This is a genomic window from Roseovarius sp. TE539, from assembly GCF_003298505.1.
In the GTDB taxonomy this organism is placed as follows: domain Bacteria; phylum Pseudomonadota; class Alphaproteobacteria; order Rhodobacterales; family Rhodobacteraceae; genus Roseovarius.
The window spans coordinates 1-42,658 of record NZ_QNGB01000029.1 but is presented as its reverse complement, the minus strand read 5'-3'; the positions used below and the strand labels follow the sequence as shown (position 1 = coordinate 42,658).

General features: G+C 64.2%; 40 protein-coding genes, 1 tRNA gene and 1 pseudogene. 19 read left to right on the top strand and 23 right to left on the bottom strand.

The window, feature by feature from the left end; all coding sequences use genetic code 11:
- Window positions 1-98 precede the first annotated feature (98 nt).
- Window positions 99-962, bottom strand: coding sequence for a DNA methyltransferase (locus DQW77_RS18610; RefSeq protein ID WP_113259034.1), 864 nt, complete (start codon window positions 960-962; stop codon window positions 99-101).
- Between the two features lie 154 nt (window positions 963-1,116).
- A complete protein-coding gene (gene ctaD / locus DQW77_RS14985) occupies window positions 1,117-2,790 on the bottom strand; it encodes a cytochrome c oxidase subunit I (protein WP_113259033.1) in 1,674 nt (557 codons plus the stop codon).
- Window positions 2,791-3,160: 370 nt separating this feature from the next.
- Between ctaD and DQW77_RS14980 the strand changes: the two genes are divergently transcribed.
- Both DQW77_RS14980 and DQW77_RS14975 read left to right on the top strand, forming a co-directional pair.
- Entirely contained in the window at window positions 3,161-3,967 is an 807-nt protein-coding gene (locus DQW77_RS14980) for a hypothetical protein (protein WP_113259032.1), read from the top strand.
- Between the two features lie 220 nt (window positions 3,968-4,187).
- Window positions 4,188-4,538: a hypothetical protein gene (locus DQW77_RS14975; protein ID WP_113259031.1), complete on the top strand. Its 351-nt coding sequence runs from the start codon at window positions 4,188-4,190 to the stop codon at window positions 4,536-4,538.
- Window positions 4,539-4,649: 111 nt separating this feature from the next.
- Here the strand turns inward: DQW77_RS14975 and lipB are convergent, their stop codons facing one another.
- On the bottom strand, window positions 4,650-5,297 hold the full coding sequence (gene lipB / locus DQW77_RS14970) for a lipoyl(octanoyl) transferase LipB (protein WP_404947940.1): 648 nt from the start codon (window positions 5,295-5,297) through the stop codon (window positions 4,650-4,652).
- A gap of 131 nt (window positions 5,298-5,428) precedes the next feature.
- On the opposite strand from lipB, the gene DQW77_RS14965 reads away from it, so the two are divergent.
- From DQW77_RS14965 to DQW77_RS14950, 4 genes are all read left to right on the top strand, one after another.
- Window positions 5,429-7,015 carry a peptidoglycan-binding domain-containing protein gene (locus DQW77_RS14965; protein WP_181711289.1) on the top strand — a complete coding sequence of 529 codons (1,587 nt, stop codon included), beginning with the start codon at window positions 5,429-5,431 and terminating at the stop codon, window positions 7,013-7,015.
- 108 nt (window positions 7,016-7,123) lie between these two features.
- Window positions 7,124-7,210 (top strand) — tRNA-Leu (locus DQW77_RS14960).
- Between the two features lie 302 nt (window positions 7,211-7,512).
- Window positions 7,513-8,184 (top strand): cupin domain-containing protein, encoded by a 672-nt coding sequence (locus DQW77_RS14955; RefSeq protein ID WP_113259029.1) that lies wholly within the window; start codon window positions 7,513-7,515, stop codon window positions 8,182-8,184.
- A 154-nt stretch (window positions 8,185-8,338) separates the two neighbouring features.
- A complete protein-coding gene (locus DQW77_RS14950; protein WP_113259028.1) occupies window positions 8,339-8,566 on the top strand; it encodes a hypothetical protein in 228 nt (75 codons plus the stop codon).
- A 196-nt stretch (window positions 8,567-8,762) separates the two neighbouring features.
- Here DQW77_RS14950 and DQW77_RS14945 read toward each other — a convergent pair whose 3' ends face one another.
- Together DQW77_RS14945 and DQW77_RS14940 are read right to left on the bottom strand one after the other, a co-directional pair.
- Window positions 8,763-9,977, bottom strand: coding sequence for a Xaa-Pro peptidase family protein (locus DQW77_RS14945; RefSeq protein ID WP_220124972.1), 1,215 nt, complete (start codon window positions 9,975-9,977; stop codon window positions 8,763-8,765).
- A 13-nt stretch (window positions 9,978-9,990) separates the two neighbouring features.
- Window positions 9,991-10,884 carry a hypothetical protein gene (locus tag DQW77_RS14940; RefSeq protein ID WP_220124971.1) on the bottom strand — a complete coding sequence of 298 codons (894 nt, stop codon included), beginning with the start codon at window positions 10,882-10,884 and terminating at the stop codon, window positions 9,991-9,993.
- Between the two features lie 136 nt (window positions 10,885-11,020).
- On the opposite strand from DQW77_RS14940, the gene DQW77_RS14935 reads away from it, so the two are divergent.
- Complete coding sequence (locus tag DQW77_RS14935) at window positions 11,021-11,950, top strand: LysR family transcriptional regulator (RefSeq protein WP_147094986.1); 930 nt, start codon at window positions 11,021-11,023, stop codon at window positions 11,948-11,950.
- Between the two features lie 189 nt (window positions 11,951-12,139).
- On the opposite strand, the gene DQW77_RS14930 is transcribed toward DQW77_RS14935, so the two are convergent.
- The 13 genes from DQW77_RS14930 to DQW77_RS14870 form a co-directional block, all read right to left on the bottom strand.
- Window positions 12,140-13,081: a cation diffusion facilitator family transporter gene (locus DQW77_RS14930; protein WP_113259026.1), complete on the bottom strand. Its 942-nt coding sequence runs from the start codon at window positions 13,079-13,081 to the stop codon at window positions 12,140-12,142.
- Window positions 13,082-13,548: 467 nt separating this feature from the next.
- Complete coding sequence (locus tag DQW77_RS14925) at window positions 13,549-14,469, bottom strand: PHP domain-containing protein (protein ID WP_113259025.1); 921 nt, start codon at window positions 14,467-14,469, stop codon at window positions 13,549-13,551.
- 65 nt (window positions 14,470-14,534) lie between these two features.
- Window positions 14,535-15,275 carry a glucose 1-dehydrogenase gene (locus tag DQW77_RS14920; RefSeq protein WP_113259024.1) on the bottom strand — a complete coding sequence of 247 codons (741 nt, stop codon included), beginning with the start codon at window positions 15,273-15,275 and terminating at the stop codon, window positions 14,535-14,537.
- Window positions 15,276-15,350: 75 nt separating this feature from the next.
- Window positions 15,351-16,520, bottom strand: a complete 1,170-nt coding sequence (locus DQW77_RS14915; protein WP_113259023.1) for a winged helix-turn-helix domain-containing protein — start codon at window positions 16,518-16,520, stop codon at window positions 15,351-15,353.
- Window positions 16,517-18,091 carry an ABC transporter ATP-binding protein gene (locus DQW77_RS14910; RefSeq protein ID WP_113259022.1) on the bottom strand — a complete coding sequence of 525 codons (1,575 nt, stop codon included), beginning with the start codon at window positions 18,089-18,091 and terminating at the stop codon, window positions 16,517-16,519. Before DQW77_RS14910 ends, DQW77_RS14915 begins: the two co-directional genes overlap by 4 nt.
- Window positions 18,088-18,909 (bottom strand): ABC transporter permease, encoded by an 822-nt coding sequence (locus DQW77_RS14905; protein ID WP_113259021.1) that lies wholly within the window; start codon window positions 18,907-18,909, stop codon window positions 18,088-18,090. Before DQW77_RS14905 ends, DQW77_RS14910 begins: the two co-directional genes overlap by 4 nt.
- Window positions 18,906-19,853, bottom strand: coding sequence for an ABC transporter permease (locus DQW77_RS14900; protein ID WP_113259020.1), 948 nt, complete (start codon window positions 19,851-19,853; stop codon window positions 18,906-18,908). The genes DQW77_RS14905 and DQW77_RS14900 overlap by 4 nt, the downstream gene beginning before the upstream one ends.
- 76 nt (window positions 19,854-19,929) lie before the next feature.
- A complete protein-coding gene (locus tag DQW77_RS14895) occupies window positions 19,930-21,405 on the bottom strand; it encodes an ABC transporter substrate-binding protein (RefSeq protein WP_113259036.1) in 1,476 nt (491 codons plus the stop codon).
- A 113-nt stretch (window positions 21,406-21,518) separates the two neighbouring features.
- Window positions 21,519-22,799, bottom strand: a complete 1,281-nt coding sequence (locus tag DQW77_RS14890; RefSeq protein ID WP_113259019.1) for an acetylornithine deacetylase/succinyl-diaminopimelate desuccinylase family protein — start codon at window positions 22,797-22,799, stop codon at window positions 21,519-21,521.
- Window positions 22,800-22,868: 69 nt separating this feature from the next.
- A complete protein-coding gene (locus tag DQW77_RS14885; RefSeq protein ID WP_113259018.1) occupies window positions 22,869-23,540 on the bottom strand; it encodes a hypothetical protein in 672 nt (223 codons plus the stop codon).
- Between the two features lies 1 nt (window position 23,541).
- Window positions 23,542-24,027 carry a hypothetical protein gene (locus DQW77_RS14880; protein WP_113259017.1) on the bottom strand — a complete coding sequence of 162 codons (486 nt, stop codon included), beginning with the start codon at window positions 24,025-24,027 and terminating at the stop codon, window positions 23,542-23,544.
- Between the two features lie 204 nt (window positions 24,028-24,231).
- Window positions 24,232-25,827, bottom strand: a complete 1,596-nt coding sequence (serA, locus tag DQW77_RS14875) for a phosphoglycerate dehydrogenase (RefSeq protein ID WP_113259016.1) — start codon at window positions 25,825-25,827, stop codon at window positions 24,232-24,234.
- Window positions 25,828-25,954: 127 nt separating this feature from the next.
- Window positions 25,955-27,112, bottom strand: coding sequence for a phosphoserine transaminase (locus DQW77_RS14870; protein ID WP_113259015.1), 1,158 nt, complete (start codon window positions 27,110-27,112; stop codon window positions 25,955-25,957).
- A 154-nt stretch (window positions 27,113-27,266) separates the two neighbouring features.
- Between DQW77_RS14870 and serB the strand changes: the two genes are divergently transcribed.
- Window positions 27,267-28,139: a phosphoserine phosphatase SerB gene (gene serB / locus DQW77_RS14865; RefSeq protein ID WP_113259014.1), complete on the top strand. Its 873-nt coding sequence runs from the start codon at window positions 27,267-27,269 to the stop codon at window positions 28,137-28,139.
- A gap of 170 nt (window positions 28,140-28,309) precedes the next feature.
- Here the strand turns inward: serB and DQW77_RS14860 are convergent, their stop codons facing one another.
- A complete protein-coding gene (locus DQW77_RS14860; protein ID WP_113259013.1) occupies window positions 28,310-29,305 on the bottom strand; it encodes an asparaginase in 996 nt (331 codons plus the stop codon).
- A 182-nt stretch (window positions 29,306-29,487) separates the two neighbouring features.
- Here DQW77_RS14860 and DQW77_RS14855 point away from each other — a divergent pair, with 182 nt between their 5' ends.
- The 5 genes from DQW77_RS14855 to DQW77_RS14835 all read left to right on the top strand — a co-directional run bounded on the left by DQW77_RS14855 (window position 29,488) and on the right by DQW77_RS14835 (window position 33,273).
- Window positions 29,488-30,015, top strand: coding sequence for an invasion associated locus B family protein (locus DQW77_RS14855; protein ID WP_258523872.1), 528 nt, complete (start codon window positions 29,488-29,490; stop codon window positions 30,013-30,015).
- Window positions 30,016-30,088: 73 nt separating this feature from the next.
- Window positions 30,089-31,267: a 23S rRNA (adenine(2503)-C(2))-methyltransferase RlmN gene (rlmN, locus tag DQW77_RS14850; RefSeq protein WP_113259011.1), complete on the top strand. Its 1,179-nt coding sequence runs from the start codon at window positions 30,089-30,091 to the stop codon at window positions 31,265-31,267.
- Window positions 31,268-31,287: 20 nt separating this feature from the next.
- Window positions 31,288-32,247 (top strand): amidoligase family protein, encoded by a 960-nt coding sequence (locus DQW77_RS14845; protein WP_113259010.1) that lies wholly within the window; start codon window positions 31,288-31,290, stop codon window positions 32,245-32,247.
- Window positions 32,248-32,251: 4 nt separating this feature from the next.
- On the top strand, window positions 32,252-32,965 hold the full coding sequence (locus DQW77_RS14840) for a gamma-glutamyl-gamma-aminobutyrate hydrolase family protein (protein WP_113259009.1): 714 nt from the start codon (window positions 32,252-32,254) through the stop codon (window positions 32,963-32,965).
- Window positions 32,966-33,069: 104 nt separating this feature from the next.
- On the top strand, window positions 33,070-33,273 hold the full coding sequence (locus tag DQW77_RS14835; RefSeq protein ID WP_113259008.1) for a hypothetical protein: 204 nt from the start codon (window positions 33,070-33,072) through the stop codon (window positions 33,271-33,273).
- Between the two features lie 29 nt (window positions 33,274-33,302).
- Here the strand turns inward: DQW77_RS14835 and DQW77_RS14830 are convergent, their stop codons facing one another.
- Entirely contained in the window at window positions 33,303-34,112 is an 810-nt protein-coding gene (locus DQW77_RS14830; protein WP_113259007.1) for an LOG family protein, read from the bottom strand.
- Between the two features lie 79 nt (window positions 34,113-34,191).
- On the opposite strand from DQW77_RS14830, the gene DQW77_RS14825 reads away from it, so the two are divergent.
- Both DQW77_RS14825 and dapD read left to right on the top strand, forming a co-directional pair.
- The gene (locus DQW77_RS14825) at window positions 34,192-35,115 is read left to right on the top strand and encodes a threonine/serine dehydratase (protein ID WP_113259035.1); all 924 of its coding nucleotides are present in this window, start codon (window positions 34,192-34,194) and stop codon (window positions 35,113-35,115) included.
- A 74-nt stretch (window positions 35,116-35,189) separates the two neighbouring features.
- A complete protein-coding gene (gene dapD, locus DQW77_RS14820; RefSeq protein ID WP_113259006.1) occupies window positions 35,190-36,017 on the top strand; it encodes a 2,3,4,5-tetrahydropyridine-2,6-dicarboxylate N-succinyltransferase in 828 nt (275 codons plus the stop codon).
- Here dapD and DQW77_RS14815 read toward each other — a convergent pair.
- Window positions 35,939-36,376 carry a hypothetical protein gene (locus DQW77_RS14815; RefSeq protein WP_113259005.1) on the bottom strand — a complete coding sequence of 146 codons (438 nt, stop codon included), beginning with the start codon at window positions 36,374-36,376 and terminating at the stop codon, window positions 35,939-35,941. The genes dapD and DQW77_RS14815 overlap by 79 nt on opposite strands.
- Before the next feature lie 226 nt (window positions 36,377-36,602).
- Here DQW77_RS14815 and DQW77_RS14810 point away from each other — a divergent pair, with 226 nt between their 5' ends.
- Window positions 36,603-36,926: a hypothetical protein gene (locus DQW77_RS14810; protein WP_113259004.1), complete on the top strand. Its 324-nt coding sequence runs from the start codon at window positions 36,603-36,605 to the stop codon at window positions 36,924-36,926.
- Window positions 36,927-36,988: 62 nt separating this feature from the next.
- Here the strand turns inward: DQW77_RS14810 and DQW77_RS14805 are convergent, their stop codons facing one another.
- Window positions 36,989-38,083: a Hint domain-containing protein gene (locus DQW77_RS14805; protein ID WP_113259003.1), complete on the bottom strand. Its 1,095-nt coding sequence runs from the start codon at window positions 38,081-38,083 to the stop codon at window positions 36,989-36,991.
- Between the two features lie 382 nt (window positions 38,084-38,465).
- Between DQW77_RS14805 and dapE the strand changes: the two genes are divergently transcribed.
- From dapE to rnr, 3 genes are read left to right on the top strand one after another with little or no spacing between them, the layout of a single operon-like run.
- The gene (gene dapE / locus DQW77_RS14800) at window positions 38,466-39,620 is read left to right on the top strand and encodes a succinyl-diaminopimelate desuccinylase (protein ID WP_113259002.1); all 1,155 of its coding nucleotides are present in this window, start codon (window positions 38,466-38,468) and stop codon (window positions 39,618-39,620) included.
- Window positions 39,617-40,270 carry a TIGR04282 family arsenosugar biosynthesis glycosyltransferase gene (locus tag DQW77_RS14795; RefSeq protein ID WP_113259001.1) on the top strand — a complete coding sequence of 218 codons (654 nt, stop codon included), beginning with the start codon at window positions 39,617-39,619 and terminating at the stop codon, window positions 40,268-40,270. Before dapE ends, DQW77_RS14795 begins: the two co-directional genes overlap by 4 nt.
- Window positions 40,271-40,279: 9 nt before the next feature.
- On the top strand, window positions 40,280-42,535 hold the full coding sequence (rnr, locus tag DQW77_RS14790) for a ribonuclease R (RefSeq protein WP_113259000.1): 2,256 nt from the start codon (window positions 40,280-40,282) through the stop codon (window positions 42,533-42,535).
- Between the two features lie 13 nt (window positions 42,536-42,548).
- On the opposite strand, the pseudogene DQW77_RS18605 reads toward rnr, so the two are convergent.
- Window positions 42,549-42,658 (bottom strand): annotated as a pseudogene (locus DQW77_RS18605) (IS5/IS1182 family transposase); the annotation flags it as partial.

Sequence of the window (42,658 nt, the reverse complement as noted above, 5' to 3'; positions counted from 1 at the left end):
TCGTCGCTTGGCTGTGAAGCTTGATCAGCATGCCGATCTCCCGTCTCGCACCTCGTTCAAAACAGATCGTGCCATGAAAAGCGCGGATCGACGAGGGGCTATGTGATCATCCGGGACGGAACATCTAGTTTGAGCATTTTCTCTTTATTATAAGCCCAAATTCTACCAGAATACGGCGTGTTTCCAATGTATTCCCAATTGTCCTTTGGGTTTAAATACTCGTCATCACGATCAGTTTGCCATTCGCCACCAAGTGGTCGCTTTGCACGCCATTCATACTTTGTGTCGCCACCTGCTTTGGCAGCGGTCAGATTATCCAATTGATAACGGCGACCTTTGCTATCGCTTTTCTTATAAAACGGTTCGATATAGTCTTTCGAGTAAGGCATATACTGCCAATTCCAAGTCCAATCGTTTGACTTCGTGTAGAAAAATATGATGTCACGAACACTTCCGTATATTTGCCGACCTTGTTTCGCATCGTTATGGCCTGTTGTGCGACGCCACGATATTTCACTTCGGAAATAGGACGCCCCGAAAATCGCATCCAGCAATATCTTCAGGTAATGGCTCGCCGTCGGGTCGCAGTGCAGGTAGAGGCTGCCGGTGGGCTTCAGCACCCGGTGCAGTTCCAGCAGCCGCACGGCCATCATGGTCAGGTACGCCATCATGTCATTCTCACCCAGGAAGGACCGCATCGCGCGCAGCATCTCCGCCGCCGCCCCGTTCCCTGAGCGTAGCACCTCGCCGAATGCCTCCTCGGCGGCATCGGTCCAGTGCCATGTATCGTCGAACGCCTCGATCTGCGCCGCGCTCTCGTTCCCCGACGGCCCGCGAAACAGCACGTTGTAGGAGGCGTTGGAGTTGAACGGCGGGTCGAGATAGACGAGGTCAACGCTTTCGTCCGCGATCTCGTCACGCAGCACCGCGAGGTTGTCGCCATAGTAAAGGTGGTTGTTCATCGCTGCCCCTTTCGCGCCCCGGCCCCGATCCTGCGGCGGGTGTGGTTGAGGCCGAGTTTACGCAGCCATGCGGCACGGGCGCAATGGGCCGATGCCAAACGGCAAAAGGCCCCGGGCAATGCCGGGGCCTTTCGCGGGGTCATGTGTCAGCCGCTCAGTGGGCGGGCTGCTTGTCCCAGTCTTCACGCTTCGGCAACTGCTCGAACGTGTGTTCGGGCGGCGGGGACGAGACCGTCCATTCCAGCGTGTCGGCATATTCGTTCCAGTAGTTCGCCTCGGTGACCTTGGCCCCGCGGAAGAGCGAGTAGAACACCACGCCGAAGAAGAACACGAAGCTGGCAAAGGCGATGAACGCGCCCACCGAGGACCACCAGTTCCACAGCGCGAACGCCTCGGGGTAGTCGATGTAGCGGCGCGGCATGCCCTGCCGGCCCAAGAAGTGCTGCGGGAAGAAGGTCAGGTTCGAGCCGATGAACATCGTCCAGAAATGCAGCTTGCCGGCCCATTCGGGATATTGCCGCCCGGTCATCTTGCCGAAGTAGAAATAGATCCCGGCAAAGATGGCAAAGACGGCGCCCAGGCTCATCACGTAATGGAAATGCGCCACCACGTAATAGGTATCGTGATAGGCGCGGTCCACGCCCGCCTGGCTGAGCACGATGCCGGTGACGCCGCCCACGGTGAACAGGAACAGGAACCCGAAGGCCCAGAGCATCGGCGTCTTGAACTCGACCGACCCGCCCCACATGGTGGCGATCCACGAGAACACCTTCACGCCGGTGGGCACGGCGATCACCATCGTGGCGAGCATGAAGTAAGACTGCTGCGTCAGGCTCATGCCCACGGTGTACATGTGGTGCGCCCAGACGACGAAGCCCAGCCCCCCGATCGCGATCAGCGCCCAGACCATCGGCAGGTAGCCGAAGATCGGCTTGCGCGAGAAGGTGGCGATCACGTGGGAGATGATGCCGAAGCCCGGCAGGATGATGATGTAGACCTCCGGGTGGCCGAAGAACCACAGGATGTGCTGGTAGAGCACCGGATCGCCACCGCCTGCCGGATCAAAGAAGGTGGTGCCGAAGTTGCGGTCGGTCAGCAGCATGGTGATGGCGCCGGCGAGCACCGGCAGAGCCAGCAGGATCAGCCATGCGGTGACAAAGATCGACCACGAGAAGAGCGGCACCTTGAAGAGCGTCATGCCCGGCGCGCGCATGTTCAGGAAGGTGGTGATCATGTTGATCGCGCCAAGGATCGAGGAGGCGCCCGAGACGTGCACGGCGAAGATCGCGAGATCCATCGACATGCCGGCCTCGTTGGTCGAGAGCGGCGGATAGAGCACCCAGCCCACACCCGAGCCAAGCTGCCCGTTGCCGCCCGGCGCCAGCAGCGAGGCAACCCCAAGCGACGTACCGGCCACGTAGAGCCAGAAGCTGAGGTTGTTCATGCGCGGGAAGGCCATGTCGGGCGCGCCGATCTGCAGCGGCATGAAGTAGTTGCCGAAGCCACCGAAAAGCGCCGGGATCACCACGAAGAACATCATCAGGACCCCGTGATAGGTGATCATGACGTTCCAGAGGTGGCCGTTGGGGGTACATTCGCCCGCCGCCGCGGCGGTGAAGCGCGCCCCTTCGAGGCACATGTACTGCACGCCCGGCTCCATCAGTTCCAGGCGCATGTAGACGGTGAAGAGAACCGCGATCAGGCCGACGAACGCCGAGGTGACGAGGTACAGAATACCGATATCCTTGTGGTTCGTGGACATGAACCACCGGGTGAAGAAACCACGCTCGTCGTGGTCGTCGTGGCCGTGAATGGCTGCGTCTGCCATTGTTGCCTCCTGCTGAGTGTTGCGGCGCGCGGACCGTGAAAGGGGGTAACGCGCACGTGATCCTCTATTGTTCTAGAATGACGCGGCGGTGCGGGCAATGCGGGAGTTTGACGTGGATCAAAGAATTTTGTCGCACCCCCCCGTCCGTCCCGGCCGCCGGCCGGCCCCGCAAGACCCGGCCTCGACAACCGGAGCGCACCGCGGGGCACCGCTGCGGGGCTGACGTTCGCGGACGCTCCGGACGGGCCGCAACGTTGCGACCCCGCCGCATCCGGCAGGTGGATTGCACCGATGCACGCCCGGAAGCGTTGACTCCGGACAATCCTTGTCCGTAGTCAGGACAGGCGTGCGTTTCTGGGGGAATCTGCGTATGATATCGAGGAGTTTCCGGCTCGCAGCGGGGCGGGCCGTACCGGCGGCGCTCTGCGCCGTATCTCTGGCCGTCGCGGGGGCGACCGCGGGGGCGGAACCGACCGGGAAACGGCTGCAAAAGGACTTGTCTGTCGCGTATCACGCGCGGGAGACGGTGAATGATCGCGACAATGACATCCTGCGGCTGCGTTACGGGATCGCCGATCCCGGGATTGCGGGGCTATCGAGACTGGCGGTGTTCGGCGGCTTCCGCGATGTGGGCCTGGACCTGTTCGCGGACAGCGAGAGCGTATCGCTGGAGCATCCCGACATCGGAGTCGAGGCCCTTTGGATGAAGGACAGGCCGGACGGGCGCCACGGACTTGGCGCGCGGGTGAATTACGCCGGCGATCACGAGACCTCGATCGAGGTGGCAGGCGTTTACGAACGGTTCCACAGGATGTTCGACCTGCGCCTCGTGGGCGGGGTTCAGGGCGTGACCGACAATGTCGCCGGGCGCGAGGATTTCGGTGCCTTCGGCCTTGGCGAGGTGACATGGTGGTACCGCGAGGATTTCCTTTTCCGCGGCGGGCTTCAGGCGGATCCGGATGGCGAGATCGCAAGTTTCGGCTTCGAGGTGGCGATCGGGCGGCGGCCGTTGAGTTTCTTTCTGGACTGGGGGCACGCACTGGACGACTACCGTGATATCAGCGGGTACAACGATCTGTCGGCCGGGTTTCGCTATGATTTCGGGGGGGACACCCTGCGCGACCGCGTGCGCGAGGGACACAGCCGCAGCCTGTTCCGCGCGGTCGAGGTTCAGTAACCCTGCCCCCCGACCTGCCGCCACCAAGGTGGATGAAAACGCTGATTTAAAAGATAAAAAACCTAATCCGGTTAGCGAATGCAAGGGAGTCTCACGATTTTTTGAGAACACCCCCCCGGGGGGTGACGCATCCTCCCGGCCTTCTTACGTACGCGTCAAGGCTTCAACGCGGACGGCATGACGCCGCCGGTCGAGAAGCCGGTGTTTTAAGGAGTTTGAAATGACGTATCTGATGAGAACAACCGCGATCGTCGGGTTTGTCACCATGGCGGCCCAACCTGCCGCCGCAATGCCCTGCGCCGATTTCATGGAAATGACCGTCTCGGAGGCGGTCGAAGGGCTGGAAACCGGCCGCATGGAGCAGCGCGACGAAGCGCGCGGCGACGACGAGATGTCGGACCAGACGGGCGACATGACCGAAGGCATGGAAGATCTGGAAACCGGCCGGGAGCAGGAGCGCGCAGACGCCCGCGGGCGTGACATGATCGTCGCGATGATCGACTATTGCGAGGCAAACCCGGAAGCGGATACCGCGGATTATCGCAAGCCCGGCTATGACGAGGAAAACTAGGGCCTCTGCTGCCCGGCCGGTCCGGGCCTGACGTCACAGCCCGCCATTCCGGTTGCGGCCGGGTGGCGGGTTTTTCGCAAATTACCGGCCCCCGCCTTGCACGCCGGCGCGTCAGCCGAAAATCTCCGGAAATGTCGTCTCCAGTGCCACGTCCACATCCGTCATGGTGACCGGCAGGCCCAGATCGACAAGCGACGTGACTCCGTGTTCGGCGATGCCACAGGGCACGATACCCGAGAAATGATCCAGATCCGGCTCCACGTTGATCGAGATGCCGTGAAAGCTGATCCATTTGCGCAGGCGGATTCCGATGGCGGCGATCTTGTCTTCTGACGGGGTCCCGGCGGCCGTGAGCGGCTTGTCTTCGCGCACCACCCAGACACCGACGCGGCCTTCGCGAAGTTCTCCGCGCACGTTGAAACGGTCGAGCGTGGCGATGACCCATGCCTCGAGGTTGCGGACAAAGGCCCGCACGTCACGCCCGCGCGCGCCCACGTCCAGCATGACATAGGCCACCCGCTGTCCGGGGCCGTGATACGTGTATTGACCGCCGCGCCGCGACTGATGGACCGGGAAGCGGCCGGGATCGGTGAGGTCCGCCAGCCGGGCGCTGGTGCCGGCGGTGTAGAGCGGGGGATGTTCAAGGAGCCAGACCGCCTCGGACGCGCGGCCTTCGGCGATGGCCGCCGCACGGGCCTCCATTCGGGCCACGGCCTCCTCGTAGGCCACCAGGCCGGGGCTTGCGATCCATTCCACCAAAACGCCGGTGCTCCTTAGCGTATTCCGCACTTGACAGGAAAATGACTCCGTCAGGGGCGATTCCCTGTGTTACACTTTTTAAATAGTTGCCGTTGTGGGCAAGATACAGCGCCATGAACCGGAGGAAAACCATGCCACTCAGCAAATTCAGTTCGACAACCGGGGCGGTGATCATCGCCGCAGTGACCATGACATCCGCGACGGTGGCGAAGGCCGACGGGCAGTTCCTCGGTGGTCTTGTCACCGGGGTGATCGGTGGCGCCCTGCTCAACGAGGCAGCCCGCAACAACAAGCGCAAGAAACAGCGCGCCCGGAGTTACAGCCACGGCACCCGGTCCTATGCCGCACCCGAGGTTGTACAGTCCCGGCGCACGACACAGACCTCGCTGAACTACTTCGGCTTCCAGGCCGGCGTGGTGGACGGGGTCCTGGGGCCGCAGACGCGCGCCGCGATTTCCCGCTATCAGGCCTATATGGGCTATCCGTCCACCGGAAAGCTCACCCCGTACCAGACCCAGATCCTGCATTCAGCCCATGCCCGCGGCACATCGGGCGGGTACGAGACCAATCAGATCATCAGCCGGGAGGGCGTGCGCGGCCTTCTGGAAACACAGGAGCGGATGCTTTCGGGCGCCGCGGTCGGCACCGGTGGGTATGCGGGGCTGCCACCCGAGGTTTCGCGCGGTGTTGATGAAGTTGCGCAAGCCGTGGGTCCGTCAGCCGAACAACTGGTCAAGAAGGCCGGGTTCATTCAGCTCGCTGATCTGAACGGCGACGGGGACACCGATTACATCATCGACACCTCCGACAGCGGCAGCACCTTCTGGTGCGAGGGCAACGCCTGCAAGAGTCTCGTCTATGTCTCGACGGCAAGTGGCTACTCCCGCAACGACCTCATGGTCAGCAACGCGGCGCCGGACAGTTTCGCATGTGCCGGCGCCCGCTGCGCGGTGGCCGATGCCGAACCGCGGGGTGACGACGGCACCTATCTCGCATCGACGCGGGGGGAAGCGGAAGAATCGCTGCCGTTGTTCGAGGTCGAGGCCGAGAACAAGCGCCTTGGCGATTATTGCGCGGTGACGACGCGGACCGACAGCTATTCCGGGATTGCCGGCGTCACCGCGGCGAAAGCGGTTCTGGGCGGCGAATTCTGCATGGCCCGCGACCACGCGATCGGAACGGGGCTGGAGCTTCAGCAAAGGGTGACGGGGGCCACCGCGGCACAGATCGAGGCGCGCTGCGCTGCCTTCGGAAAGCAGCTCAAGCCCTTCGTCACGGCCGCTTCCAGCAAGGATCATCGCGCTGTGATGAATGATGTCGGCGGCTATGTCGTGGAAAGCGGGATGGATCCGGCCCAGATGATCACGTCGGCGCGGATCTGCCTCGGCGCCGGTTACAGGTCCGAGGACATGGCAACGGCAATGGGCTCGGCCCTGCTTCTGGTGGCACTGGGCGAAAAACCCTACGGAGAGCTTGTCGGCCATCACCTGGCACATGGCTATGGCACCCCGGAGCGCCCCGATCTTTCGGTGCAATGGTACACGATGGCACTTGATTCGATGGACTCGGGGGCGAGGGCGGTCTTTGCCCCGGGCGAATCGGACCGTGACCTGCTGCTTCGCGAAGCGACGCTGGAATTGAGCGGCGTCCCGGGGGCCGGCGACACGGAAACGACGCGCGGAGACACCACGCTGCCGATTTTCGAAGTCGCGGATTGAGATCACCCGGAAGACCGGGGGCCGGCCGGGCCGTGGCGATTGCCGCGGCCCGATCATTTTTCGCTCTTCACATCGTGGAATTGCTGTTCTATACGGCCCCGGTCACGTGCGGTCGTGGCGGAATTGGTAGACGCGCAGCGTTGAGGTCGCTGTGGGGTAAAACCCGTGGAAGTTCGAGTCTTCTCGACCGCACCATCACAAGCCCCTGAGGTCATTGCTTTTCAAGCATCCCGGGTCTTTTGCTCCATCCCGAGACACAGAACGCGGCACGGGCGATGGCGGTGATGATGAAACTCCAACACGTTGATGATATGGCCGCGGTGAGAACGGTTCCCGGGAAGATTCCCGAAGCCGGAAGACGGATCGTGCCGGCCGGGTGAATCCGCTGGATATCAGGGGTGGATCGTTCGTGCCGCAGGGTTATGGTTGACGCCGCCCGGTCAAGGCGCGACCCGCCAGGCAAGAAGATTCCGGACCACGCAAGGAGACCAGTTGCCATGCATCTGAACGCGGATTTCAGCCAGCGCGCCGTCGTGCGCTTTGCCGAGGGCGACTGGGTCGCCTCGCCCATGCCGGGGGTCCGCCGCCGGATGCTGGACCGCATCGGCGACGAGGTCGCCCGCGCCACGAGCATCGTGCGGTTCGACCCCGGCAGCGCCTTTCCCCCGCATACCCATGACGGGGGCGAGGAGTATCTTGTGCTCGACGGCATCTTCCAAGACGAGAACGGGGACTTTCCGGCCGGGTCCTATGTGCGCAATCCGCCAACATCCTCGCACACCCCGGCGGCGCGCGAGGGTGCGACGATCCTGGTGAAGCTGCACCAGTTCGACCCTGATGATCGCACGCAAGTCCGGGTCGACAGCGGCCGCGCCACATGGGTCCAGGCAGCGCCGGGCGTCAACAGCCTGCTGCTGCACGAGGATGGGCGCGAGCGGGTGGTGATGGAACATTGGGCGCCCGGCACGGCCCGCAACCTTGATGCCACGGGCGGGCTCGAGGTTTTCGTGATCGCGGGCGGGCTGTCCGAGGGCACCGAAACATTCGGGCCGTGGGATTGGCTGCGCTTGCCGGTCGGGTCGGCATTCGACGCCGAGGCCAGCCCCGAGGGCGCGCGCGTCTGGATCAAGACAGGGCACCTGCGCCACACGGGCAAAGCCCCTGCGTGAACAGTGACGTGGGTGGGCGCGGGGGACACCGGCCGCATGCTGGCAACCGCGTTTCCCGCCGGCAGGTCTTTTCTCCCGACAGGATTGATGGCACCGTCCAACCACCGGGAGATCCGGGGGATTTCCGGGGGATTCATGAGTCGGGAGAGAAGAGATGGGACTTGGGGACATGCTGGGCGGTGCAATGAACGCCTTGGGCGGCACGGACGAGATCGTATCGAAAATCAGTGAAAGCGGCATCGACCTGTCGGCGCTGGCCGAGATGGACGCGGAGGCCGTGACCGGAATGCTGGAGGAAAACGGCATCGACCTGTCGATGCTGGAAGGTCTGGGCCTGTCGGTCGAGGACGTGATCGAGAAGGTCAAGGAGCATCTGGCCTGAGAGACCGGCGCCGGGACGCCGCATTTGGTGCCCCGGCCCCACCCTTGCAGCTTGAAGGATGCCGCCGGCGGCCGGCGTTCAGCCCGTATTGCTATTGCCCTCACGTCATCGCGATCGGGCAAATGCTCCATCGGCCGCCTCAGCGCTCCATCCCGTGTCATGTGCGCCGGGTGGCGGCTGATCCATTGTCCCCGCGTTATTCGAGCAGATCTTCTTCAAACTCCATGTCGGAAAGCAGCTCCGGGCCATCCTCGGTTACCAGTATCTGCTGCTCGAGCTTGACGCCCTCCTTCCCGCCGGGGGCGCCGGCATAGCTTTCGATGCAAATGATCATCCCGGGCTCGATGATGCCGTCATGGCCCTTGGCGCGTATCTTGTCGGAATGGATGAGAAGCGGGAACTCGTTGCACAGCCCGCTTCCATGGGCGATCGCGGGTTGCTCGTTCGCCAGATAATCCTCCGGCATGCGGCGGGCGAGATCGGCGATTTCGAAGAAGCTGCGCCCGGGCATGAAAAGCTCGCTGTTGCGGCTCACCTGCTCATGAGCCAGCGCATAAAGTCGCCTCTGATCGTCGGTCGGCTTGCGGTCGCCGACGGTCCAGCTCCGGGAGATGTCCGCGCCGTAGCCATGCGGACCGATCAGATCGGAATCCAGACAGACGATGTCGCCCTCCTCGACCCTGCGTTCACTGGCCTCCTGATACCACGGGTTGGTACGCGGACCCGAGGTCAGCAGCCGGGTCTCGATCCATTCGCCGCCGCGTTCGGCATTGGTCTGATGAAGAATCGACCAGATGGCATTTTCCGTCATGCCGGGCCTCGTTCCGGCGATCATGCGGCGGATGGCCTCCTGGCAGACATCTATGGATTGCCGTATCGCGGTGATCTCTTCCGGGGTCTTGACGATACGCGCAAGGTGGGCGACTTCTTGGCCCTCCACGATCTCGATGCCCCCTTCCTCCAGCAGATGGGTTCCGATCGGGTCCAGCCGGTCGATTGCGAGGCGGCGGTTGCCGCCTCCGTATGTCCTCATGAGGTCGACGATCTCGGCGCACCAGGATCGCGCGAATTCCATCATCCGCGGCCCGGCCGCGAAATGATACCACGCCTGGGCCACGCGCACCTCGTCCACGGCGGGGCGATCCTCGGCAAGGAATTCGCAGCCCGCAAACTCGAACAGGATAACCGGCCCCTCGGTCCCGACAAACACGTAGCGGCACGGATTGTGCATGGAATAGACCTGCATGTTGGTCGCGCCCGTGGCGTAGCGGATGTTCATCGGGTCGTAGAAAAGGCCGGCAGCACAGTCATGCTCCAGCAACCTGGCCTTCAGCCGCGCCAGCCGGCCGAGATCGAGCCTGCGATGCCAGTCCGGTGACTGCCCCAGGACATCATTGTTTTCGGCGTTCATGCTTTCGCTCCCTTCAGTCCGCGAGTCCGTCGCCGTGACGGCGATGCTCGGCATCCAGGTGTTCCTGCATCACCCGGCCATAAACCCGCTTCGTGCTTTCCACGCTGCCGATGAAGCCGGGTTCGCGGGCATAGCCGAAGATCACGGTATGCCGGGCGCCCTTTTCGATACGGTTGACGCGGTGCAGGGAATATCGGCCCTTGAACAACTGCAGATCACCGACCTGCAGATCCAGACGTTTCACCTTGTCGCTGGTCCCGTCCAGGACCGCGCGGACATCATCATAATTCTCGTTGCCGGGACTGCGAAGATCAGGGCAGTACTCGAACACGCCGCCGGCGTCGGCCCGCCGCGTCATGAGGCTCACGATGAACTCGTTGGCGTCATAGTGCCAGCCGAGCTCATTGCCCGCTTCCATGGTGTTGATGATCAGCCCGCGCATGGGATCCGCGAACTGAAAGACTTCTTCGGCGCCAAGACAGGCGGCAACAAGGGCGCGCATCCGCGGATCGGTGTAGATCCCCTGAATCGCCGTGTCCGCGGGAATCAGATCGCGGGTGACACTGCCGCTTGTCGTGCGGTGCGTGCGCCGCCGCGGGTGGCCTTCGGGGAAGCTTTCGTCGGGACCGGTGCCATAGGGCGTGTAGGCTTCGCTGCTGTGCAGCGCGCGCGGGGAAAGCATGGCCGTCTCACGGGCGATCAGCTCGCGGCTCTCGGCCCGTATGAAGCCGGGTATCCGCGCACAGCCCTCTTGTTGCAGGCCGGCACGCGCAGCGGCGATGACCGATCGCATGGCCGGATGATCCAGATGGTCTATCGGGTAGCGGTCAGTGTCGACCATCGTGGTGGTGTCTTTGGTCGGGGTCACGGTCCCCGTGGCGTCATATGTTGCCTGTTCCAATGTCATGCTCCATTGCTCGCGTTTCCGCGGCCGCCGAAGACCCGGAGTACCTGACCGGCGGCCGCCTGTTGGCGAGAATGGCGTTGACCTTTGATAGAAACAATTTCATTATTTTGCCACTTTATTTGAGAGGATTTCAACTGTGGCACTTCGCTTGTCCTTGCGGCACCTTGAGATGCTGCTTGCGATCAAGGATACGGCGACGCTGGCAGATGCAGCGGCCGTCCTGCGGATCACACCCTCCGCGTTGACCCATCGTCTCCGCGAAGCCGAGAGGCGCCTGGGAGTAAAGCTGTTTGACAAGGAGGGCCGCACGTTGCGGCCCAATACCGCCGCGCAGATCCTGACACAGTTCGCGGAACGCATGGTCGACGGCCTGCACCACTCCGAGCGGGTGGCGATGGCCTCGGTGCAGGGCGTCCATCACATTCTTCGTCTGTCGATCGGGATCTACAACTCGTTTCACTGGCTCCCGGACTTTCTTTCGTGGTTCCGCGTGCAGAATCCGGAGATCGAAATCGCCATCGAGACCCAGGGTGCGATGGCGCCCTATACCCTGCTCGCAAAGGGGGATGTCGATCTTGTCATTCTTCCAGGGGATACCCTGCCGGGAACCTTCGAGGCAGTTTCGCTGTTCGACGACGAACTGGTCGCGGTGCTACCGCCCGATCACAAGCTCGCCGGAGCTGCCTATCTTCTGGGGGCCGATTTCGTGGAAGAGCGGTACCTGACTTATTCGCTAATCCGTCAGCCGGGTTTCGAGGCCGACCGGGTCTGGACCCCGGACAACGTCATGCCTTTCCGCGAAGACAACATCGGATCGGTCGATGCAATCTGCGAACTCATCCGGGCCGGGCTGGGCGTGTCAATCCTCAGCCATTGGGCGCTTCGCCCGAAATTCGCCGATGGCGGCCTCGTCCCGGTGCGCGTCACCGAGACCGGCCTGGATATACCCTGGCGCGCGGTGATCAGGGGCGGCCTTGCCGAAGACGCGCCCGAGCGAAGGCTGGCCCGCAGCCTGGAGACATGGTTCCTCGAAAACCCGCCTGAGGGCTTTGTCGCGCCATCCTGAACTGGGTGTTCGGGCCGGGCGCGTCACGGGGTGTTGCAAACCGCCATTGCGCTCGCGCTGCGCGGCGTCGCAGCGCCACTGGAGGCCACATTCACCTTTCGGCAACCGGGGCCGGACTGACGCGTGCCGGATCCCCGGGCATCGTGCCGGCTCCGTCCCCATCAGGCAGTGCCACCCCGGCAAACGGTGTCAATCGCTCTGCGGGTTCTCCTGCTTCAGTCCGTGGCCATAAAGGCTGGCGTTCCGGTGGGCCCGGTCCTCCCGTTCGAATTCGAGAGTCGAATGGATGATACCGAACTCGGCTTCGAGCAAACGCTTTATCGTATCCTTGATATCCTCGACGCGATCCCAGGAGCCCGTCTCGACGACCACATGCGTGTCGAGAGCGGCGGCATGCTCTTGCATCTGCCAGAAATGAGCGTGATGGATATCCACCACGCCATCGACGTTGCGGACCGCGGCCACGACAGCGCCATTGTCGATGCCCGGGGGGCTGCCCAGCATAAGGGTGCGGATCGGGCCGCCGATTTCAGAGAACGCGAGGTAGAGGATATAGAGGGCGATGCCGATGGTGATCGCCGGATCGACCCATCTCATGTCGTACAGGACAATGAGGGCACCGCCCGTGATCACCGCAACCGAAGCCAGGGCATCCGAAAGGTTGTGCAGGAACAGGGCCCGGATGTTTACACTGTCCTTCTGCATCGACCACGTGAGCCATGCCGTCAGCGTATCCACCAAAAGCGCGACACCACCGAGGATGACCACCGTCCAGCCACCGATCTCGGGCGGGGCGATGATCCGCATGCCGCCTTCATAGATCAGATAGAACCCCACGAGGATCAGGGTGGTATAGTTGATCAGTGCCGCGACGATCTCGATCCGGCCGTAGCCGAATGTCATGCGCTCGTCGGCCGGGCGACGCGAAATCTTGCGGGCGGCGAAAGCGATCGTCAGCGAAGCCATGTCCGAGAAGTTGTGCAACGCGTCGGCGATCAGGGCAAGGCTGCCGGACAGGATGCCCCCGGCGATTTGCGCGACCGTGAGAAGCGCATTGGCCCAGATCGCTATGGATACCCGACGGTCGCCGGAGGCCGGGCCGATATCGGCGTGGTCATGATCATGGGGCATTGGCGCTCCTCTTGTTGGCCGTGCCAGTGTTTCGCACCTGGCGCAAGTTTCCCGGCCTGCATCCGCTATGCCTCCGCCGTTCGGCGAACACCCGAGCAGCAGTTATGTGCAGTGAGGAGAGTTTGCAAAGTCATTGCCAGTTCGTGACAGCGACCCTCCGTGCCGTCCTAGTCAAAAGCTGCGTGAGAGCCGAACCCGAAAATTGCCCGCGCGGAACAAGGCCGCCGCGCATCGCCGCGCCGCGGCCCGCCGATGCGCGGCTTTCCTCTGGAATGGCAATGCCCGCAAGGTCTCGCCTCCGGACTGTTCGCAACCCGTGCTATGAAGGTCGGCCACTGCACCGGATCCTTGGCGGCGCCTTCCAAGTTGTTCCGTCCGGGGTCCGCCGGTGCCTGTCAGATCCCTGTCGCCGATATGGCGGGGTCGGCAGGGACAGGCCGGCCCCCTGACGCGATCCCGCCCGCGATTCAGGCGCGGAACGGGTTTGTCCAGGCGCGGCGCCCGGCGGCATCGACAACGGTGACCCGCAGCCAGGGCGACCCCGCAACCCTTGCGAGCGGCACGGTCGCGCGGGTCATGGACCGGCCATGAGTCGCGGCAGCCGCCTGTCCGTGGCCTTGCACGATGACCGCAGCGGCGGCGCTGCAATCGACCGTCACCGCATCGGGCGTCAGGGCCACGTCGTGAATCGCCGGCCCCTGGGAAGAATAGAAATCCCCCTGTTTGAGAGCCGCAAGAAGCCTGTCGGGCGTGTTGTCGGTGGCCTTCACCATGACCCAGGCGCCGAAATGATCGGGTTCGTAGAAATGGGCATCATCAGTGGCGATCAGGGAAAGCTCGCGTCCCTCTGACAACAACAGGTCCAGAACATGGCCACCCCCCTCGCGGTCACAGCCGACAGCACAGCCGTGATTGTAGATCTCGACCGCGTGCGCGGCGTCGATCGACCGTGCATCGGCCAGCGTCAGCCCGGACCAGTGGGGATGGGCAATGGTGACGAAGGCCCCGGCTTCGCGCGCGCGGCGGGCAATGGCCGGGCCGCTTTCCTGACCTTCTACCGGCAGGAAGCCGGGCGCGTCGGGCGGGGTGAAACCGGACGGCAGACCAACGGCGAGGATGTGCCACAGCTCACCGTTCTGCATCGCACCCGAATGGAGTTCGGCGCCGGGAATGGTGGTGAAGCCGGTCTCGTGGAACGGCGTGGTATCGGCAATGGGATATCCGTACTGCCCGATGAAGTGATCGGTCAGCGAGATGAAATCATAACCTTCGGCGCGATACCGTCGGCAGACCTCGGCCGGGTCGAGGCAACCATCCGAAAGGGTGGAATGTGTGTGCAGGTTGCCGCGGTAGAATTGCCCGGGCGCGTTAAAGGCGGATAGGACCATGCTGTGCTCCTTGCGGTTGGGATCCGGATAAAGGGGCCGCGCAACGACTCTGTGACAGATCCGGCTCAGATGCAGCGCCCGCCATCGACCTCCATGCAGAGGCCGGTGATCATCGCGGCCTCGTCGCTGCACAGGAAGACGGCGGCATGGCCCATGTCAGCCGGTGTGGAAAACCGCCCGAGCGGAATGGTCGAGAGGAATTTTGCCCGCATTTCCGGCGTGTCCCCGCCCATGAAGCTGGCCAGAAGCGGGGTTTCCCCGGCCACCGGGTTTAGCGCGTTGACGCGAACACCCGAAGGCGCCAGTTCGATCGCCATCGTCTTCGTGGCGGTGTTCATCCAGCCCTTCGAGGCGTTGTACCAGCTGAGGTTGGGGCGGGGGCTGACGCCTGCGGTCGAGGCCATGTTGAGGATCACGCCGCTGCCGCGGGCCTTCATACCGGGCACGAATGCCCGCGCGGTGAGATAGACGGATTTGCAATTGACGGCGAGGACGCGATCGAACCCGGCCTCGTCGATATCCTCCAGGGGCTGCGGCGCGTGGGTGATCCCGGCATTGTTGACAAGGATATCAGGCAGGCCGAAGGCGGCTTCGGCCGCGGCCGCCAGTCCGCTCACACTGGCGCCATCGGAAACATCCGCGGTCCGCGCCAGGGCTCCGATGTCGCGGGCCAGCGCATCGGCGGCCGCCGTGTCGAGATCCGCGATCATCACCTGCGCGCCCTCCGCAACGAAACGGCGCACGATCCCTTCGCCAAAGCCGCTCGCCCCGCCGGTGACGATCGCCGTTTTGCCTTCCAGACGCATCCTGCTGTTCCCCTGAACCTGTCGTTGCCCCATGCCTAGCCGGTTTGACCCTGCCACGCCAGCCGGCCAAGCGCCTCAGCCCGGCGGGCGCACCTCCCAGCGGGTTTCGGACACTCCGGCGAGACGCGCAAGACGCCGCAGGTCGGCGTCGAGTCCGGCAAAACGCCGCGGGCCCCATTTCACCCCGTGCTCCGGCCAGAAGCCGGTGACGGCAAGCCAGCCCGCCGCCCGGTCAGCCTTGAGTTCACAGCGCCCGACGAAACGGTCCCCTTCGAGCAGGGGGTAGACATAATATCCCCAGTGGCGCTTCGCGCGCGGCACGAACATCTCGTTGCGATAGGAAAACCCGAAAAGCCGCATAAGCCGGCCACGGTCCCGGATTGCCGGATCGAACGGATTGATGATCCGCAGCCGTGAGGTTGCCGCGGGCGCGGCGGCAAGGCGAGACTCGATGTCGACCGGTGCCAGCGCGTCACGCCACGCGCCGTCGGCGGCCTCCACGCGCACCGGCACCAATACCGGTCGGCGGGTGATCCAGGCGCGCACCTCGTCTGCGTCGGTGGCCGCCCAGAAGCGCTGCACTTCACCCGCTGTCCCGAAAGTGAGGCGCTCAAGCGCCGCATCGCAAAGCCGGTCAACCTGGTCGATATCCGGTGGTCCGTCGCGTAAGTGAGCAGGGAAGACACGCTCGCCCAGATCGTAAAACTTGACAAAATTCTCACGCTTCGCGGTGGCCAGCGTACCGGCATACCACATTTGCTCCAGTGCCTTCTTGTGTGGCGGGCGTGCCCACATTTCTCGGCTTTTCGCGCGGGTATCGAAGGCATGGGTCGACAATGGTCCCTCAGTCTCGATCCGGGCACGTATGCGCGCGATCTCGTCCCGGGCAAGGCCCGAGCGATACCAGCCCTGCCTTGCCGCACGATCCCCCAGTCGCCGGAACTGACGCTGCCAGACGGGCAGGAATTCCATCGGGATGAGAGACGCGTCATGGGTGAAATGTTCGAAAAGCTCGCGAGCCGCGAGCCACGGCCAGAGCATATGCTCCCGGTAGTTCTGGTTCCGGGTCCAAAGGATGTGATGGTGGGCGCGGGTGACGTTGCGGATCGTGTCGATCTGAAGGAAGCCCAGCTTGCGGATCAGATCCATCACGTCAGGCGCCCCCTGCGGCGCCAATGCCAGCCCATGACCATGAAGCCACAGCCGGCGCGCATCGCGGTTGCCGATCATGAGCGGCGCGCTCATGCGGAGTCCGACAGGCGCGGCACCGCCTCGATCAAGGCTTTCGTGTAGGGGTGGGACGGTGCGTTGAATACCGCCTCTGTCCGCCCCTCCTCGACGATGCGCCCGCCGCGCATCACCAGTACCCGGTCGGTGACGTTGCGCACCACGGAAAGGTCATGGCTGATGAACAGGTAGGTGAGCCCCAGCCTCGTGCCCAGATCGGCCAGCAGATCGAGGATCTGCGCGCGCACCTGAACATCAAGCGCGCTCACGGCCTCGTCGAGGATGATCAGTTCGGGACGGATGATCAGGGCCCGCGCGATGGCGATGCGTTGCCGTTGCCCGCCGGAAAACTCGTGAATATACTTTGCCGTGTCAGCGGCATGAAGCCCCACGCTTTCCAGAGCTTCGGCGATGGCGGCATCCCTTTCGGCGCCCTGCGGAGGATCATCCAGCAGATGAAAGGGCTCGGCCACGAGGCGATCCACTTTCCAACGGGGGTTGAAGCTGCTGTAAGGATCCTGGAACACCACCTGCATCCGCCGTCGAACGTCGCGGTTGACCCGGCCGTGGTCGAAGACGGGCTGCCCGTCCAATCGGATCGTGCCCCCCTGCAGCGCCTCCAGCCCCAGGACGGCACGCGCGAGAGTGGATTTGCCACAGCCCGATTCGCCCACCAACCCCAGGTTTTCGCCGCGCCGGACCTCGAAACTGACCCTGTCCACGGCACGATGGCTGCGCGCGGGGCCGAAAAACCCCTCACGCGGGAGGGGATATTCGCGCACCACCTTCCGCAGCTCCAGAAGCGGCGCGGTCCCGCCGCTGCCGGCACGGTCCGGCACATGATCCGAAGCCTCGAGAAGGGCGCGAGAGTAGGGATGCGCAAGCCCCGCGATGCCGCCCGTTTCAACAACCTTGCCGGCACGCATGATCGCGATCTCGTCAGCCATGCCGGACACCACCGCCAAGTCATGACTGATCAGCATGAGGCCCATCCCCTCTTCGTTCACCAGGCGCCGCAGCAGCGCGAGAATCTGTGCCTGCGTGGTGACATCGAGGGCGGTCGTGGGCTCGTCCGCGATCAGAAGGCTGGGACGAAGCGCGATGGCCATGGCGATGCAGACACGCTGCCGCTGCCCCCCGGACAGTTCATGAGGGTACCGGCCGGGCGGCACGCGGTCAGGCGGCAGTTCGGCCCGCTCCAGCGCCTCGGCGGCGCGGTGCATCGCCTCGGACCGTGGCGGGTTCTCGTGGATGCGGATCGTCTCGGCCACCTGATCCCCGATACTGCGCAGCGGGTTCAGGGCCGTCATCGGCTCCTGGAAGACCATGCCGGCCACGCGCCCGCGCAGATCGCAAAGCCGCCGCTCGGGCAGCGCCAGCATATCGTGCCCGTCAAGCCGGATTTGCCCGGTGCAGCGTGACCCGCGCGGCAGAAGCTGCATCGCCGCCAGCGCCGTCATCGACTTGCCGGATCCCGATTCGCCGATGACGCCGGTGATCCGTCCCGCCCCGACCGATACCGACACGTCCTGCAGAACCGGCGCCCCGTGGATGTCGAGCGTCAGATCCTCGATCTCCAGAAGGCTCATCGCGCCGCCCTTCGCAGCCGTGGGTCGAGCAGATCGCGCAGACCGTCGCCCATCAGATTGAGGCCCAGCACCGTGAGCAGGATCGCCAGCCCGGGAAACAGGGCCAGATGTGGCGAGATCGAGATCATCGTCTGGCTGTCGGCCAGCATCCGGCCCCAGCTTGGCAATGGCGGCTGCGCACCGAGGCCGACATAGCTCAGCCCGGCCTCGGCCAGGATGCCGAGCGAGAACTGAATCGTACCCTGAACGATCAGCAGGTTGGTGACGTTTGGCAGTATGTGCTGCCAACTGATGCGCAACGCGCCCTTGCCCGCCACCCGCGCGGCCAACACGTATTCACGGGTCCAAAGGCTGAGCGCGGCCCCCCGCGTCAGGCGGGCGAAGACGGGAATGTTGAAGATCCCGATGGCAATGATCGCGTTGAGCGCGCTGGCCCCGAAGACCGCAGTGATCATGATCGCGATCAGGAGAGACGGGAACGCGAATATGAGGTCATTTCCCCGCATTATAACTTCATCCAGCAACGACCCCCGGCGCGACGCCGCCGCCAGCCCCAGCGGCACCCCGAGCATGATCCCGATCCCCACTGCCACCAGCGCCACGGCGATCGAGGTGCGGGCGCCGACCATGATCATCGAAAGGATGTCACGTCCGAAGTGATCCGTTCCCAGCGGATGTGCCGGCGAAGGCAGGCGGATGCGGCTGGCGATATCAAGCGACTCGATGTCATGCGGCACCCACAGCAGCGAGACCAGCGCCGCGCCGGTGAAGACGGCGGTCAACAGCGCACCGAGTATCAGGGTCAACCGGCCCTTCATCGCCGCCCCCTGAGACGGGGATCAACGGCCGAATAGGCCAGATCGACCACAAAATTGACCATTACGACAGCGAAAACCAGAAGCATCACCACCGATTCGACCACGATTAGGTCACGCGCCGCGATGGCCTGGAACACCAGCCGGCCCAGCCCCGGCAGGAAAAAGACGTTCTCGATGATGATGGCCCCCGCCAGCAGGAACGAGAATTGCAAGCCGATGATCGTGAGCACCGGTATCAGCGCGTTCCTGAGCGCATGGCGCCACAGGGCCTGCGCCCGTGTCAGCCCCTTGGCGCGCGCGGTGCGGATGTAATCCTCCGACAGCGTGTCCAGAAGCGCCGATCGCATGACCCGCGTGAGGATGCTGGCCTGCGGCAGCGCCAGCGCGATGGCCGGCAGTGTCAGGGATTTCAGCCCGGCACCGAGCCCCGTCTCCCACCCGGCGAAACCGCCTGCACTGAACCAGCGCAGGTTTATCGCGAAGACCAGCACCATCAGCATCGCGAACCAGAAATTGGGGATCGCCACGCCAAGCTGCGTCAGGCCCATGATCCCGGCATCGACCGGAGAGCCGCGCCGACGCGCCGCCCAGATGCCGGCGGGAAAGGCGATCAGCGTGCTCAGGGTCAGGGCATAGAGCGCCAACGGCAGGCTGACCTGAAGCCGATCCGCGATCATCCCGGAAACCGGGGTGCGGTAAGTGTAGGAGATGCCGAAATCGCCCTGCAGCATGCCGCCCACCCAACTCAGGTATCGCGACAAGCGGGAACGATCCAGCCCCAGCTCCTCGCGCAGGGCGACCAGAGTGTCGGGCTGCGCGTTTATTCCCAGCATGTAGGCCGCCGGATCGCCCGGCACCACCTCGAGTGTCAGGAACACCACGAGGCTTGCCACAACCAGCGACACGCCAAGCGAGACCAGCCGACGCAACGCATATCCCAGCATCACGGGCGCCCTGCCCCGGGTTTGTCCCGGACACGGCGGAGCGCGCGGACCGGGAGATTATTCACCTCCCCCGTTGTCACTCTACCCAATAGACCCCGGTCAGATCGGTGGCCTGGGTGGGTGCATCTTTCCAAAGACCCCGGACACGGGCATTGGCGACGGTCGGCGTGGCAAGCTGGAAAAGATACCCGTTGACGTAATCCTCCGCGATGATCCGCTGCGCCCGCCTGAGGAGGCGCGAACGCTCCGCGGGATCCGCCGTCTCGTTCAGGGTTCCGATCAGGGTCTGGAATTCGGGGTTGTCATACTGGAAGTAGTAATCCGGCCGCGCGTAGATCCCGATGTCCATGGGTTCGGTGTGGCTGACGATGGTCAGGCCGAAATCCTTGCCCCGGAACACCTGTTCCAGCCACTGTGCCCATTCCAGGTTGGTGATCTCGGTGTCGATCCCGACGGCGCGCAGCTGTGCCGCCACGATCTCGCCGCCCCGGCGCGCATAGGACGGAGGCGGCAGCTTGAGGGTGGTGGTGAACCCGTCGGGAAACCCGGCCTCTTGCAGCAGCGCGCGCGCCTTCTCCGGATTGTACTCGGACAACCCGGTCAGGTCCACGTAATCGGGGTGATGCGGCGGGAAATGCGTGCCGATGGGGGTTCCGAGGCCGAACATGGCTCCGTTGATGACGGCCTGGCGGTCGATGGCATGGGCAATTGCCTTGCGCACCCCGGGATCATCGAGCGGCGGATTGGCGTTGTTGGTGGCCAGGATCGTCTCGCCCTCGGTTGACCCAACGAGAACCTGGAAGCGCGGATCGGCGTCGAACTGCGGCAGGTTCTCGGGGGCCGGAAAGCCGGTGAAGGCATCCACATCCTCGGCCATCACGGCGGCAAAGGCGGCGGACGGATCACTGATGAACTTGAAGGTCGCACTGGAAAGCGCCACCGGCTCACCCCAGTAATCGGCGTTGCGCGTCAGCTCGATCCGGTCACCCTGCACCCAGTCCTCGAAACGGAAGGCGCCGGTGCCTACCGGCGCCTGCTTGATGTTGGCAATGCTTTCGGGCGCCACGATCACCGCATCGCCCCAGGCCATGTTGAAGAGGAAATCGCCCTCGGGCGATTTCAGGGTCACCCGGACGGTCAGCGGATCGACCGCCTCGACACTCTCGATGCCTGCGAAAAGCGCCTTCTGGGCGTTCTGACTGTCCTCGGCGCGGGCACGATCAAGGCTGAACTTCACGTCCTCGGCCGTCATTGCTGTGCCGTCATGGAATTGCACGCCGTCCTGCAGGCGAAACGTATAGACGGTGCCGTCCGGCGAAATTTCCCAATCCTTCGCAAGGCCCGGGTTAACCGATCCGTCCGGACCGAAGCGCGTCAGCCCCTCGAAAACGTTGGCATAAAGAACCTGGTCTATCGCGCCCGCCGCAGCACTCGTCGGATCGAGATGCGGCGGTTCAAGCTGAAGCCCGATGACGATGTCCTCCTTCGCGTGCGCCACGACGGCGGAAATTGTGGCAAGCGCGGTCAGTGCCGCCCGGATCTTGAGTCTCATCGAATATCCCTCCCCGTTTGACGGTGCATTTCGCACCTGTTGGCCGAGTGTTTCCGCAAACGGCCGCGTGATCAAGGACCGTATGGGCCAAATCCGGCGCGGCGGTCTGCCGGTCATTCCTGAAGAAGATCATGGAGGGCCAGCGCCATGACCTGCGCGGACTGCTCCATGTCCATGATGCCCACATATTCATCCGGCTTGTGCGCCAGATCGAGGATACCGGGCCCGTAGGCGATACAGTTCCGCAGCCGTCCGATCCGGTCGATGTGTTTTTGATCATAGGTGCCCGGGCTGACAACAAAATCGGCGTCATGCCCGAAAACCCGCGCCACCGCCGCGGAAACCGACGCGACGACCGGCGCCTCGCGCGCCGTCATCGTGGGCAGGACGCGGTGCAGCTCGCGGATCGCGTAATCGAAGCCCGGCCGCCCGCGCCGCACGGTTTCCAGCATCTCGCGAACTTCGGCTTCGACCTCGCTGATGTCCTCTTCGATCAGGAAACGGCGGTCGATCACCATGCGGCAGCGGTCGGGCACGCAGGGGCTGGGGAGCCCCGTGTAATCGGCGGCCTGTTCAGGCTCCCCGCCATGGATCGAGTTTATGTTGAGCGTGGATTGCCTTGCCCCGTCGGGAACCACCGGCATCCCGGTGCGCTTGCGCGCAAGCGCGGGGTACAGGGTATCCTCCATCTCGCGGAGTACCGCACCCATGTGGCGCACCGCGCAATCGCCCAAGAACGGCATCGAGCCATGCGCGATTTCGCCCTTCGTTTCGATCTCTGCCCACCAGACGCCGCGATGGCCAAGACAGATGCGATCCTTGCCGAGCGGTTCGGGGATGATGACATGCTGCACCCGGTCGGGGTTGAAATACCCCTGTTCGGCCAGATGCGCGACACCGCCGAAGCCGCCCGATTCCTCGTCCGCAGTGCCCGAGATCTCGATCGCGCCGGCGTAGCCGGGGCAAAGCTCGATGAAGGCTTCGGCCGCGATGATGCTGGCGGCCAGCCCGCCTTTCATGTCGCAGGCGCCGCGCCCGTAAACCCGCCCATCCCTGACTTCGCCGCCGAAGGGATCCATGCTCCAGCCGTGGCCCACCTCGACCACATCGACATGCGAGTTGAAATGCACGCATTGACCAGGGCGCGCGCCCTCGTGCCGGGCGACGAGGTTCCAGCGCGGGTTCCGATCACTGTCGCCGATGGCGCCCTCGGCGCGAATCAGCTCGGTCCGGAACCCGGCGCTCAGCAGGCGGCGGTCGAGGTAATCGCAGATGTCGCGGTAATTTTCTCCCGGCGGGTTGCGGGTGGGAATGCGGATCAGATCCTGCGTCAGCGCAACCAGCGCGTCGCGACGGGCCGCGACGGCTTCGCTCAGCTTTTCTTGAATGCCCATATTCGATGCCTCCTGCCGATGACTATGAAGCCGGCGGGCGGTGCGGACAAGGGCACGGCATCGGTCCTTTCACGGCCCCAGGATCGACGGCCCCCAGACATGAAGCGCCACCGGCACCGGCGAGACGGCGACGGCGATGGTCAGCGCGAACAGGGGAAACGAGAACAGCCGGCTCAGCCCGGCCAGCATCGCGATGCCGCCGCCCCCGCCGACAAGGAAATTGCCGGGAAGGTTCACGACAATCGCAAGCGCGATGTACCGATGCCTGATGAGCAGCGTCGAAAAACGGTTCGGCGCCACCGAGAACAACCGTTCGAGCCGTTCCTCGGGGGACAGTGCCGCGAATCCGGACAGCAGCACCGCACTGCGCCGCAACCCCAGATCACGGGCCAGACCCACCAGGACGCGTTCGGGGACAATCCGCCCCAGAAGGAACCCGAGCACCAATCCGGCAACAGTGCTGACATAGACAAGAAGGGCAATTCCCGGGCCAAGCACCGCGATGAGCCCGAGGCCGATTTCGACGCCGGGGACAAATGGCAGCGCAAGCGTCACCGCATAGAGCACGGCAACGAACATGAGCATCCTGTGCACCGTGGCCTCGTTGCTGGGGCGAATATCGAAATCGAGGGCCTGGCGCACCTCCTGTGCAAGCTGGTTCACCGCCAGCAGCACAAGTGCGAAAATCGCGACCTTGAGCACCGCGCGCAGCGGCCGCGAACGCGGCTTTCGTGATCTCATGTTATTCGATCTGCGCCGTGGTCCGCCGCGGAGAGGGGCGGGTGGCCTCGTAGGCGAAATCGCGTTCGAGTGTCCAGTACCAGCGGCGGATCGTCCAGGTTGCAATGCCCTCGATCCGACCATCCTCGACCCGGCCGCGCCAGACGATCGTTGCGTCCTTGTACGGGCAGCGTGTTTTCGAGATGAAATGCCATGCGCCATCCTCACGCCATGCCTTGTAGGGCCGGGCCGGGTAATCGCAACGCAGTTCGCATTCCTTCGACACGAAGGTTCCGTTCTCGAACACGAAACGATCGGCAACATCCTTCGGTGCTCCCTCGGGGCCGATCATGCCGGAGAATGTCATCCCGTCCAACGGAGCTTCGCCTGTTGCCTGAAGCGGCTTGTACGCGTCTGACGGGGACGAGGCGTTGAGCCATGCAGTATATGCGCCTGCCACGGCCATGCCGGTCAACAAGATCATGGCTGCGAAGCGGCGGATGGTCATTTCTCGCACCTCCGGCACTCATCATAACACGAGAGCCGGCTCCAGTTCCACACCGTGATCATGGAGTTGTGTTTGCCGGCGGCTACACGGTGACGGCCCTCGCAATGCTGTGATGTCCCGGGATGGTCCCGCGTTCAGCCCGGGCCACGGACCTGACGCCGCCCCGAAAAGCAGGACGGCGCGGCCGTTTCTCATGACAAGCAGTCAGGCGACACTGAATTCCAGTGGCCTGATCTGCTGGAACTTGCCGGTAGCGTGAAGTTTGGCGATGACATCCTCGGAGACCGGCGCGTCGACATAGAGCAGCGCGATGGCCTCGCCGCCGGAATCCTTCCGTCCGAGGGTGAAGTTGGCGATATTGACGCCGCTTTCGCCCATCGTCTGCCCGAGCGCACCGATGATCCCGGGCTCGTCGCGGTTGGTGGTGTAGAGCATGTGGCGCCCGATCTCGGCGTCGATGTTGATACCCTTGATCTGGATGAACCGCGGCTTGCCATCCGAGAACACGGTGCCCCCGATTGAGCGTTCGCGCCTGGCGGTGACCACGGTCAGCTTGATGTAACCCTCGAAAGCGCCGGACTTGTCCTGCGTAGTGGTCGAGATCCTGACCCCGCGTTCCTTGGCCAGCGGCGGAGCGGAAACCATGTTCACCTCGGGGTTGACGGATTTCATGATCCCCGCCACCGCGGAGCAGGTGAGCGCCTCGAGGTTCATTTCGGAAACCACGCCGTCATATAGGATGTTGATCGCCTTGATGGGTTCGTCCGTCATCTGCCCGATGAAACTGCCGAGGTGATCGGCAAGGTTGATCCAGGGCCCCATCACCTTGGCCTCCTCGGCGCTGACCGAAGGCATGTTGAGCGCGTTGCTGACCGCCCCCGTCAGCAGGTAATCCGCCATCTGTTCGGCAACCTGGATGGCCACGTTTTCCTGGGCTTCGGTGGTGGCGGCCCCAAGATGCGGTGTGCAGACGACGTTGGGCAGCCCGAAGAGCGGATTGTCGGTGGCGGGTTCCTCGGCAAAGACGTCAAAGCCCGCGCCCGCCACATGGCCGGATTTCAGCAGGTCGGCCAGCGCCTGTTCATCCACCAGCCCGCCACGCGCGCAGTTGATGATCCGCACACCCTTTTTCGTCTTCTCCAGGTTCTCGCGGCTCAGGATGTTGCGGGTCTGATCGGTCAGCGGCACATGCAGGGTGATGAAATCGGCCCGCGCCAGAAGCTCCTCGAGCTCGACCTTCTCGACGCCCATCTTGTCGGCCTTTTCCTGGCTCAGGAAGGGATCGTAGGCGACAACCTTCATCTTCAGGCCGCGGGCGCGGTCACAGACGATGCCGCCGATATTGCCGGCACCGATCACCCCGAGGGTCTTGCCGGTCAGCTCCACGCCCATGAACCTGGATTTCTCCCACTTGCCCGCCTGCGTTGAGGCGCTTGCCTCAGGGATCTGCCGCGCCACCGCGAACATCATCGCGATCGCGTGCTCGGCCGTGGTGATCATGTTGCCGAAGGGCGTGTTCATCACGATCACGCCCTTTCTGGAAGCCGCTTCCTTGTCGACATTGTCGGTGCCTATACCGGCGCGCCCGACAACCTTGAGCCTGCCGGCCTTTTCGAAGATCTTGGGGGTCACCTTGGTGGCCGACCGGATCGCGAGCCCGTCGTAATCGCCGATCACCTCGGCCAGCTTTTCCTTGTCCTTGCCCAGTTCGGGCATGAAATCGACGTCGATGCCGCGATCGCGGAAGATCTGCACGGCGGTTTCCGACAGCTTGTCGGACACGAGTACCTTGGGAGCCATATTTTCAATCCTGTAATGTCGTCCCGCCAATGCGGGCGGTGTCGTTGGAATACCATCCCCGCCCGGCGGGGATCTCATTGTGTCGCATGGAGAAGGGTCAGCTTTGGCGCAGGGGCCTTGCCCTGAATCAGGCGGCCTGTGCCTGTGCTTCGATCTCGGTCTCGAAAGCCCACCTGATCCACGGCATGAGGGCCGCGATGTCGGTGGTTTCCACAGTCCCGCCACACCAGATCCGCAGGCCCGGCGGCGCATCGCGGTAAGCGCCGATGTCATATGCCACGCCCTCGGCATCCAGCCGCTTGACCACCGCCTTGGCAAAGGCGGCACCATCGCGGATCCGGTGATCGGTGAATTTCAGGCAGACCGAGGTGTTGGAACGGAACTCGGGGTCGGTGGCCAGAAAGGCAAGCCAGTCATTCTCGGCCACGAACACCTGGACCGCAGCCAGATTCGCATAGGCACGTTCGCGAAGGCCTTCGAATCCGCCAACCTCTCGCGCCCAGTCAAGGGCCAGCAGGTAATCCTCGACCGCCAGCATCGACGGCGTGTTGATCGTGGCGCCCTCGAAAATGCCCTCGATCAGCTTGTCACCCTTTGTCAGGCGGAAGATCTTGGGCAGCGGCCAGGGCGGGGTGTAGCTTTCCAGCCGCTCCACTGCGCGGGGGCTGAGGATCAGCATGCCGTGCGCCGCCTCGCCGCCCAGGACCTTCTGCCAAGAAAAGGTCGTCACATCCAGCTTGTCCCATGGCAGGCGTTGCGCGAACGCGGCGGAGGTGGCGTCACATATTGTCAGGCCTGCGCGGTCATCCTTGATCCAGTCGCCATTGGGCACGCGCACGCCGGAGGTGGTTCCGTTCCATGTGAAGACAACGTCATTGTCGGTGTCAACGGATGCCAGATCCACGATCTCGCCGTACTCGGCGGTCTTCACGACGGCATCTAGCCTGAGCTGCTTGACCGCGTCTGTCACCCAGCCGGCGCCAAAGGATTCCCACGCCAGCATCTCGACCCGGCGCTCACCCAGCAGGTTCCACATCGCCATTTCGACAGCCCCCGTATCAGAGGCGGGCACGATGCCGATGCGATAGTCGTCCGGAATGCCCAGCACTTCGCGCGTGCCGTCGATGGCGGCCTTCAGCTTCGCCTTGCCGGGGGCGGCCCGGTGCGACCGGCCAAGGGGAGCGCCCGAAAGCCTGTCAAGATCGAATGCGGGGGGTTTGGCACACGGGCCCGAGGAGAAACGCGGATTTGCCGGCCGCGCTGCCGGTTTTGCAATATCGGTCATGATATCCTTCCAGATATTTGCCCCTCGTTGGGGAGGGGTGTCCCAAGGAGGGGGGTACGACCTTCCCGGCCCTTTCGCAAGTGCAGAAATGTCGCTATAGCGCCGTTCGGGCGCGTGAATGCGACCCAAGCGACCACGATCGGAAACCTGCCTCATGTTCATCGCAACGCTGATCGCCCCCCGCGGCGCCCTTGATCCCGCCCTTGTCGACAACCTTCGCAACGCGTGGGGCGGGGGCGACGCCCGATGGCTGAGCCCCCGGGAGGCGGCGGAATTCGACATTGTCCGGAGTCCGGAAAACCTTGAGCACACGCGCGCCGAAACGAAGGCCATGGGCGTCGACCTGAACGTTCTGCCCGCGAAGGACCGCCGAAAGAAGATGCTTCTGGCCGACATGGACAGCACCATGATCGAGCAGGAATGCATCGACGAACTCGCCGAGGAAGCGGGCGTGGGTCCGCATGTGCGCGACATCACCGCGCGTGCCATGAACGGCGAGCTGGATTTCGAGGGCGCGCTTCTGGAACGGGTGAAGCTGCTCGAAGGTTTGCCGGAAACCGTGATCACGCAGGTGCTGGAAGAGCGCATCACGCTTGCGCCCGGCGGCCGCGAACTGGTCCGGACGATGCAGGCCTCGGGCGCGCATTGCGTTTTGGTTTCCGGCGGCTTCACCGCCTTCACCTCCCGCGTCGCCACTCTGCTGGGCTTTGACGAGAACCATGCCAACACCCTTCTGGCGGCGGATGGCCGCCTGACCGGCGACGTGGCGCGGCCCGTCCTGGGGCGCAAGGCCAAGATCCGGGCCCTGTCGGAAATCACCGCGCAGCGCGGCATCTGCGCAGTCGACGTGATCGCGGTGGGTGACGGGGCCAACGACCTGGGCATGCTGCACCGCGCCGGGATCGGCGTTGCGCTGCACGCCAAGCCGGCGGTCGCTGCACAGTGCGACGTGCGCATCGATCACGGCGACCTGACCGCGCTTCTCTATCTTCAGGGGTACACACGAAACGCGTTCGCCCCTCTGTAGCGCCGGCCCGTCGCAAGGCGTTGCCGCTTGCGGCATTGTGCGCCTCCGGCGGGAGTATTTGGGGAAAGATGAAGCCCGGCAGGCCCGTTTCGACCGGCCGGACACACCTCAGGGGAGGGCAGCGGCACGCCATTTCTCCGGGAGGTATCGACGACGCCCTCGGCGCAGGTTCACATAAGGGCCCGCGCAGGACGGATCCGGCCCACCTCGATGTGCCGCCGGTTCAGTACCGGGGCGTTCATGTAACGGCGTGTGGCGGGGTTATCCGCATCCAGAACCCCCAATCGCACAAGCAGGGCGGCGATGGCGCATTCGGCCGCGCGCGTGCCGCCATCGACGATCTTGAGCGCCACGCCGAGGCCCCGCGCGGGCAGAATCGCCACGAAGAAGGCTTCCGCACCGGTCTTCAGGGCCACCGGCTCGGAGCAGGCGCGCATCAGTTCGGTGCAGGCCCGTCCCTCGCCCGCAACGAGTTCGGGATGGGAAACCATCGCCTTCCAAAGCCGCTCCGCGGCCTCGGCACGGGCGCCTTCGCGCTTGTCGGCGGATGCGAAAAAGGCCATTGCACGGGCCATTCCGTGGAGGCTCGTGGCGAAATTCGGGGCCGAACAGCCATCGATCCCGAAACCCGGGCTGCGTTCGCCCGTCGTGCTTTCGAAAGCTTCGAGGCAGGCGCGCTGAACCGGGTGACCCGGCGCCACGTAATCCGCTCCGCCCCCGAGATGGCGGTTGAGGGTGAGAAACCCGGAATGCTTGCCGGAACAGTTGTTGTGGATCTGGCAGGGCGCCCGCTCGGCCCGGATCAGGGCGTTGCGGGCCGAAATGTCATCCGGCTCCTGCGGGCCACAGCGCAGATCGCTTTCGGAAAGACCCAAGGCCTCAAGCCATGCGAGGACGCGCCGGGTATGGATGTCGGCGGCGTTGTGGGAAGCACAGGCCAGCGCAAGATGCCGGGACGTCAGAGCATGGGCATCGGCGGCACCGCTGTCCACCAGCGGCAGGGCCTGTATCATCTTTGCCGAACTCCGCGGCAGGATCGTGGTCTTGGGATCTCCCCACGACTCGAGGATTCCGCCGTCAGCATCGCAGATCACGGCATGCCCGCGATGCACGCTCTCGGCCAACGGTCCGCGCCAGATTTCCACCAGTTCGGGGGCCTGTGTCATGGGTGCGATCTCCTTCCCGGCGGTCTGTGCGAAAATCCGCCAATATCAACTTTCGTTTGTGGCCTGTCTCAGGCTATTGTAGCAATGTCGAGACAGAACAGGCGGTTGCCGATAAAATCCCCCGGGAGAGGGGTGGCAGCGCCGGCAAACCGGGGCTCAAGGACGGCTTGGAGGCTGGTCATATGGTATCACTTATCGCACGCGGCATCGCCGGGGCAGTAATGGCAATGGCAGCAACAGGCGCTGTCGCGCAGGAAGAGAGCGACAATCAGGTCGCGGCCGAAACGGCATGGAGCGTGTTCGAGGACAATGATCCGCGGGAATGCTGGGTGGTATCGGCACCGACCGAAACCGTGAATACCCGCGACGGACGGGTTGTTGCGGTGCGCCGCGGCGAAATCCTTCTGATGACCTTCTTCCGGCCCGAAGCCGGGGTTGACGGGCAGGTCACTTTCACCGGCGGCTATCCGTTCGCCGACGACTCCACGGTCAGCCTTGTCATCGGGGACGACGAGTTCGAGCTTTTTACCGAGGGCGAATGGGCCTGGCCGGCCTCGACCTCGGATGATGGCAAGATCATCGCGGCGATGAAACGCGGGGTCGACGCGGTGCTTACAGCGGTATCCTCGCGCGGGACCACCACGAAGGACACCTTTTCGCTGCTGGGGTACACCGCCGCTTTGGAAGAAGCCGAACGGCGGTGCAGCTAGGGCGCATGTTTGCCTTTGGCATCGGGGCGCAAATCCTGTATCAGGATGTCTTCAATTCTGGAAAGACAGCACAATGACCCGCACGGCCCCCGTCACCCATGACGTGATGACAATTCCCCGCAAGTTGCCGGACGGTCCGGTCAACCTTGTCGGGCTGACGCGCGAGGCGCTGCGCGACACCCTCGTCGCACATGGCACCCCGGAAAAGCAGGCCCGCATGCGCGTGAACCAGATCTGGCAGTGGATCTACCAGTGGGGGGTGCGCGATTTCGAGGCGATGACCAATCTGTCCAAGGCCTATCGCCGCGAACTGGCCGAGAATTTCATCATCGAGACGCCCGAGATGGTGAGCCGCCAGATCAGCACGGACGGCACCCGGAAGTACCTCGCTCGTATCGCCGGCGGGCATGAGGTGGAGGTTGTCTATATTCCCGAGGAAACGCGCGGCACGCTTTGCATTTCCAGCCAGGTGGGCTGCACCCTGACCTGCTCATTCTGCCATACCGGAACCCAGAAACTGGTGCGCAATCTCACCGCCGGCGAGATCGTGGGCCAGATCATGATGGCCCGCGACGATCTGGACGAGTGGCCGCGGCAGGGCGAAGGCGCCGGCGAACGGCCGCGCCTTCTGAGCAATATCGTGCTTATGGGGATGGGCGAGCCGCTCTACAACTTTGAGAACGTGCGCGACGCTATGAGGATCGCGATGGATGGCGAGGGGATTTCCCTCTCGCGCCGCCGCATCACGCTCAGCACATCCGGCGTGGTGCCCGAGATCGCCAAGACCGCCGAGGAAATCGGCTGTCTGCTCGCGGTGTCGTTTCACGCCACCACCGACGAGGTGCGCGACAAGCTGGTGCCGATCAACAGGAAGTGGAACATCGAGACCCTGTTGAATGCCCTGCGGGACTATCCGCGCCTGTCGAACTCCGAGCGGATCACCTTCGAATACGTGATGCTCAAGGACGTGAACGACAGCGACGCGGACGCCAAGCGGCTGGTGCAGTTGATCAAGGGCATTCCGGCCAAGATCAATCTGATTCCGTTCAACGAATGGCCCGGAGCCCCGCATCAGCGCAGCGACTGGACCCGGATCGAAGCATTTGCCGACATCATCTACAAGGCGGGCTATGCCAGCCCGATCCGCACGCCGCGCGGAGAAGACATAATGGCCGCCTGCGGACAGCTCAAATCGGACACGGAGCGCGCCCGCAAGAGCCGCCGCGAGATCGAGGCCGACGCCGGGCGTTGACCGGCGGCAAGGGTCACCGAATGGCAGATTTCGCCCCTCTGCCCGATCCTCTGAACGCGCACGGATCGCCGCGCCTCACCGGTGTGGAAATCGAGATTGGCGGGCTGGAAGAGGCGGATTGCGCCCGGGTCTGCGCAAGATATCTGAACGGACGCGCAGTACAGAGGGATGCGGTCATATGGACGGTGGAGCAAAGCACACTGGGAAGGCTGCAGATTTACCTTGATACCGCGCTGCGCAAGTTCGGAGAGTCGGCGTTACGGGATGCAGCCCTTAGCCTGGGCCGGGAAGTGATACCCGTGGAAATCGTGACCGAACCTCTGGACCGCGATGGGTTGCAGCGTCTCGACGGGCTTCGCGAGGAACTGCGCAAGGCCGGCGCCATCGGCAGCGGCGGCGGCATCTTCTTCGGCTTTGGCGTGCACCTGAACGTCGAAATCTCGTCAGGGGATTCTGCAGGCGTGGTGCCGCCGCTTCTGGCCTACGCGCTGATCGAGGATTGGCTGCGTGCGTTGGACCCGATCGACAACATGCGCCGTCTTTTGCCCTTTGCCGACCCGTACCCGACATCGCTTGTGCGCGCTTTGATCACGCTTGGACCCGATGCCCGCCTGACCGATGTGATCGACGCCTATATCCTGGCAACGACATCGCGCAATCACGCACTGGACATGCTGCCCGTTTTTGCGCACCTGGACCGGCCTCGGGTCCGGGAGGTTCTAACCGAGGCGAGTTCCGCCCGGCCCGCTTTCCATTTCCGCCTCCCGGATTGCCGGATCGACGAGCCGGAATGGACGCTTGCAAGGGAATGGCACCGCTGGCTGCTGGTGGAGAGAGTGGCCCGGGACCGGGTATTGCTGGAAGAACTTTCCGCAAGATGGCTGGAGGAGCACGGCGTGGTGGCCTTGTCACGCACAGCCTGGGCTGCGGCCGCGGGAGAGATCCTGAGCCGGCACGGCGTCCCCGGAACGGGCAGTTGACGCGATGCGACGCCCGTTGATTGCCGTCACCACCTCGCGGCGCTCCGGCTGGCGGGTTTTTCCGTTGGTTGCCATGAACATCTGCCTTGCGGGTGGACGCTCTGCCAGGCTGATCGACGGCACCGAGATCGCGCTTGAAAGGGCCGATGGCCTGATCATCGGTGGCGGGGACGACATATCGCCGGACCTCTATGGCGGCAAACTGGTCAGCTCGGCCCGGCTGGACCCTGACCGGGACAGTCTGGAGCGAAGCCTGGTGGAAAGGGCATTCGCCCTGAACAAGCCCGTGCTCGGCATATGCCGCGGCAGTCAGATGCTGAACGTGGCCCTGGGGGGCTCGCTTCATCAGGACGCTTACAAGACCTATGCGGCAAGCGATCACTATCGGACCATTCTGCCACGCAAAACCGTGCGTATCGAGCCGGGGTCCCGGCTCGCGGGTTTGGCCGGAAAGGATCCGATGCGTGTCAATGCGTTGCACACGCAGGCGGTTGATACTCTGGGGCAAGGGTTGCAGGTGGCGGCACGGGATCGCGGCGGCATGATCCAGGCGATAGAGCGGCGGCGCGATCCCTTTGCCCTGGGCGTGCAATGGCACCCGGAGCACCTGTTCTATGCGCACCGCCAGAGGGCGATTTTCCGGGCTCTGGTGACCGCGGCAATGGCAAGCCGCCGCGACGTTCCACAGCTGGGACAAACAGACAGGATTGATACCTGACGGTGTCGTGATGAATCCTTCTTGCCGCCGCATTTCGTGACGATTGTTGCCATGCTGCAGGGATATCCCTGAGCATATTCGGAATTGTCAGAAGGCAGGAAACGATGACCAGAGCAAACTCGGAAAACGGACATGAGATCGTTGAACTCGTGATGCGGGAACGGCGCATGGCGGTGTCAGACCGTGAATGGCGGCATCGCCTGCGCGGATACGGCTACGGCATACGCGACACCGACGAGGGGCGCGTCGTGACCTCGCTGGTGCGTGGCTCCGCAATCTGCAGCCTTCCAGGGCATCAGGCGGCCTGACCGCAACCATCGCGGCCGGCACCACCGGATCATTCCGCATACCAGTCCTCGATTATGCTGACGGCTTCCTGTCCGGTTTCCACGAACCGGAACAGGTCCAGATCCTCGGGCGAGATCGTACCGGCCTCGCTCAGGGCGTCCCAATTGATGATGCGGCGCCAGAACTCCTCGCCGAACAGCAGGAAGGGCACACGCTTCATCCGGTCTGTCTGGATCAGGGTCAGGGCCTCGAAAGTCTCGTCCAGCGTGCCAAAACCGCCCGGGAAGACGCACACCGCCTTTGCGCGCATGAGAAAGTGCATCTTGCGGATCGCGAAGTAGTGGAAATTGAAGCACATGCCCGGCGTCACGTACTCGTTCGGTGCCTGTTCGTGCGGCAGAACGATGTTGAGCCCGATCGACATCCCGCCGGCATCGTCGGCGCCGCGGTTGCCGGCCTCCATCACACCAGGGCCGCCCCCGGTGGCCACGACGTATTCGCGCCCGTAAGTGGACATTGATTTCTCGGTCATCAGCCGGGAAAACTCGCGCGCCTCGTCGTAGTAGCGCGAAAGGCCGGCCAATGTCTCGGTCCTGGCCGTCTCCTTCTTCGAGGGTTCGGGTATACGCGCGCCCCCGAACAGGACAACCGTGCTCAGGACCCCGCGCTCGTTCAAGATCATTTCGGGCTTGAGCAATTCCAGCTGCAACCGCACCGGGCGCAGCTCTTCGCGACACAGGAAATCGTCATCCGCAAAAGCCAGCCGGTAGGCGGGCGCCCGGGTCTGCGGCGTATCCGGAACACCGCGTGCGGTAACACGGTCGGATCGGGCGTCTCGGAACAGGCGTTCATCTTCCATCTTCGTTCATTCCTTGCTGGAGATCACCAACAAGGCGTATAGCCTGAGCGAATTCATTGCCAGCAAGCAGGTCGGGCGCATGGACTGGAAAGCGGAAATTGAGGCGGCGCAGTCACGAATCGTTCCGCATGTGCGGCGCACACCTGTCCTGCGGGCCACCGGAATGGTCATTGAGCGTCCGGTCGAGTTCAAGCTGGAGCACCTGCAGCACACCGGCAGTTTCAAGGCGCGCGGCGCGTTCAACACGTTGCTCTCCGGCCCGGTGCCGGAGGCCGGGCTGGTCGCGGCATCGGGCGGCAATCACGGTGCGGCCGTCGCTTGTGCCGCGGCACGACTGGGCCACCGGGCGACGATTTTCGTGCCTGAGCTGGCGGGACCGGCCAAAATCGCGCTCATCGAGCGTACGGGCGCGGATCTAAAGGTGGTTCCGGGCGTTTACGCGGATGCCCTGGACCGGGCGCGGGACCACGAGGCCACAACAGGCGCGATGCAGATCCATGCTTATGATGCGCCCGCCACGGTGATCGGTCAGGGCACCTGCATGGCGGAATGGGAGGATCAGGGTCTGACGGCTGACACGGTCCTGATCGCCGTCGGCGGCGGTGGCCTGGTCGCCGGGGCGCTGGCATGGTTAGAAGGGCGGCGGAAGGTCGTTGCGGTCGAACCCGAAAATGCCTGCGCGCTGCACGCCGCGCTGGCGGTCGGCACGCCTGTCGATGTCGAAGTATCCGGCGTGGCCGCCAACGCCCTCGGCGCACGCCGCATCGGGGACATCTGCCTTGGGCTCGCGCGTGAGCATCGCGTGGTCAGCACATTGGTAAGCGACGACGCGATCACCACCGCGCAAATCGCCCTCTGGCAAGAGATGCGCCAGCTGGTCGAGCCGGCGGGTGCCGCAGCACTCGCGGCGCTGATATCGGGTGCTTACAGGCCCGAGCCCGGCGAACGCGTGGCGGTCCTGATCTGCGGAGGCAATATCACGCCGGACCCGATCCAGGGATAGTCGCATTGCGCCGTGCATGGCCTAGCCTTATAGGCCATTGGGATTGCCAAGAGCCGCCAAGGGAGTGTCAGGCCATGTCGAATGCCCAACTTGAAACCGCCATCGAAACCGCGTGGGAGACCCGCGACCGGATCTCGCCGACCACCGGCGGCGCCACCCGCGAGGCGATCGAGGAGACCCTGGACGCCCTTGACAGTGGACGCCTGCGGGTGGCGCAGAAAGACGAAGACGGTACCTGGCGGGTGAACCAATGGGCCAAGAAGGCGGTATTGCTGGGGTTCCGGATCAAGGATATGGAACAGCAGGACGGCGGTCCGCAAGGTGGCCATTGGTGGGACAAGGTCGACAGCAAGTTCAAGGGCTGGGGCGACGCGGAATGGAAAGAGGCCGGTTTCCGCGCCGTTCCGAACTGTATCGTGCGCCGCTCGGCCTATATCGCGCCGGGCGTTGTGCTGATGCCTTCCTTCGTCAATCTCGGCGCCCATGTGGACGAAGGCACGATGGTGGATACATGGGCCACGGTCGGCAGTTGCGCGCAGATCGGCAAGGGCGTGCATCTCAGTGGCGGGGTCGGCATTGGCGGCGTTCTGGAACCGATGCAGGCCGGCCCCACGATAATCGAGGACAACTGCTTCATCGGCGCGCGATCCGAGGTCGTCGAGGGGTGCATCGTGCGCGAGGGCTCGGTCCTGGGTATGGGGGTCTATATCGGCCAGTCGACCAAGATCGTCGATCGCGAAACCGGCGAGGTCTTCATCGGCGAGGTACCCCCATACTCGGTCGTGGTCTCGGGGTCGATGCCGACGAAGAACAACCTCAACCTCTACTGTGCGGTGATCGTCAAGCGTGTGGACGAACAGACCCGGTCCAAGACAGGCATCAACGAACTCTTGCGGGATTGAAACCGCGCCACCGGCAATGGCCGGACGAGCCGCCGCCCAAGGCGTGTTGCGTTCAACCGGAGACAGCTGGGCGACGGTGCGCGGCCGCCCGGGCGGGCGCGGGCCTCCGGCCGGCCAGCCGGGCCATAACCCGACCGAAGACCGGGAAAAAGTGTCAGGAGTTCCGCCCGGGTCGCCACGTCCATGTCGCCCATGACCTGCGGGCCGGGATGGAAACTTTCGCTTTCCAGCCCCTCGGCGGAGATGATTTCGTGGCGGTCGAGGTCCGCATCGTGGTCCAAACCGGCGCCGAACATGGTATTGGCCGTGTCCATCGCGGAGGCTGATGTGTCGATGGAAAGCGCCGATGTGATCGCCATTTGCCCGGTCAGTCCTTCACTTGATTGCAGGCAGGTTAGGCGCCTGCCCCCTGGCGACGGGTTAAGGATCCGCCTGCCCCCGTCGGGACTCTGCAGCGCATTCATCGAGTTTTCTCAGGGCCGCAGCACGTGAAAGCGCGGGCTTGCGGCTTTACAACCAAGCCGGTCTGCGGCAGGCGGTGCACCAGGCCCCATTGGGCATCTCTGGGCGGCGGAGGCACAGGCGATGGCGGACAGGAAAAGCAATCAGCAGGTTTTCACCCTTCTGGTCGAGATCGGACGCAAATCCGGTGACGGACTTCCCGTTGAGGCCACGGGCGCGGCATTGATGGTGTTCGCGGGCGGGGTGGACGAAGCCGAGGCGGTGCGGGAAACGGTGGCGATCCTGAAACAGGCGGATACGGCGCCACTTGATGTTTCGGGCTACGGCACCCTGGAAGAGCGCGAGGCCGAGGGCCATGACATCAGCGAGGAAGAGCGGGCCCTGATGCGCCGGGCGCGCGACGAGAACGCCGTCATAGTGGCGCAGGTGACCCCTTTCTTCGACTAGAGGAGTTCCGTCAAGCCTGGCAACCTGCCTCGTGAACCGGGTATCGTGGACCCGATACCGCCTCAGGCCGCGCGGTGGGCCGCAAGCGTTATCGCCTCGAATGGCTTCAGGACCGGCCAGACAGGTTTGGGGTGCTCGGGCAAATCCGGCCGGGGCGCCCCCGCCAGAACGCTTGCCGCCAGATCTTCGCGTCGGCGCCGCAGCCGGCCGATATACAGACTTTCCAGAGCACATCCCGCCACGGTAAGCGTTTCGTGTCCCGGCAGAACAACCTGGTGGTAGGTGATCAGATCCGGTCCCCCCGTCGCCCTTCTCGCCGAGACGCCATTGACCAGGTGTCCGGCCGCGACAAGAACCGCCTCGTGGCCGAAAAGATATTCCACCTGCGCCCCGCACATCACCATCCGTTGTTGCGGTGCGACGAGGATATCACGCGACAGGCCGAAATAAGGGGCCCGCAAGAGGACAGGCCGGAAACTTCCCCTTGCCGGAACCGTCCGCCTGACCGGCTGCAGTACCGGCACCAACCCCTCACCCGGGCATTTCACGGTGTCACCACGTCTCAATCGGCGCGCTTCGCACGTCCCCCGCGCCGAATCGACGGGAAGCCTTGACGCCAGACCGGGCATCGGGCCCACGGGTTCCATCCTGTCCGAAACAGCAACGAAACTGTTCCCGGGGTCGCAATTCCGCGTACTCTCCCGGCGGATCATCCGGCACAGATCGGCAAGGAGCATCGGCGTCGGCTCAGCCATTTCGACAATGCTGACACTGTTGGCTTCAGGCCGCTCCACCACCAGCCGCGCGTATCTGCGCGGCGCATCCCAGCTATAACTGATCCGGGCCACGTCCGCCCGCGTATCCGGATCCCGCCGCAGCGTGGCGTGACGGACACCGCCATCCTGAGAGTCCACCAGTATGACAGCACCGCCAGGAAGGGCCTGAAGGCTGAACCCGCCGCTGAAGGGCTGATCATAAGCGAATTCCAGAAGCGCACGTGGCCGCACGTCGGGGGAAAGCCGGGTTTCGACTAGGATGGTCCCGCACGGCAGGAGCGCGTTAGCCGGCGGCTGCGTCGGGGTGGAGTCACCCGCTGCTTGCAACCCGCGCACGTCGAAGCGCTGCCCCTCGCCGTCCGCCAGCCCGATCCAGCCCATTTCAACGCACCTTCCGATGGGCCCGACGGGCAAGAAAGGCCGGGCCCAGCCCTTTCACGCCATTGATGACGTCGTTGCGCCGTCCCGCGATACGTTCCATGCCTGCCTCACACGACCAGACCGGGGCGGAAATCACACCGGGCCACGCGGGTGGCGCGATCATGGCGACTTGCCGGTAAGCCGGACACCGATCCATTGCGGTCAATACTGCTCTACCCTGCCCCGGGTTTTTCTTGATGTTTCAATACCAGTCTTTTGCCGTCATGTTAAGAGTTTATGCGGTCAGCGCCGCGGGACCGGAAGCGTACGGCATTCGCGGGCGGCGAATTGCACGGAACTCCAATCCGCGCTAGGCCACGGTGCGAAGTCGATTGGAAAGCCCATGCCACGAACACCCGTAGATCCCGCCACCCTGACCGCGGATCTGATCCGCTGCCCTTCCGTGACACCCGAAGATCACGGCGCACTCAGCCTGCTTGAGGGTTTGCTGAGCGGTGCTGGTTTTGACTGCACCCGCGTGGAGCGGGGGGGTATCGCCAACCTCTTTGCACGCTGGGGCCCGAAGGAGGCCACCCGCAGCTTCGGGTTCAACGGGCATACCGATGTCGTGCCGGTGGGCGATGCAGCAGCCTGGAGCGTGCCGCCCTTCGGCGCCGTCGAGGCCGACGGCAAGCTTTGGGGGCGCGGCGCCACGGACATGAAATCGGGGGTTGCCGCGTTTGCTGCCGCGGCGGTTGATTTCGTGTCCGGCACACCGCCCGAGGATGGCGCCGTTATCCTGACGATCACCGGCGACGAGGAAGGTGACGCGGTCGATGGCACGAAGGCCCTCCTGGACTGGATGGCGGCGGAAGGTGAGGCCATGGATGTCTGCCTTGTCGGAGAACCCACCTGCCCGGAGACCCTTGGCGACATGATCAAGATCGGGCGGCGCGGATCGCTTTCTGCCTGGATCACGGTCACCGGCCGGCAGGGCCATTCGGCCTATCCGGATCGGGCACGGAATCCTCTGCCGGCGATGGCACGACTGGTTGACCGCCTTTCATCCCGTGAACTTGACGCCGGGACAGGGCATTTCGACCCTTCCACGCTGGCGGTGGTCACGATCGACACCGGCAACCCAGCCACGAACGTGATCCCGGCCAGTTGCCGGGCCACGGTGAACGTGCGTTTCAACGATTGCCATTCCGGCGCCTCGATCACCGAGTGGCTGCAAACGGAACTGGACGCTGTCACAGCTGAGTTCGACGTAACGGGCCGCATGGACGTCAAGATTTCCGGGGAAAGCTTCCTGACCCCACCGGGATACCTGTCCGGGATCGTCTCGGAGGCGGTCGAAGCGGAAACGGGGGTCGTTCCGGCGCTGTCCACCTCGGGCGGCACGTCGGACGCGCGTTTCTTGCGCAACCACTGCCCGGTGGTGGAATTCGGCCTTGTCGGAAAGACGATGCACCAGGTGGACGAAAATGTCGAAATCGCCCAGATCCACGCGCTCAAGGCCGTCTACGCGCGTATCCTGAGCCTCTACTTCTCATGATGCGCCGCCGCGCCCGGCTGGTCGTGATGGTCAAGGACCCCAGGCCTGGCCGCGTCAAGACGCGACTGGGGCGGGAGATCGGGATGGTGGAGGCGGCGTGGTGGTTCCGTCACCAGGTGCGGCGTCTTCTGCGCGAGGTCCGGGATCCGCGCTGGCAGGTTCTGCTGGCGGTGACGCCGGATCACGCCGTCACCTCCCGCGCCTGGCCCGCGGATATCCCGCGCATCGAACAGGGCGGCGGCAATCTTGGACGCCGCATGAAGCGATTGTTGGGCGGCACGGCACCCGGACCGGTCTGCCTGATCGGGGCTGATATTCCCGGCGTTTCCAAGGCCCATATCGCCCGCGCGTTCCACATGCTCGGCCATCATGACGCCGTGTTCGGGCCGGCGCCCGATGGCGGTTTCTGGCTGGTGGGAATGAAGCGCACCGCGCCCCCACCCGCAGGGATGTTCCGCGATGTCCGCTGGTCAGGCCCGCATGCGCTCGCCGACAGTATCGCCAGCCTCGGTGGCGTGCGCGTGGCACTGTGCGATACGCTGGCGGACGTGGATACGGCCGCGGATCTGGCGAGGCAAGCCCGGCCGGGCTTGACGAGCGCGCCGGCGCGGGGTGTCTTCGCTGATGACGGCGGCGGGCAGGCATGCTAGGCGAACGCCATGAGCCATATGCCCAGCAAATCCGACATCCTGAGATGGATCGCGGACAACCCGACCCTCACCTCGAAACGCGACATTGCCAAGGCCTTCGGCATCAAGGGCGCGGCGCGCATCGATCTCAAGCGCCTTCTTCGGGAACTCGAGGAGGAAGGCCATCTGGAAAAGCGCAAGAAGACCTACCGGGATCCTGATCGCCTGCCGCCAGTGAGCGTGTTGCAGATCTCCGGCCAGACGTCCGACGGCGACCTCACCGCCAAACCCCTCGAATGGCACGGCGAGGGCGTTGAGCCGGTCGTTCTGCTTGTCCCGCGCGCGTCCGATCCCGCACTTGGTGAGGGAGACCGGATCCTCGCCCGGCTGCAGGAGATACAAGGCGAGGCGCATCACTACGAGGCCCGCCTGATCCGGCGCATCGGCACCAACCCGCGCAAGGTTCTGGGTGTCTTCCGCAAGGGAGAGGAGGGCGGTCGCATCGTTCCCATCGACAAGGGCGACGGCAAGGAATGGCAGGTACCGTCCGATGCCACCGGCGGCGCCAGGGACGGTGAACTGGTCGAGGCCGAACAGAGCGGGCCGAAGGGCCGCATGGGTCTGCCGCGTGCCCGGATCGTGGAGCGCCTCGGCGATCCTTCGGCGCCAAAGGCCGTGTCGCTGATCGCCATTCACCAGCACGGCATCCCTGACGAGTTTCCCGACGAAGTGATCGCCGAAGCGGACCGGATGAAGCCGGCAGGGCTCAAGGGGCGCGAGGACCTGCGCGACCTGCCGCTGGTGACGATAGACCCCTCCGATGCCCGTGACCATGACGATGCGGTCTGGGCACATGAGGATGACGATCCCAGGAACGAGGGCGGCCATGTCATCTGGGTCGCCATCGCAGATGTCGCCCATTACGTCACCGCCGGTTCGGCACTGGACGCCGAGGCGCGCAAGCGCGGCAATTCCAGCTATTTCCCGGATCGCGTGGTACCGATGCTGCCGGACCGTCTTTCCGGCGATCTCTGTTCGCTGCACGAGGGCGTGCCGCGCGCCTGCATCGCGGTCCGGATGCAGATCGACGCGCACGGTGAAAAGATCGGGCATCGTTTCCTGCGTGGCCTCATGCGTTCCGCCGCGTCGCTTGATTACCACGAGGTTCAGCAGGCCGCGGACGGCAGCCCCAACGACAGATGCGCGCCGCTCCTGGACGAGGTGATCGCCCCGCTCTACGCGGCCCATGATGCCTTGGCCAAGGCGCGCAAGCGCCGCCAACCGCTGGATCTCGATCTGCCCGAGCGCAAGGTGGTGCTGAGCGACGAAGGCAAGGTTCTGAGCGTGAATTTCGCCGATCGTCTGGATGCCCATAAACTGATCGAGGAATTCATGGTGCTGGCCAACGTGGCCGCCGCCGAGACGCTGATCGCGCGGAAATCGCCGCTTCTGTTCCGGGTGCATGAAGAACCGCCGCCCGAAAAGCTGGACAGCCTGCGCGATGTGGCCGAGGCGGCCGGGCTGACACTGGCCAAGGGGCAGGTTCTCAGGACCTCGCATCTCAATGCCCTGCTCCATGCGGCCGAGGACACCGACCATTCCGAGGTCATCAACATGTCCACCCTGCGGGCGATGACACAGGCCTATTACGCGCCCTCGAATTTCGGGCATTTCGGACTGGCGCTGCAAGCATATGCGCATTTCACCTCGCCCATCCGCCGCTATGCGGACCTCGTGGTTCACCGGGCGCTGATCACCGCCCATGGCTGGGGCGATGACGGGCTCAGCCCGCAGGAGGTGGAGCGTCTGGAGGGCACCGCGGAGCATATCTCCGAGACCGAACGTCGCTCGATGACCGCCGAGCGGGATACCAATGACCGCTATCTCGCCGCCTTCCTGTCGGAACGCGTGGGGGAGGAATTCACCGGCCGGATCAGCGGGGTGGCCAAGTTCGGTGCCTTTGTCCGGCTGGACGAAACGGGCGCCGACGGCCTGATCCCCGTGCGTTCGCTGGGGCGTGAGTTCTTCCATTTCGACCGCGAGGCCGGTACCCTTACGGGCGCCGATACAGGGCTCACGGTCGCGTTGGGCCAGCGCGTCACGGTCCGCCTGAGCGAGGCCGCCCCGGTGACCGGTGGCCTTGCACTCGACCTGGTCAGCATCGAGGGAGAGGATGTACCGCGCGGACCTTCGCGCCAAGGCGGCAAACCACCCCGTCGCAAGGCTGCAAAGGCGAAACGCAAATCCGACCAGACCAAAAAGAAGGTCAAGCGCAGCCGGCGCTAGGCGGCGTCTGCATTTAGCTGATCCAAGCCATTGCGCATGCGAGATCAACGAAGGCTTTGAATGAGCTGACGGATTTCTCGCAACGCAATGCGATCCTGCGGAAGCGTTTGATCTTATTGAAAA

Bases quoted from the DNA above. Each gene is read 5' to 3' on its own strand.
- DQW77_RS18610 (WP_113259034.1), bottom strand. From the start codon at position 962: ATGAACAACCACCTTTACTATGGCGACAACCTCGCGGTGCTGCGTGAC.
- ctaD (WP_113259033.1), bottom strand. From the start codon at position 2,790: ATGGCAGACGCAGCCATTCACGGCCACGACGACCACGACGAGCGTGGT.
- DQW77_RS14980 (WP_113259032.1), top strand. From the start codon at position 3,161: ATGATATCGAGGAGTTTCCGGCTCGCAGCGGGGCGGGCCGTACCGGCG.
- DQW77_RS14975 (WP_113259031.1), top strand. From the start codon at position 4,188: ATGACGTATCTGATGAGAACAACCGCGATCGTCGGGTTTGTCACCATG.
- DQW77_RS14965 (WP_181711289.1), top strand. From the start codon at position 5,429: ATGCCACTCAGCAAATTCAGTTCGACAACCGGGGCGGTGATCATCGCC.
- DQW77_RS14955 (WP_113259029.1), top strand. From the start codon at position 7,513: ATGCATCTGAACGCGGATTTCAGCCAGCGCGCCGTCGTGCGCTTTGCC.
- DQW77_RS14950 (WP_113259028.1), top strand. From the start codon at position 8,339: ATGGGACTTGGGGACATGCTGGGCGGTGCAATGAACGCCTTGGGCGGC.
- DQW77_RS14945 (WP_220124972.1), bottom strand. From the start codon at position 9,977: ATGAACGCCGAAAACAATGATGTCCTGGGGCAGTCACCGGACTGGCAT.
- DQW77_RS14940 (WP_220124971.1), bottom strand. From the start codon at position 10,884: ATGACATTGGAACAGGCAACATATGACGCCACGGGGACCGTGACCCCG.
- DQW77_RS14930 (WP_113259026.1), bottom strand. From the start codon at position 13,081: ATGCCCCATGATCATGACCACGCCGATATCGGCCCGGCCTCCGGCGAC.
- DQW77_RS14925 (WP_113259025.1), bottom strand. From the start codon at position 14,469: ATGGTCCTATCCGCCTTTAACGCGCCCGGGCAATTCTACCGCGGCAAC.
- DQW77_RS14920 (WP_113259024.1), bottom strand. From the start codon at position 15,275: ATGCGTCTGGAAGGCAAAACGGCGATCGTCACCGGCGGGGCGAGCGGC.
- DQW77_RS14915 (WP_113259023.1), bottom strand. From the start codon at position 16,520: ATGAGCGCGCCGCTCATGATCGGCAACCGCGATGCGCGCCGGCTGTGG.
- DQW77_RS14910 (WP_113259022.1), bottom strand. From the start codon at position 18,091: ATGAGCCTTCTGGAGATCGAGGATCTGACGCTCGACATCCACGGGGCG.
- DQW77_RS14905 (WP_113259021.1), bottom strand. From the start codon at position 18,909: ATGAAGGGCCGGTTGACCCTGATACTCGGTGCGCTGTTGACCGCCGTC.
- DQW77_RS14900 (WP_113259020.1), bottom strand. From the start codon at position 19,853: ATGCTGGGATATGCGTTGCGTCGGCTGGTCTCGCTTGGCGTGTCGCTG.
- DQW77_RS14895 (WP_113259036.1), bottom strand. From the start codon at position 21,405: ATGAGACTCAAGATCCGGGCGGCACTGACCGCGCTTGCCACAATTTCC.
- DQW77_RS14890 (WP_113259019.1), bottom strand. From the start codon at position 22,799: ATGGGCATTCAAGAAAAGCTGAGCGAAGCCGTCGCGGCCCGTCGCGAC.
- DQW77_RS14885 (WP_113259018.1), bottom strand. From the start codon at position 23,540: ATGAGATCACGAAAGCCGCGTTCGCGGCCGCTGCGCGCGGTGCTCAAG.
- DQW77_RS14880 (WP_113259017.1), bottom strand. From the start codon at position 24,027: ATGACCATCCGCCGCTTCGCAGCCATGATCTTGTTGACCGGCATGGCC.
- serA (WP_113259016.1), bottom strand. From the start codon at position 25,827: ATGGCTCCCAAGGTACTCGTGTCCGACAAGCTGTCGGAAACCGCCGTG.
- DQW77_RS14870 (WP_113259015.1), bottom strand. From the start codon at position 27,112: ATGACCGATATTGCAAAACCGGCAGCGCGGCCGGCAAATCCGCGTTTC.
- serB (WP_113259014.1), top strand. From the start codon at position 27,267: ATGTTCATCGCAACGCTGATCGCCCCCCGCGGCGCCCTTGATCCCGCC.
- DQW77_RS14860 (WP_113259013.1), bottom strand. From the start codon at position 29,305: ATGACACAGGCCCCCGAACTGGTGGAAATCTGGCGCGGACCGTTGGCC.
- DQW77_RS14855 (WP_258523872.1), top strand. From the start codon at position 29,488: ATGGTATCACTTATCGCACGCGGCATCGCCGGGGCAGTAATGGCAATG.
- rlmN (WP_113259011.1), top strand. From the start codon at position 30,089: ATGACCCGCACGGCCCCCGTCACCCATGACGTGATGACAATTCCCCGC.
- DQW77_RS14845 (WP_113259010.1), top strand. From the start codon at position 31,288: ATGGCAGATTTCGCCCCTCTGCCCGATCCTCTGAACGCGCACGGATCG.
- DQW77_RS14840 (WP_113259009.1), top strand. From the start codon at position 32,252: ATGCGACGCCCGTTGATTGCCGTCACCACCTCGCGGCGCTCCGGCTGG.
- DQW77_RS14835 (WP_113259008.1), top strand. From the start codon at position 33,070: ATGACCAGAGCAAACTCGGAAAACGGACATGAGATCGTTGAACTCGTG.
- DQW77_RS14830 (WP_113259007.1), bottom strand. From the start codon at position 34,112: ATGGAAGATGAACGCCTGTTCCGAGACGCCCGATCCGACCGTGTTACC.
- DQW77_RS14825 (WP_113259035.1), top strand. From the start codon at position 34,192: ATGGACTGGAAAGCGGAAATTGAGGCGGCGCAGTCACGAATCGTTCCG.
- dapD (WP_113259006.1), top strand. From the start codon at position 35,190: ATGTCGAATGCCCAACTTGAAACCGCCATCGAAACCGCGTGGGAGACC.
- DQW77_RS14815 (WP_113259005.1), bottom strand. From the start codon at position 36,376: ATGGCGATCACATCGGCGCTTTCCATCGACACATCAGCCTCCGCGATG.
- DQW77_RS14810 (WP_113259004.1), top strand. From the start codon at position 36,603: ATGGCGGACAGGAAAAGCAATCAGCAGGTTTTCACCCTTCTGGTCGAG.
- DQW77_RS14805 (WP_113259003.1), bottom strand. From the start codon at position 38,083: ATGGGCTGGATCGGGCTGGCGGACGGCGAGGGGCAGCGCTTCGACGTG.
- dapE (WP_113259002.1), top strand. From the start codon at position 38,466: ATGCCACGAACACCCGTAGATCCCGCCACCCTGACCGCGGATCTGATC.
- DQW77_RS14795 (WP_113259001.1), top strand. From the start codon at position 39,617: ATGATGCGCCGCCGCGCCCGGCTGGTCGTGATGGTCAAGGACCCCAGG.
- rnr (WP_113259000.1), top strand. From the start codon at position 40,280: ATGAGCCATATGCCCAGCAAATCCGACATCCTGAGATGGATCGCGGAC.